This is a genomic window from Pseudarthrobacter sulfonivorans (assembly GCF_014712225.1).
Taxonomy (GTDB): Bacteria; Actinomycetota; Actinomycetes; order Actinomycetales; family Micrococcaceae; genus Arthrobacter; species Arthrobacter sulfonivorans.
Genome location: NZ_JACXBW010000016.1, coordinates 1 through 56,924 on the forward strand (window position 1 = coordinate 1; position 56,924 = coordinate 56,924).

The following is a 56,924-nucleotide window of genomic DNA, read 5'->3' on the forward strand; positions in this document are numbered from 1 at the left end:
TCACGGCGTGCCGCTGATCCCGGTCTACGTCTTCTACTCCATGTTCGGCTTCCAGCGCACGGGCGATGCCTTCTGGGCGGCCGGGGACCAGATGGCCCGCGGCTTCATCATTGGCGCCACCGCCGGACGGACCACCCTGACCGGCGAAGGACTCCAGCACGCTGACGGCCACTCGCCGCTGCTCGCGTCCACCAACCCGGCAGTGGTCACCTACGACCCCGCTTACGGGTACGAGATGGGCCACATCATGCGGGACGGCATCGAGCGCATGTACGGACCGGCCGCAAGCGGCGAAGGAACCGGAACTGCATCAGATCAGAATCTCATGTACTACCTCACCGTCTACAACGAGCCCATCACCCAGCCCAACGAACCCGAGAACCTCGACGTCAACGGTGTCCTGAAAGGCATTCACAGGGTGTCGGCGTCGGACGTCGAAGGCCCCAAGAGCCAGATCCTGGCGTCAGGTGTCTCCGTTCCCTGGGCCATCGAAGCCCAGCGGATCCTCGCCGAAGACTGGGGCGTCTCCGCCGACGTCTGGTCCGTCACCTCGTGGAACGAACTGCGCCGCGACGGCCTCGCCGCCGAGGAAGAGGCGTTCCTGAACCCCGGCGAACCGGCCCGGAGCCCCTTCGTGGCACAGCAGCTGGCCGATGCCCAAGGACCCATCGTTGCCGTTTCGGACTACATGAAGGCCGTCCCGGACCAGATCCGCCAGTTTGTGCCGAACGAGTTCGCCTCACTCGGCGCGGACGGCTTCGGCTTCTCCGACACCCGGGCAGCCGCCCGCCGCTTCTTCAAAAATGACACGCACTCGATCGTGGTGAAGACCCTGCAACTGCTCGCGGCGAGGGGCGAGGTCGAGGAGGGCGCGCCGTCGTACGCCATGGACCGCTACAAGCTCCTGGACGTGAACGCGGGGACCACGGGCGGGGCAGGCGGGGACGCCTGACACCGCATCAAGACGACGGTTGACGGCAGTGCTTCTCTACGACACTGCCGTCACCTGTCATGTGGCTGGATAGGCTGGGGCGATGGCTGACCAGTACGAACATCGGACGACGGCGGTGCTGCTCGCCGCCGGCGCCGGGTCCCGGCTGGGGCTCGGCCCCAAGGCCCTGCTGCGGTTCCGCGGCCGCACCCTCGTTGAAGTGCTCGCGGGCGTGCTGCTTGACGGCGGCTGCCGTGATGTCGTGGTTGTCCTTGGGGCAGACGCGGTGAGGGTGGCAGAGAACGCTGATCTGGCCGCATACACCGTCGTCCAGAACCCTGACTGGCAGACCGGGATGGGCGGCTCGTTCCGGTTGGGCATAGCGGCCGCGCCAGCAGGGGAACATGTGCTGATCGCCCTCGTGGACCAGCCGGGGCTCACCACAGAAATTGTCGCCAGGCTCCTGGCGCACCACCGGCCCGGCCGGGTGACCGCCGCGGCCTACCGCGGTGCGGACGGCGTCCTCCGGCGCGGCCATCCGCTGCTGCTGGACGCAACCCTGCGTGCCCAAGCGGCGGAGTCAGCAGCGGGCGACGCCGGTGCGCGGCTTTTCCTGCAGGAGCATCCGGACCTTGTCGATCTGGTGGACTGCGGCGACCAGTCCGGAGGAGGCGACGTGGACACGCCGGACCAGTTGGGGCTGCTCGAGTAAGGCTAGTGCTTCATTCCTGCTGAGAGCAGCTCCTCCAGTCCCCGCTTGAAACCGGACCGTCCGCCATGGGCGGGATGCCTGACCTTGGGCGCGTCCAGGCCGCTGCGGGCCAGGCTGAGGTGCGCCACGTTGCCCACGGCCACCACCGATTCAATCGGAAAAAGTTCAACCAGCAGCCGCCAAAAGGGAGTTCCGAGGCCTGCTTCGGCTGCCGTTGGTGTGCGGTTGGACAGTGGCTGCCTTGGTACATGGGTGTGCCACGGGCAGGCGCTCCACAGCAGGGGAAGAAACTCCAGTTCTGCCAGGACTTCCCACATGACTGTCGCCGTCGGCTCGGCCGCCACCCCGGCAGCCTCGGCTGGCAGCACGTAGCCCTTCCCCGGCCCGAACAGCCCAAAACTGTTGGCTGGCCCCTCGAACATGGTGCGGTTGGTGAAGGGAACGCCGGTGATCCGCATGCCCCTAAAGCCCGGGGCTTCACCCAGCAGCAGAACCTGCGGAGAACGGTCCAGCATTTCCTGGAGATAGGTCTCCAGGTTCCGCCGGCGGTGGGCATTGGCCTGGTCGGTGTGATCGAAGAAGTTGTTCAGCACGGGTCCTGACGGCACGGCCGAGAGCCGCTCCACGAAGGCGCTGATCGGAGACGCTGTCATTCGCCGTCCTTATTGAAAGCGCACGGGCAGAATCCCGGTGCCTACCAGCGCGGATGGATAGCGTCCCGGAAATAGTGGTCGTAGATCCAGCGGACACCGGCGTCGAACTCTTCAGTGATGCTGACCGAAGCCGCGGCAGCATTCGCCGTGGCTTGGTCCACGTTGCGTGCCCCGGGGATCACGGACGTGACGCCGTCCTGCGCGGCGATCCAGGCGATGGCCGCCTGGGCGGTGCTTGCACCGGATGGGACCAGTTGCTCGAACTCCGCCACGGCCTTCAGCCCTAGCTCGTAGTCCACACCCGAGAACGTCTCACCGACGTCGAACGATTCGCCGCTGCGGTTGTAGTTGCGGTGGTCGTTCGCCGCGAAGGACGTGTCCTTGGTGTACTTGCCTGTGAGCAGGCCGGAGGCGAGGGGAACGCGGGCGATGATGCCTACGCCCGCTGCCTTCGCCGCAGGCAGGACCTCGTCAAGCGGCTTCAGGCGGAAGGCGTTAAGAATGATCTGGACGGAGGCGGTGCCTTTATGCCGGATGGCTTCCAGTGCCTCATCGGTGCGTTCCACGCTGACGCCGTAGTTGCGGATGGCCCCTTCGGAAACGAGAGTGTCCAGCGCGTCATACATGGCGGAGTTGCTGTAAACGGCGGTGGGCGGGCAGTGCAGCTGGACCAGGTCCAGGGTGTCGGTGCCCAGGTTTCTGCGGGACCGGTCCACCCACTGGCGGAAGTTGGCCAGCGTGTAGTTTTCCGGTTTCTGGTCCACCCGGCGGCCCATTTTGGTGGCCACGGTGATGTCCAGCCCGGGATTGTCCGCAAGGAACGTGCCGATGGCCTGTTCGCTCTTACCGTCGCCGTATACGTCGGCTGTGTCGAAGAACGTCACGCCTGCCTCCACGGAGGCCGCCAGGATGGCCTGTGCCTGTGCCGGGTCCACATGCCCCCAGTCGGCCCCGAGCTGCCAGGTCCCCAGTCCGACGACGGAAACTTCCCGTCCGGTCCTGCCTAAGATGCGCTGTTCCATCCCACGACTATATGCAACGCGGGGTCAGATCCGGCCCATCTGGGACGCTTTATTGGGCCTAATCTGACCGCGCGTTGCCTTAGGATCCTGCTGCGTGTTCCAACGCGGGCGCGGCGGCTTCCTTGAGCCCTAGGTAGATCTTGTCCCGCGCGATGGGCAACGACGCGAACCGGACGCCGGTGGCATCCCGGATGGCGTTCGCCAGGGCAGGTGCCACGGGGTTGAAGGGGCTTTCGCTCATGGACTTGGCGCCGAGCGGGCCCAGTTTGTCGTTGGTGTCGGCGAAGTAGACCTCGCTCCGGGGCACGTCCGCGAAAGTGGGGATGTGGTACTGCCGGAGGATGTCGGTGGTGACCCGGCCGGCGTCGTCCACCACCACCTCCTCGTACAGCGCAGCACCCAGCGCCTGCGCGATCCCGCCCTCGATCTGGCCCCTGCACTGCCGCGGATTGACCACCACGCCGGCGTCGGCGGCCTGGACGCTCTGCAGGATCCGCAATTCCCCCGTGCCGCGGTTCACCGCCACCCGGAAGCCGTGCACGTTGAACGCGACGGACCGCGGCGTGCCGCCCCAGCGGCCTTCAGCGGCGAGTTCGACGCCGGCTTCCGCTGCCGCGTGCGCCAGTTCCGCCAGCGGCACGGGCGTTCCCTCGCAGACAACGGTGTCGCCGTCGAGGACGCAGCCGGAGGACTGGATCTGGCGGATCCCGGCGGCGAACGCCCGGATCCGGACGGCCAGTTCCTCCGCGGCGGCGAGCGTCGCCTTCCCGGCCACCACGGTGCCCGCCGATCCGAACGCGCCGGTGTCATGCTCGATCAGGTCCGTGTCCGACTGCCGGACGGCAACCCGCGAGGCTTCCGTGGACAGCGCGGTGGCGGCGAGCTGGGCGTGCACCGTGGTGGTGCCGTTGCCGAACTCGGCAGTGCCGACGTCGGCCTGGTATGTTCCGTCCGGCAGGAGCCGGAGCTTGGAATGGGCGAAGTGGCCACGCGGCGGCACCGTGTCGATCATGGACAGCGCGGTGCCTTCCCCGGTGGCCCAGTCCGGGCCGAGCTGGTCCAGCCCCGCCGCGCGGTAGCGTTCGGCACCCCGGTCCAGGGCGTCACGGACCAGGCGCGTGCACTGCTCCAGGCCGTAGCTGCCGTAGTGGACGTCCTCCTCAGGCTCGGAATGGGTGGACAACATATGGTCGCCTTCGCGCACCATGTTCCGGCGGCGGAATTCCAGCGGATCCATCCCGATGCCGATCGCAAGCTCGTCCATGGCCGATTCGATGGCAAAGATCATCTGGCTCAGCCCGTACCCGCGGAAGGCGCCGGAGGGAACGGTGTTGGTGTAGACCGCCTGGGCGTCCACCTTCTTGTTCCCGCACTTGTAGACAGCCAGGGACTCGCCGCAGCCATGGAACATCACGCCCGGGCCGTGGTTCCCGTAGGCACCCGTGTTGGTCAGGACATCAAGCTTCAGCGCCGTGAGCCTGCCGTCGGCGCTGGCGCCTGCCTTGAGCTTGATGGTGAACGGATGCCGGGTGGTGGTGGCGGTGAACTGCTCCGTCCGGGTCAGTTCGAGCTGGACGGGCCGCCCCAGCTTCAAGGCCGCGAGCGCCACGATGTCTTCTGTCAGCACTTCCTGCTTGCCGCCGAAACCGCCGCCCACCCGGCCCGCCACCACGTGGACCTGCTGCTCCGGCAGCCCGAAGACCCGGCACAGGGTGCGGCGGACCAGGAACGGGACCTGGCTGGAGGTGCGGACCTGCAGCCGGCCGTCGCCGTCCACTTCCGCGATGGCGGCGTGGGTTTCCAGGGCGACGTGCTGGACGCGCTGGGTCTGGTACGTCTGTTCGTGGATGAAGCTGGCGGCCGCGAAGCCGTCCTTCACGCTCCCCAGTTCGGAATGCAGTTCCGCCACCACGTTTTCCCCGGGCCGGGCAATCCGGGCCGTGGACGCGTCCTTCTCGCCGTGCAGCGTGGGGGCGCCGGGACGGATGGCGTCCTGCGGGCTGAATACGGCGTCGAGGAGTTCATACTCCACGGCGAGGGCCCGGATACCCGCTTCGGCGGCCTGAAGGGATTCGGCGACGACGGCGGCGACCCGCTGCCCGATGAACCTGACCACGTCATCCAGCACGCGGGTGTCGTCGGGGTCGTCCGTATAGAGCTCGTGCTGGGCGGTGGAGAACAGTTGCGCCGGGGCGTCCTGGTGCGTCAACACGGCCACCACGCCGGGCAGCTTCAGGGCGGCATCCGTGCTGATGCTGAGGATGCGGGCGTGGGCGTGCGGCGAGCGCAGGAGTTTCAGGTGCAGCAGCCCCGGCAACTGGTCCGCCGGGACATCGAGGGTGTAGCGGGCGGTGCCGGTAACCACGGCGCGGCTGGCGGGCGCCGGGACATCGTCACCCAGCTGTCCCGGCTGCGGGTCAGGCTGGCCCTCTCCCGCGATCCCGGAGCCCTGGCCGGCCGGATCGGGGTGCCCGGAGTGCCCGCAGACGGCGTCCGCGATGGCCCGGTAGCCCGTGCAGCGGCACAGGTTGCCCTTGAGGTTGCGGGGCAGGTTCTCCTTCTGATCGTCGGTGAAAGTTGCCGCAGTCATCAGCATGCCGGCGGTGCAAAAGCCACACTGGAAGCCCTGCCGCTCGAGGAACTGCTGCTGGACCGGGTGCAGTTCCCCGCCCGCGGTTTCTGCCGTTCCGGCCGCGCCCGACGTACCGGCCAGGCCCTCGATGGTGGTGACGGCATGGCCCTCGGCCCGGACCGCCGGGTAGATGCAGCTGTGCACCGGCGTTCCGTCCACGTGCACGGTGCAGGCACCGCAGTCGCCGCCGTCGCAGCCCTTTTTGACGCCCAGGTTGCCCTGCTCCCGCAGGAAGGTCCGCAGGCACTGCCCCGGACGCGGCCCGGCTTCTGCCGGAATGCCGTTGATCTCGATGGCCATGCTCAGGCCCCTTCCTGCTGGGGGCTGCGCCCTGACGTGTGCCGCGACGCGCGGGTCGAATTGCGGGCCTCTGGTGGCCAGAAGTCGCCGGACACGTTCACGTCCGGCGACCCTTCGGGGGCCGCGAGTTCGGCGCGGATCTCGTCGGCGAGGCGGTAGGTCATGTCCCGGCGCCACGCCGGCAGCCCGTGGATGTCGTTGTGGTAGAGGTCTTCCGGGATCGCGTCGCCCAGCGCGGCCGCGAGCTCCGCAGCCTCCGGCAGGTGCCCGAAGCGCAGCTGCACGGGCCGTTTGGTCGAGGCGGTGACGGTCAGGACCAGGGAGGTGCCGCCGTCAAGCCTTCCGATCAGCAGCACGCCGGAGCGTCCCAGGTTGCTCAGGGACAGGCGGCGGAACGCCACCCGTGAGGCAAGGGCCGACGCCGGGACGTGGATGCTGCGAAGCAGCTCGCCGCGTGCCAGGCCGTTTGTTCCGTCCCCCGTGACGAGGTCGGTCACCGGCACGGTGCGGCTGGCGCCGCCCGGCCCCAGGATGGTGGCCTCGGCGTCGAGCCCTGCGCAGAGGGAGGTCATGGGTCCGGCGGGGAGCGCCGTGCAGACGTTTCCGCCCACCGTGGACATGTTCCAGACCTTGAAGGAGGCCACAAACGAGTCGCAGCAGGGCCGAATCAGGTCGAGTCCGGGCCAGTCGCGGCGCGACAGGTCGGGTGATGCCGGGAGGGCATAAAGCTCCGCGACGGTGCAGGTTGAGGCCAGCTCGATGCCGGCGTCAGTGACGGTGATGGGCGTCCAGCCCGCCGAGCCGAGGTCCAGGAGGCGCTTGAGCGGTTCTGGCCCGAAGGCGTAGCTGCCGTAGGAAAACAGGACGGTGCCGCCGGCCAGCCAGGCGTCGCCGTCGCGCCATTCGGCCGGGTCCGTTGTAGGGACCACGGCCTCGATGGTGTTCATGTCCATGCGATCTCCTGCTGGCTGATGGCGGGCGCCGGCTGCGCTCCGGGTTGGTGGGCGCAGCGTCCGGCGGGCTGGTGGATGGGTCCGGAGGTGTCCCGCAGCGGTGTGCAGGATTGCTTCCGGCTGCGGGAAGCGATGAGTTCCGCGGTGACGGACACGGCAACCTCGGCCGGGGTCACGGCTCCGAGGTCCAGGCCGATCGGTGAATGCAGCTGCGCGATCCGTTCGGGCCGCACTCCGGCGTTCAGGAGGTCATCAACCCGCTGGAGGTGGCTGCGCCGCGATCCCATGGCACCGATATAGGCAAGGTCCAGGCCCAGCGCGGTTTCCAGCAGCGGGATGTCGAATTTGGGGTCGTGCGTGAGGACGCAGGCGACTGTGCGTTGGTCCAGCCGGCCTGCAGCCGCTTCAGCTGCGAGATACCGGTGAGGCCAGTCAGTGACCACCTCGTCGGCGCTCGCGAACCGGGCTTGGGTGGCGAACGCGGGACGGGCGTCCACCAGGGTGACGTGGTAGCCCAGCAGTTTGGCGGCGGGCAGCAGGGCCGCGCCGAAGTCATTGGCGCCGAACACCAGCATGCGCGGCGGGGCGAGCCGGGTCTCGACGAGGAGCGTGAGGGGTTCGCCGGCGCACGTGCCGGGCGCGGCCAGGTGCAGAACCCCCGTGGAGCCGCCGTGCAGGAAGGACTCGAGCTGCGCGGCCCGGGCGTGGTCCACGCCAGAGGTTGCCGCCACGCCCAGCAGCGCGCGGACTTCCGGGGACCCGGCCACGCTGAACGTGGCCGGGTCCGGAATCACGACGGCGCCGCTGCCGCCGGCGTCCAGCCGGCGAATCAATGCCACGGGCTCCCCCGGCCGGACGGAGACCAGCTGCCGAAGGGCTTCCCGCAACTGGGGGTTGCGGTCGGCGGGCTCGATGTGGATCTCCAGCTCACCGCCGCAGGTGAGTCCGGCGGCGAAAGCGTCGGCGGCACTGTAGCCGAAGGTCCCGTGGCGGGTGCCGCCGTCGTCCATTGACTCCAGGGCGAGCGCCACCACGGTTCCCTCCACACAACCGCCGGACAGGCTGCCCAGGACGGCACCGGACTCGGAGACCAGCATGGACGTGCCCACCGGGCGCGGCACCGAGCCGGTCGCCGCCACGACGGTGGCCGCGGCGTACCGCTGGCCGGCCAGGGCAGGCGGCCAGGCACTGAGCGAAGGTATCAGGTCCAGCATGGCGGCACTCCTTCATCCGGCGCGGCGGTGGTTTCCATATTGTCGTTCCTATCGGGGGCCGGACCAAGCACCGGTCCGGCGGTTGTGTTTCGGAAAGCGCTCGGGCAGGCCGGTGTCAGGCGCCCAGCAGCAGGTTGATCGGTCCGCGGGCGAAGTACACCAGGAATCCGACGCTGACCACCCACATCAGCGGATGGATCTTCTTCGCCTTCCCGGAGGCCGCGCCGATGATGGCCCAGGACACAAAGCCCACACCGATGCCGTTGGCGATGGAATAGCTCAGCGGCATGGTGACGATGGTGAGGAACGCCGGCAGGGCCACGGAGAACTTGCTGAACTTGATCTCGCGGATCTGCGCCATCATCATCGCGCCCACCACCACCAGCGCTGCGGCGGCAACTTCCAGCGGGACAACGCTGGTCAGTGGGGTCAGGAACATGGAGCCCAGGAAGAGCACGCCGGTGACCACCGAGGCGAGGCCGGTGCGGGCGCCTTCGCCGATCCCGGCCGCGGAGTCGATATATACGGTGTTGGAGGAGCCCGACGTCGCGCCGCCCGCCACGGCCCCGAAGCCTTCAACGATGAAGGCCGCCTTGAGCCGCGGGAACGTGCCGTCCTTGTGGGCCACGCCGGCGCTTTTCGCCAGGCCCGTCATGGTGCCCATCGCGTCAAAGAAGTTGGTGAAGACCAGGGTGAACACCAGCATGGTGGCGGCGAGCCCGCCGATCCTGCCGAAGGCGCCGAACATGTCGAACTGTCCCACGAGGCCCAGGTCCGGGGCGGAGACGAGCTGCCCGGAAAGGACCGGCGTGTTCAGGTGCCAGCCGCCGGGGTTGGTGGCGCTGGCGGGGCCGATCTTCAGGAAGGCTTCCACCAGGGCGGCCAGGAAGGTGGTGGCGACGATGCCGATCAGCAGGCCGCCCTGGACTTTTCGGGCCACGAGGATGCCCATGGCCAGCAGCCCCACCACAAACACCAGCGTGGGGATGGAGGTGATGGATCCGCCGTCGCCCAGCTGCACGGGCGGGCCGGCCACCGTGGCGCGGATGAAGCCCGAGTCCACAAAGCCGATGAAGGCGATGAACAGGCCGATCCCCACCGTGATGGCTGCTTTGAGTTCCTTGGGGACGGCGCGGAAAATGGCGGTGCGGGCGCCGGTGACACCAAAGAGGACGATCAGGATGCCGTTGATGACCACCAGTCCCATGGCCTCGGCCCAGGTGACTTCCTGGATGACCGAGACGGCGAGGAAGGAGTTGATGCCCAGACCGGCGGCCAGTCCAAACGGGAGGTTGGCCACGAGCCCGAACAGGATGGTCATGACCCCGGCTGTCAGCCCGGTGACTGCCCCCACCTGGGCTGCGGAGAGCCAGCCCCCTGCAACGTCTGTGGGCGCGTTGTCCGCCGTGAAACCGCCCAGGATCAGCGGGTTGAGGATGACGATGTAGGCCATGGTGAAGAACGTGACCAGGCCGCCGCGGAACTCGCGGGCGATGGTTGAGCCGCGTTTGGTGATCTGGAAGAAACGGTCCAGGGCGTTCGACGCCGGCGGCTTGGGTGTGCGTGCAGTGACGGGAGCCGGATGCTCCCCGTGGGATTGATCCAGGATGGTCATCTCTGCCACCGGGCCCTAGTAGTCGATCCTGGATTCGAGGGTGTTCCAGGTGTTGAACGGCTCCAGCGGCGTGGGTGCCTGCGGATCGTCCAGCCCGAGCTTGGCCACCGGCATCAGGGAGTCCCGGTCCTGGTTCTCGAAGTATTCGTAGAAGAGGGCGTCGTCGAAGCCGACGGAGGCTGCGTCGTGGCGGTCCGCGGCGAAGACGACCCGCTCCACGCGGGCCCAGAGTGCTGAGGCCAGGCACATGGGGCACGGTTCGCAGCTGGTGTAGAGGACGGCACCGGTGAGATCGAAGGTACCCAGTTCCCGGCAGGCGGCGCGGATCGCGGTGACCTCGGCGTGGGCGGTGGGATCGTTGTCCGCGGTGACCCGGTTGACGCCGTCGAACGTCCGGCCGTCCGCCGTGACGATCATGGCCCCGAACGGCCCCCCGCTGTTCAGGACGTTGGCCGTGGCCAACTGGATGGATCTGGCCAAATACTGTTCGGCCGTGACGGTTGTACTCATGATGCGACTCCCTTTGCTTGGAAGCCGGTATCCCGTTGCGGGACCAGTAGAACCAGGTGCGAACGGTTACCAGGCTTCAGCATGTGCTGTGAAGGTTAAGTTGCGCCTGGTAGATAGCTTTCCCGAAGTCCGGGGGCCCGCCTTTGGCAAGTTCGAGATTAGCACCGCAGTGTGTCCTGCGCCATAGTTTTCTGGAAATTTAATTTCGCAATGTGAAATCCGTGTTTCCGCACCATCACGCCCGGGGTCACATTCCGCGGCCATTGACGGACCGCCGGCGGGGCCCCTACGCTGATCCCCAGCCGCAGCTGTCCGCAGCCGCAGCCACCTGGATCAGCAGACAGGGCCGCACTGAGCTGGAACGTCAACCGTCACGCTCGGACAAAGGAATCCCATGACCGCTATCCCCACCACCAGCCCCGCAGCCCGCCTCTGGATCAGGAATCCGCGGGCCGCCTTCACCGCCAACTCGCTGGACGCTTCGGGCGGGCTCGTGATCAGCGGCGGCGTCATCGTCGAGGTATTGGCCGCCGGCCAGGTGCCCTCGGCACCGTGCCAGCAGACGTTCGACGCCGGCAACCACGTCCTGCTGCCGGGCCTGATCAACACGCACCACCACTTCTACCAGACCCTAACCCGCGCCTGGGGTCCGGTGGCGAACGCCCCGCTCTTCCCCTGGCTGCAGAACCTGTATCCCGTGTGGGCGCGGCTCACGCCGAAGGACCTCGAGCTGGCCGCCACCGTTGCGCTGGCCGAACTCCTGCTCTCCGGCTGCACCACCGCGGCGGACCACCACTACCTGTTCCCGCAAGGCCTGGAAAACGCCATCGACATTGAGGTGGATATGGTCCGCCGGCTGGGGATGCGCGCTACGCTGACCCGCGGTTCCATGACGCTGGGAACGGACGACGGCGGCCTGCCGCCGCAGTCAACAGTTCAGCTTCCGGAGGTGGTGCTGGCGGACAGCGAGCGGCTGGTTGGCCAGTACCACGAACGCGGTGACGACGCAGTGATCCAGATTGCCCTGGCCCCCTGCTCGCCATTCTCGGTCACCAAGGAAATCATGGCCGAAAGCGCCGCGATGGCGGAGCGGCTGGACGTCCGGCTGCACACCCATCTGGCCGAAACCCTGGATGAGGAGGACTTCTGCCGGCAGATGTTCGGGCTGCGCACCGTCGACTATCTAGACAGCGTGGGCTGGCTGACGGACCGCACCTGGCTGGGCCACGGCATCCACTTCAGCGACGCGGAGATCGCCCGGCTGGGAGCCGCGGGCACCGCCGTCGCGCATTGCCCGACCTCGAACATGCGGCTGGCATCCGGCACCGCGCGGGTCCTGGAACTGGAGGACGCGGGAGTCCCTGTCGGGCTGGGGGTGGACGGCTCGGCGTCGAACGATGCGTCCAACATGATCCTCGAGGCCCGGCAGGCACTGTATTTGCAGCGGCTCCGCTACGGGGCGGACGTCCCGGTGGAGCGGGCGCTCGGCTGGGCGACGCGCGGCTCGGCGGCCGTCCTGGGCCGCCCCGGACTGGGGCAGCTGGCCCCGGGGATGCAGGCGGACCTGGCCTTGTTCCGGCTGGACGACCTGCGCTTCTCCGGCAGTCACGACCCCATTGCAGCCCTCCTGCTGTGCGCGGCGGACCGGGCAGACCGGGTGATGGTAGGCGGCGAGTGGCGCGTGGTGGACGGGCAGATTCCGGGGCTGGATGTTGCCGGACTCATCGCGGAGCACTCCGCCGCGGCCCGCCGGCTGGTGAACGGCTAGAGCATTCTCGGGGCGCCGCCGCCATTACGGACTGGCCGGGGCGCCCGGGGGCCCGACCCTGGCGACGCGGAGATTCCTGCCGACGCCCTGATTCGCTGGCGACACACAAATTCCTTGGCGCACCCCGGATAAGGGTCGCGCCAAGGAATCTGCGTGTCGCTAGCGGAGATGCGCGTCCTCAACGTGCTCAGGAACGTTGGCCGCGGAAGCCGGGGAGCCCCTGGATCCAGCGTGAGAGGCGGCCCGGGACGTGCTCCCGGTCTGCCGGCAGATAAAAATCCGGATCCGTGCCGCCGCCGAGGGGGAGGTAGAACTCCTGGACTGCGGGTGCCGCCGTGTTCACCGGTGCAACCGGCGTGGTGTCCTGCTGGTACATCTGATCCTCCTTCGAAGGTGCTGGTTCAGTAGTGTTAGTTTGCTCAGTAGATTCCATAAAGTGGAAAATAACTTTTGCTATACGAAAAGCCTAGAGGTGGTTCCGAAGTACGTCAATGGGTCCGGTCCGCGGGTCCGGTCACAATCGGATTTTTGAGATTGTGATGTACACCACCGCATCGCTGCGCTACTCTGGAAGGCAACTCGTGGCGTACGTCACGTAACCTGGGAGCAGCAGGCAGGGTCGTAATGAGCTGGCATCTATCGATGTCGGCTCATTTTTTGTTGGGCCGACGGTACTAGAAACGCGCGGGAAACGCGCGCTTAATTTCTATGTGGAACGTTGGTCCCACATACCTGAAGTTGGGAATCAGACCATGAGCAGCAACATCATCCTCGGCCACAACCAGTACGGAAAGGCCGAAGTCCGGGTCGTCAAAATCACCCGCGACACGGACCGCCACGAGATTGAGGACCTGAACGTCACCTCGCAGCTGCGCGGTGACTTCGAGGCCGCCCACCTTGAGGGCGACAACGCCCACGTGGTGGCCACGGACACCCAGAAGAACACCATCTACGCCTTCGCCCGTGAAGGCGTCGGCTCCCCCGAAGCGTTCCTGCTGCGCCTTGGCGAGCACTTCACGTCCAGCTTCGACTGGGTCACCGGCGGCCGCTGGGAAGCCGAGTCCTACAGCTGGGACCGCATCCAGGCCCACGGCAGCGAACACGACCACTCGTTCGTGCGCAACGGCCAGGAAGTCCGGACCGCCGTCCTGGTCCGGGACGGGGCCGCCACCCACCTGATCTCCGGGCTCAAGGACCTCACTGTCCTGAAGTCCACCCAGTCAGGCTTTGAGGGCTATCCCCGGGACAAATACACCACCCTCCCGGAAACCACGGACCGCATCCTGGCCACCGATGTCTCCGCCCGCTGGCGCTTCAAGGCCGGAACGGATTTCAGCACCCTGGACTTCAACAAGAGCTACGAGGACATCAAGGGCCTCCTGCTCGAGGGGTTCACTGAGAAGTACTCCCACGCCCTGCAGCAGACCCTGTTCGACATGGGCACCAAGGTCCTGGAAGCCCACAGCGAGATCGACGAGATCAAGTTCTCCATGCCCAACAAGCACCACTTCCTGGTGGACCTTTCGCCGTTCGGCCTCGACAACCCCAACGAGGTCTTCTTCGCGGCCGACCGCCCCTACGGCCTGATCGAGGCCACCGTCCAGCGCGAGGACGCCACTCCGGCGGACATCGCCTGGTCAGGCATCGCCGGCTTCTGCTGAACTGCTCCTAAGTTTCGACGGGCTCGGCCACCGGGCAACCCGGTGATTGAGCCCGTCGAAACCCCACCGGCCGCCACTGAGCCCGCCCGGTTTCACCAGGACTCACCCGCCGAACAAGTTTTTAGCCAGACCACGTTAGCCAGACAAAGACGTCTGCCATGAACCAGAAAGTCTGCCGTGAACCTCAAGAAAAAATCCTCCAGCCAGGCCGCCAAGACCGGCCGCCAGCCTTCTGACCGCCCCGAAGACCAGCGCCTCTCCATTGGCAGCAGCTTCGCCTACGGCTTCCAGCACGTCCTCACCATGTATGGCGGCATCATCGCGCCGCCCCTGATCATCGGCGCCGCCGCGGGCATGAATTCCCAGGACATCGGCCTGCTCATCGCGGCCTGCCTTTTTGTAGGCGGCCTGGCCACCATCCTGCAGACCGTCGGCATCCCGTTCTTCGGCTCCAAACTGCCGCTTGTCCAGGGCGTCTCCTTTGCCGGCGTCTCCACCATGGTGGCCATCGTCCACGGCGGCGGGGGCATCCAGTCCGTCTTCGGCTCGGTCATCGTGGCCTCGCTGATCGGCCTGGCCATCACCCCGCTGTTCTCCAAGATCATCCGGTTCTTCCCGCCGGTGGTCACCGGCACGGTCATCACCACCATCGGCCTGACCCTGATGCCGGTGGCAGCAAACTGGGCCATGGGCGGGAACAGCAAGGCACCCAACTACGGCAGCGTGGCCAACATCGGCCTGGCCGCCGCCACCATGGGGATCGTGCTGCTGCTCAGCAAAGTGGGCAGCGCCACCATCTCCCGGCTGTCCATCCTGTTGGCCATGATCATCGGGACCGCCATTGCGTTCGTCACCGGTATGGCCGATTTCTCCAAGGTAGGCCAGGGCGAGATCGTCGCGTTCCCCACCCCGTTCGCCTTCGGTCCGCCAACCTTCCACATCGCAGCCATCATCTCCATGCTGATCGTCATCCTGGTGACCCTGACCGAGACCTCGGCGGACATCATCGCCGTCGGCGAGATCGTGGGCACCAAGGTTGGTTCCCGGCGCATCGGCGACGGCCTGCGTGCGGACATGCTCTCCAGCGCCATCTCGCCGCTTTTCGGCTCCTTTACGCAGAGCGCGTTCGCGCAAAACGTGGGCCTGGTGGCCATCACCGGGATCAAGAGCCGGTTCGTGGTGAGCGCAGGCGGCGTCATCCTGGTGATCCTCGGACTGCTGCCCGTGCTGGGCCGGGTAGTCGCAGCGGTGCCCACGCCCGTCCTGGGCGGCGCCGGCGTCGTACTCTTTGGCACGGTGGCTGCCAGCGGCATCCGCACACTGTCCAAGGTGGAATACCGGAACAACATGAACCTGATCATCGTGGCGGCGTCCATCGGCTTCGGCATGATCCCCATCGCCGCGCCGGCCTTCTACGACCAGTTCCCGTCCTGGTTCAGCACCATCTTCCACTCCGGCATCAGCTCGGCGGCCGTGATGGCCATTGTGCTGAACCTGCTTTTCAACCACCTCAAGGCCGGCAACTCGGAGAACCAGTCGGTGTTTGTGGCCGGCACCGGACGCGTTGTCCGCGAGGAGGACCTCAAGTGCCTGGCCGACGGCGACCGTTACGAAGGCGGGAAGCTGATCGACTGCGACGGCAAGGAAGTCCAGGTGGAGTCGTCGTCGAAAACCGACCACTAACCCGCGGAACAAAGCGAACCGGCAGCAACTGCTGCCGGTTCGCTTTGTTGGTGGTGCTGTAACGGACGGGTGTTTATGAAGGACGACGCCGGCGCGTGGCCGGCAGGGTCAGTTGCGGTTGAGCTCGTCCGAAATGATCTGGGCCGCCTTGCGCAGGATGGGCACCGCGCGGTCGCCGAAGGACAGGTCCACGCGGGACACCGGCCCGGAAACCGAAATGGCTGCGGGGGTTGGAGCATTGGGCACGGCCATGGCAAAGCAGCGCACACCGATCTCCTGCTCCTCCTCATCAATGGAATAGCCCCGTTCGCGGATGAGCTTAAGGTCAGCCAGGAGATCATCGACGTCACCGATGCTCTTGGCCGTTGGTGTCGGCATCCCGGCGCGGGCCACAATGCCACGGACCACCTCGTCATCAAGCTGGGCCAGGATGGCCTTTCCGACGCCGGTTGCATGGGTATGGGCACGGCGGCCCACCTCGGTGAACATGCGCATGGAGTGCAGGGACGGCACCTGGGCCACGTAGATGACCATGTCAGAATCGAGCACCGCCATGTTGGAGGTCTCCCCCAGCTGGTCCACGAGGGATTTGAGCTGCGGCCGGGCCACGGCGCCCAGCTGTTTGTTGGCACCCTCGCCGAGCCTGATCAGCCGCGGTCCCAAGGCGTAGCGACGGTTGGGCAGCTGGCGGATGTACCCCAGCGTGACCAAAGTGCGCAGCAGCCGGTGGATGGTGGGGAGCGGCAGGTCGGTAGAGGAGGAGAGCTCGCTGAGCGTCACGTCTCCGCCGGCGTCTGTGATGAGTTCCAGCAGTTCGAAGACGCGCTCGACCGACTGCACGCCTCCGGAGGCTTTTTCGGCCATTCCGTTGTCTCCTAGTGGCTCAGATTCTGACAACTCTTATCCGCATCGTGAAAAGAGTTGCTTTGAACTCTCAAGATACAGCACCCCGGAGCCGCGGGCGATGCCGCCAAACATGACCGGCCGAGGGTTGCTTTTCCACTTTGCAGACAATAATATCCATAATACGAAAACATTTGATTTGAAAGCGGCCCGTGTTCGGGCCTGAACGAGGAGGAAATTCAATGGCGAACCCGAGTCCCGGAAATTCGATCACCCTGCGCGTCGCCGCGCCGTCGAGCTTTACCGCCACCAGCGAACTGGCGGCCGCCGTCGCCGCGGCCGGTGCCGCCGTCACCGCCCTGGATGTGACCGAGTCCCACCACGACACCCTCGTTGTGGACGTCACGTGCAACACCACCGACGAGGCGCACGCGGACCGCATCAAGGAGGCGCTGAACGCCCTCGACGGCGTCACTGTCCAGCACGTCTCGGACCGCACCTTCCTGATGCACCTCGGCGGCAAGCTGGAGGTGGTCCCCAAAGTAGCCCTGCGCAACCGTGACGACCTCTCCCGCGCCTACACCCCCGGCGTCGCCCGCGTCTGCCTCGCCATCGCGGAGGACCCGTCGGCGGCCCGCAACCTGACCGTCAAGCGCAACACCATCGCCGTCCTCACCGACGGTTCGGCCGTCCTGGGTTTGGGCAACATCGGCCCGGCCGCTGCCCTGCCGGTGATGGAAGGCAAGGCCGCCCTGTTCAAGCAGTTCGCCAATGTCGACGCCTGGCCGGTCTGCCTGGACACCCAGGACACCGAGGAAATCATCATGATCGCCAAGGCCATGGCACCCGTCTACGGCGGCATCAACCTTGAGGACATCGCAGCCCCGCGCTGTTTCGAAATCGAGAAGCGCCTGCGCGACGAACTCGACATCCCCGTGTTCCACGATGACCAGCACGGCACCGCAATCGTCACCCTCGCAGCCCTGGTCAACGCCCTGCGCGTGGTGGACAAGAAACTCTCCGAGGTCCGCATTGTGGTGTCGGGCGTCGGCGCGGCCGGCTCGGCCATCATCCAGCTCCTCAAGGCCCAGGGCGCGCAGCACATCATCGCTGCCGGCCGTTCCGGTGCCATCCACTCGGGCGAGCAATACGACGACGAGCACCGCGCCTGGATTGCCGCGAACACCAACGAGGAAGGCTTCGCCGGGACCCTGCACGAGGCCATGACCGGCGCCGACGTGTTCATCGGCGTCAGCGCCCCGCACGTGATCGGTGAAGAGCAGGTGGCCGCGATGGCCGAGAACGCCATCGTCTTCGCCATGGCCAACCCGACGCCGGAGATCGACCCCATTGTTGCTTCCAGGCACGCAGCCGTGGTTGCCACGGGCCGCAGCGATTTCCCCAACCAGATCAACAACGTGCTGGCCTTCCCCGGCTTCTTCCGCGGGCTGCTCGACGCCGGAGCGAGCGACATTACGCCGGAGATGCTGGTGGCCGCCGCAGAGGCGATTGCCAACCGGGTAGCTGACGACGAGCTCAATGCCAGCTACATTGTCCCCAGTGTGTTCGACCCCCACGTTGCCGCCGACGTCGCAGCCGCCGTCTCTGCTGCCGCCCACGCAGCAACCGCTTCCGCCCACGCCTGATTCGCAGCCACCGAAAGGACCAGAAATGGCCATCACCGTTACAGACCCCCGGCCGATCGAGCGTGCGGAGGAGATCCTCACCCCCAAGGCCCTGGCGTTCGTGGAGGAGCTCCACAAGCGCTTCGCCGGCACCCGCAATGAGCTGCTCGCCGCCCGCGGCATCAAGCGCCAGCGCGTCGCCGAAACCGGCAAGCTGGATTTCCTGCCGGAGACCCAGGACGTGCGCGACGGCGACTGGAAGGTTGCCGAGGCACCGGAAGCGCTGCAGGACCGCCGGGTTGAAATGACCGGTCCCGCCAGCCCGGCCAAGATGGCCATCAATGCCCTGAACTCCGGCGCCAAGGTGTGGCTCGCGGACCTTGAGGACGCCAGCACCCCCACCTGGTCCAACGTCATCGACTCCATCCTGAACCTGCGCGACGCCGCCACCGGCAGCCTGAGCTACACCTCGCCCGACGGCAAGGAATACACGCTCCGCACCGACGCCCCGCTCGCCGTGGTGGTGGCCCGCCCGCGCGGCTGGCACCTGCCGGAAAAGCACCTGCTGATCGACGGCGAACCCGCCGTCGGTGCGCTGGTGGACTTCGGCCTGCACTTCTTCCACGTGGCCAAGCAGCTGGTGCTCAACGGCCAGGGCCCGTACTACTACCTGCCCAAGATGGAGAGCCACCTTGAGGCCCGCCTCTGGAACGAGGTGTTCGTCTATGCGCAGGACTTCCTGGGCCTTGGACAGGGCACCATCCGTGCCACCGTCCTGATCGAGACCATCCCGGCGGCTTTTGAAATGGACGAGATCCTCTACGAGCTGCGCGACCACGCATCCGGCCTGAACGCCGGCCGCTGGGACTACCTCTTCAGCATCATCAAGTACTTCCGTGATGCCGGCGAGGAATTCGTCCTGCCGGACCGCGCCTCCGTGGTGATGACAGCACCGTTCATGCGTGCCTACACGGAACTCCTGGTCAAGACCTGCCACCAGCGCGGCGCGTTCGCCATGGGCGGCATGGCCGCGGTCATCCCCAACCGCCGCCACCCCGAGGTCACCGAGGCCGCCTTCGCCAAGGTCCGCGCGGACAAAACCCGTGAAGCCAACGACGGGTTCGACGGCTCGTGGGTGGCCCACCCGGACCTGGTCCCCACGTGCCGCGAGGTGTTCGATGCCGTGCTCGGCGACCCGGAAAAGGGCGGCCGCCCCAACCAGCTTGATAAGCAGCGCCCCGAGGTGTCCGTCACGGCGGATCAGCTCCTGGACATCGCCTCGGCCGACGGCCAGGTCACCGAAGGCGGGCTGCGCCTGAACCTGTACGTCGCCGTCGCGTACACCGCGGTGTGGCTGTCCGGCAACGGCGCAGTGGCCATCCACAACCTGATGGAGGATGCCGCCACTGCTGAAATCTCCCGCTCGCAGGTGTGGCAGCAGATCCGCAACAAGTCGGTCCTTGCCGATACCGGCAACACCGTGACCCGTGAGCTGGTGGAGCGGATCCTGGGCGAGGAAACGGAACGGCTCCGCACGGAGTTCGGCGACGAAGCGTTCCGCCGCTACTACAAGCCGGCCAGCGACCTGATCGCGGATATCTGCCTGTCGGAGGACTACACGGACTTCCTCACCACCCCGGCCTACGAACTGGTGGACTGAGATGGCCGAATCCTCCTTCAGCAGCTCAGACCTCGCCAGGATCGAGGAACAGCTGGCCGCGACTGACCAGCTGCTGGAACGCAATTACCCGGGCGACGACGGCTCCCGCCAGCCCGTCCACACCGTCTACGTTCCGGCGGACCGGTTCACGCCGTCGTTCGCTGCCGACTGGGGCGCCCAGGCGCTCGCGGAGGCGGCGGCCCACGGCGGGCTCGAGAAGCTCGGTGCGCTGTTGGGCCAGGACGCCGAACTCGCCGGGGCGGTCGCGTCACGGGTCCGGGCCAAGCTCGAAAGCGAGCCGATCGAAGACCTGCGCCTCGACTTCGAAGATGGCTACGGTGACCGCGGCGACGAGGCAGAAGACGCCGACGCCGTTGCTGCCGCCCACACTGTGGCCGCAGCAGTCGCCACCGGCACGGCCCCGCCGTTCATCGGCATCCGCTTCAAGTGCTTCGAGGCACCTACCCGGACCCGCGGCCTGAAGACGCTGGACCTGTTCGTCTCCACGCTCGCTGCTGCCGGCGAGCTTCCCGCGGGGCTGGTCCTCACCCTGCCCAAGGTCACCACCGTGGCGCAGGTCCAGGCCATGGACTTCGCCGTGTCCCGGCTGGAGGAAGCCCACGGGCTTCCCGCCGGACGGCTCCGCTTCGAAGTCCAGGTGGAAACGCCGCAGCTGATCCTCGGGCCGGATGGCACCTCCCCCGTGGCACAGCTTCCGCACGTGGTTCCGGGACGCATCAGCGCCCTGCACTACGGCACCTACGACTACTCCGCCTCGCTGCAGATTTCGGCCGAATACCAGTCCATGGAGCACCCCGTGGCGGACTTCGCCAAGGAAGTGATGCAGCTGGCCGTCGCGGGCACGGGCATCCGGCTCTCCGACGGTTCCACCAACATCATCCCGGTGGGCGACGCCGTCGAGGATGCCTGGAAGCTGCACGGCCGGCTGGTCCGGCGTTCGCTGGAACGTGGCTACTACCAGGGCTGGGACCTGCACGCCGCGCAGCTGCCCAGCCGGTTCGCCGCCACGTATGCCTTCTACCGGGAGGGCCTCCCGGCCGCCGCCGCACGGCTGCGGAACTATGTGGAACACACCGAAGGCGGGGTTATGGACGAACCCGCCACAGCCCGGGCACTGGCGGCCTTCGTCCTGCGCGGCGTCCAGTGCGGCGCCGTGGGGACCGACGAGGTCCAGGCGCTTGCCGGCGTCGAGCTTTCCCAGCTGACCGCACTGGCGCACCCGCGGCTGGCACACTCCACTTCGAAGTAAGGATTCCAAGATGGGCAAGTACTACTACCCCCAGGGCGGCCTGCCGCCGCAGACCCACCTCACCACGGAGCGGGCCATCGTCACGGAGGCGTACACGGTCATCCCCAAGGGCGTTATGACCGACATCGTAACCAGCACCCTGCCGGGTTTCTCCAACACGCGCTCCTGGATCCTGGCCCGCCCGATTTCCGGGTTTGCCACCACGTTCTCGCAGCTGATCGTGGAGATCGGCCCCGGCGGCGGCGCTCCCAGGGCCGAGTTTGAGCCCGGCGTCGAAGGCGTCGTCTTCGTCACCAAGGGCAAGGTCAACCTGACCCTCGACGGCGAACTGCACCAGCTTGAGGAGGGCGGCTACGCCTACCTGGCCGCCGGCGCCACCTGGGGCCTGGAGAACGTCTCGGATGACATTGTCTCCTTCCAATGGATCCGTAAGGCCTACGAGCGGCTTGAGGGTTACGAGGCAAAGTCCTTCGTCACCAGTGATGCCGAGGTGGAACCCACCGCGATGCCGGATACCGACGGCGCCTGGAAGACCACCCGCTTCACGGATTCCAGCGACCTGGCGCACGACATGCAGGTGAACATTGTGACGTTCCAGCCGGGCGGGGTCATCCCGTTCCCGGAGACCCACGTTATGGAGCATGGCCTGTACGTCCTGGAGGGCAAAGCCATGTACCTGCTCAACAATGACTGGGTGGAGGTGGAGGCCGGCGACTTCATGTGGCTGCGCGCGTTCTGCCCGCAGGCTTGCTACGCCGGAGGTCCCGGCCAGTTCCGTTACCTGCTGTACAAGGACATGAACCGCCAGATTCGCCTCACCTGAATCGCGTTACGGATCCCGGCAGAGGCCGACGGCGGAACTCACGTTCCGCCGTCGGCCTCTGTTCGTGGGGGCTTGGCGCTAGCCCCGGCGACGAACTTTCATCCCTTGGCCGTTGCTGGAGTGACCAGATTTAATCCTGTTATGCGCGGGACGGCATACTGGCGGCCTCGTGAAAAAACCCGGCAAGACGGTGGCACTAGCCCTAGCGCCCGGCCAAGCGCAGGCGCACGATGGAGGTACCGGGTCTCAACTATCACAAGGAATCCGGGGTGAGCCCCCCGCTTAGCCGGGGCGTGCTGTTTGAAAATGGGACGGGCAGGCTGCTGCCGCCACACTGATCAAATGCGACGTACCCCGTCGCGCCTATGACGACGTGTTCAGTCGCGTCCGCTTTTGTGCTGTCCAAAAAATGGTGTTTCGCATCCTTAATAGGAGCAAAAATGTCTAGCAATCCAACAATGAAAACCCGTTCAATCAGGGCAAGGATCGCCTTGGTTCCGGCCCTCTCATTAAGTCTGCTCGGCGGTTCCGCGGCAATGGCTGCCCCGGCCCAGGCTGACAATGATCATGATTCAAAACATGGATGTACCGTCAAAGCCCTGAAGCCCTCGGACGAACGCGGCGTATGGGTGAACTTCAAGATCAGCGTGAACTGTAAAGATGGGAAGCGGACTGTCCACATCAAGCAGGTACGCTACGAAGCTGACCGCGGCCGCGATACCTTCCTGGGTGACGACTACATTAAGCGCGACGTGAAGGGCTACAAGGTAATAGACAGCCTTGACAAAGTCCGGTCGAACCTCGACCGCAACGGCAGCGAAGAGGTCTATCACGTGATCTGGTACGGGGTTGAGGACGACCACGGCAAGGTAACCAAGTGGTTCTACGACAAGAGCGACACCCTGAGGTACGTCAACGCGCATTATGACCGCTAGCAGGGGTCCAGTTCGTTCACAACGTCCAGTTGGTTCACCAAAAATCCACGCAGTCCTGAGCCAGGGGCCCACACCCCTGGCTCTTCGCTGCGCCCCGCAGGTCAGACCGTGGCGGGGTCCGTGTTGGCGCCGCAGAGAATCACGGCCACGCGTTCCCCGGCCGCCGGGACATAGGCGCCGGAGTGCAGGGCGGCGAAAGCCGCAGCCGCGCCGTGCTCCACGACGATCCGGTACTGCTCCCACAGCAGGGAGCGGGCGGCCACGATGTCCGCGTCGGAGACCAGCACAGCCCGCACGCCGGTACGGACGGCCACCTCGAAGCCGATCCGGCCGATCTGGCGTGCGCCCAGGGAATCGGCGGCGACCCCGGAGACGGCCACGTCCACGGGAGTCCCCGCCGCGAGCGCGGCATGCAGGGTGGGCGTGGTCTCGGACTCGACGCCCACCACCTTGGCATGGCCCTCGACGGCGGCCGCGACCCCCGCCATGAGCCCGCCGCCGCCCACGGCCACCACCACCGTGTCCACGTCGCCCAACTGTGCCAGCAGTTCGGTTCCGATCGTGCCCGCGCCGGCGGCGATCTCGGGCTGGTCGTAGGCATGGCAGTAGACGGCGCCCGTCTCGGCGGCGTACGCCATCGCGGCGTCGTAGGCCTCGGAATATTCGGCACCGTGCTGGACCACGTGGGCGCCGATGGCCACGAGCTTCCTGACCTTCACGGCGGGGGCGGTCTCGGGCACGAAGACGGTGGCAGGGACGCCGACTTCCGTGGCGGCGTAGGCGTTGGCGAGGCCGGCGTTGCCGCCGGAGGCCACCACGATGCCCACGTCGTCCTTCAGCTCGCCGCGTTCCCGGCAGGCCAGGACCCGGTTAAACGCGCCCCGGGCCTTGAAGGTGCCGGTGTGCTGCATGAACTCACACTTGAGCCACACCTCGCCGGGGAGCACGCCGGCATCGGCCTTCAGCACGGGCGTGACGCGGACCCTCCCGTCGATGCGGGCAGCGGCTTCGTCGACGTCGGCGCGTGTGATCACTCGGAAATCCTCGTTTCGGTGGGGCTGGATCGAACCTTCAGGCTATCGCCCGCCTGGACAGCCGCCGGGCAGCCAGCCATGGAACTCATGTCCGGGCATCCCCTCCTCCAGTAGGATGTCCCCCATGCCGATAGCTGCGCTGAAGGCCCCTGGAATCGGCGTTTCCCGTGCTGTGCTGGATACGGTCTGGGACCGTTTGTTTTTCCTGGTCGGCGGCGTCTCGGCCGCGTGGCTGTCCTACCTGCTTCTGCGGGTCAGCTTCGAGTGGGGCTGGGCGCAGATCTGGTTCGCCGTTGTCTTCTGGGCCCTTCTCGCATACCTGGTGCTGCCCCGGCTGCACAGCATCCTGACCCGCCTGTACGTCCCGGACTATTTCATCGGCCGGGCCCGGACCAGCGACGGGTTGCTCGGCGATCCCGTCAATGTTGCCCTGCGCGGCTCCGAAGCCCAGATCCACTCCGTCATGCACCGGGCGGGGTGGACCATCTCCGACGACGTGACGCTAGCCAGCAGTTGGCGGATCGTGACATCCACCATCCTGCGCCGCAGCTACGACGAGGCGCCGGTCAGCCCGCTCATGCTGTTCGGGCGCCAGCAGGACTTCGCCTACCAGCAGGAGGTGGACGGGAATCCGGGCAAGCGCCACCACGTCCGGTTCTGGCGCTGCTATCCCGGCTGGCTGCTTCCGGGCGGGCACGCGGTGGAGTGGCTGGCGGCCGGGACCTATGACCGCAGCGTCGGCTTCTCCCTCTTCACCCTGCAGATCACCCACAAGATCGACGAGAACACCGATACCGAACGCGACCACATCGTTTCAAGCATCGTCAAGACTGAGCCCCTGGCGAAGGTGGAGATGCTCCGTGACTTCTCCACCGGCTACCACACCCGCAACGGCGGAGGCGATACCATCACCACCGACGGCGACCTTCCCATCGTGGACCTGGGAGCGATCACCGTGCCGCCGCAGGTGGCCCAGCATCCGCCCAGCGACAGCCGGAACAAGCGGCCGGCGCCCACCATCGTCGGGGCACTTCTCGCCGGGGCGCGGGCCGTGGCGGCCATTGTCGCAGTGGTGTCCGGCTTCCTGTCCCCGGACGATCTGCTGCAGGGCCTCAGCATCCAGTCCGACGACGGATCAAACCTCACGGCGGTCCAATCCGAGGTTGTCCTCTACGCAGGATTGGGCTTCGTGAGTCTCGTTGCCCTGGGCGAACTCCTGCTGGCCTGGCTCGTCTTCCTGGGCAGCAACCGCGCCCGCGTCACCGCCATGGCCCTGAGCACGGCAGCCATCGCCACCCAGGCGATCGATGTCGTGAACGGCGGCTCGCTGGCAACACTGGAGGCAAACCTGCCGGGCCTCACCCTGGACATCCTGCTGATCCTCGCGCTCTCCAGCGAAAGGGCCCGTATTTATGCACGGCGGGACCGCAAGGAACCCAAACGGGATTCGACGCGTCCCGGCGGCCGCGCCCCATTCTGAACTGCGGAAGCTAAAGGCCCGCCAGTGATTTCGGCGACTGATGCCCGCTTGTCACTCAGGTATCCCTTTGTCGAACCAATCCGCCCTTGACTCCGACCCCTACCTTCCCTAGACTTTTCATAAAGCAGAATCTAAATTCCACCAAGCGGAAATGGTGAAGACGCCAAGAAGCACCGGGATTAGAACAAGCCCCTCCTCGGAAGGACCTACGATGACGTACACAGTGAACTGCTCCATCCTCCTTACGGAGCTTCCCCTGCTCGAGCGACCCGCAGCCGCGAAGGCTGCCGGTTTTGACGCCGTCGAGTTCTGGTGGCCTTTTGAAACTTCCGTCCCCACCGACGCCCAGGTCACCGGGTTCGAGAACGCCATCAAGGACGCCGGCGTCCAGCTCACCGGCCTGAACTTCAACGCCGGCAACATGCCAGGCGGTGACCGCGGCCTGGTTTCCTGGCCCGCACGCTCCACCGAATTCCGGGACAACATCGACGTCGTTGCCGGCATCGGCGAGCGGCTAGGCTGCAAAGCGTTCAACGCCCTCTACGGCAACCGGATCGAGGGCGAATCGGCCGAGAAGCAGGACGCTATCGGTGCAGAAAACCTCGCCGCGGCAGCTGCCGGCGTCGCCCGCATCGGCGGCACCGTCCTCCTGGAACCGGTCAGCGGCGCACCCAGGTACCCGCTCCTCACAGCTGAAGACGCACTCAAGGTCATCGCCCGCGTCAAGGCTGAATCCGGCGTCGACAACGTCAAGCTCCTCGCGGACTTCTACCACCTGGCAGTCAACGGGGACGACGTCGCCGCCGTCATCGAAAACCACGCCAAGGACTTCGGCCACATCCAGATTGCCGACAACCCCGGCCGCGGGGCTCCCGGAACCGGTGAGCTTCCCCTCGGCGAATGGATCGCCCGCAGCCGCGAACTCGGCTACGAGGGCTACATCGGCCTCGAATACAAGGAACCGCAGGAAACTGCCTTCGCCTGGGCCATCCGCCAGCGCGCTTCCCGCTAACCCCACCCACCCAACTAAGTAGCAGCAGATGTCGTTTTGAGCCCTCATAACGACACCTACTGCTACCTAGTTGGGTCCGGCTTCCTCGATCACCCCACAGACTTCAGAAAGCGAACCATCATGAGCAACGTTGCAGTCATCGGACTCGGAATCATGGGCCTGCCCATGGCCATCAACCTCGTCAAGGCCGGCCACACCGTCACCGGCTTCAACCGCAGCCAGGACAAGATCGACAAGCTCGTCTCCGAAGGCGGCAAGGGTGCCATGAGCATCGCCGACGCCGTTAAAGAGGCCGACGTCGTCATCACCATGGTGCCGGACTCCCCCGATGTCGAGGGTGTCGTCAGCGGCAAGGAGGGCGTCTTCGCCAACGCCAAGAAAGGCATCCTCTGGATCGACGCCTCCAGCATCCGCCCGGATGTCGCCAAGCGCCTCTCCGACGATGCCCGCGAAGCCGGGATCCGGCCACTGGACGCCCCGGTTTCCGGCGGTGAGCAGGGCGCCATCGACGCCGCCCTGTCCATCATGGTCGGCGGCGAAAAAGGCGACTTCGAGTCAGCACAGGATGTCCTGAACGCCGTCGGCAAGACCATCGTCCACGTCGGCCCGTCCGGCTCCGGCCAGACCGTCAAGGCAGCCAACCAGCTGATCGTGGCCGTCAACATCGAGGTCCTTGGCGAGGCCATCGCCTTCCTCGAGGCCTACGGCGTGGACACCGACGCCGCCCTCAAGGTCTTGGGCGGCGGCCTGGCCGGCTCCAAGGTCCTGGACCAGAAGGGCCAGAAGATGCTCGACCGCAACTTCGACCCCGGCTTCCGCCTGGCCCTCCACCACAAGGACCTCGGCATCGTCACTTCTGCAGCCCGCGAAGCCAACGTCGCCATCCCCCTCGGCGCCGTCGTCGCACAGCTCGTCGCCGCAACCGTCAACCAGGGGGACGGCGGCCTGGACCACTCAGGACTCTTCAAGCAGGTCCTGCAGCTCAGCGGCCGCGAGTAACCCAGCCGCCCACAGGGCACAAGCAAACAACGAACCAGGGCACCCGCCGTCGTACTTAAACGACGGCGGCTCCCCCGGTACACCCAAAAACACCCAAATTCTCGCCCCCAAGGGGCAAATTCAAGGAGCACACCATGAGCAAGATGCGCACCGTTGACGCTGCCGTTGCCATCCTGGAAAAGGAAGGCGCCATCGAGGCGTTCGGCCTGCCAGGCGCGGCAATCAACCCCTTCTATTCCGCCATGCGGGCCCACGGCGGAATCCGCCACACGCTGGCCCGCCACGTCGAAGGCGCCAGCCACATGGCTGACGGATACTCCCGCGCCAAGGACGGCAACATCGGCATCTGCATCGGCACGTCCGGCCCCGCCGGCACCGACATGATCACCGGCCTCTACGCGGCCTGGGCCGATTCCATCCCGATGCTCTGCATCACCGGCCAGGCCCCCGTGGCCAAGCTGCACAAGGAAGACTTCCAGGCCGTGGACATCGAGTCCATCGCCAAGCCCGTCACCAAGATGGCCATGACCGTCCGGGAACCCGGCCAGGTACCGGGCGCTTTCCAGAAGGCCTTCCAGCTGATGCGCTCCGGCCGGCCGGGCCCGGTGCTGCTGGACCTGCCCATCGATGTGCAGATGGCCGAGATCGAATTTGACATCGACACCTACGAGCCGCTGCCCGTCGAGAAGCCCAAGGCCAGCCGCAAGCAGCTGGAAAAGGCACTGGACATGCTGACCGCCGGCGAGCGCCCGCTGATCGTGGCCGGCGGCGGCATCATCAACGCCGGCGCCTCCGAGCAGCTGGTGGAGTTGGCCGAGATCCTGAACGTTCCCGTCATCCCCACGCTGATGGGCTGGGGCTCCATCGCCGATGACCACCGCCTGATGGCCGGCATGGTGGGCCTGCAGACCTCCCACAGGTATGGCAACGAGAACTACCTGCGCAGCGACTTTGTGATCGGCATCGGCAACCGCTGGGCCAACCGCCACACCGGCGGTCTGGACACCTACACGGCCGGCCGGAAGTTCGTGCACGTTGACATCGAGCCGACGCAGATCGGCCGCGTGTTCTCACCGGATTTGGGCATCGCGTCCGACGCCGGTGCGGCGCTGGCCGGGCTGATTGACCTCGCCCGTGATCGTAAAGCGGCAGGGTCCCTGCCGGACTACTCCGCCTGGGTGGCCGAATGCCAGGACCGCAAGGCCAGCCTGCACCGCAAGACACACTTCCAGAACATCCCCATCAAGCCGCAGCGTGTGTACGAGGAGATGAACAAGTCGTTCGGCAAGGACACCACGTACGTGTCCACCATCGGGCTCTCCCAGATTGCGGGCGCGCAGATGCTGCACGTCTTCGGCCCGCGCAAGTGGATCAACGCCGGCCAGGCCGGTCCCCTGGGCTGGACTGCCCCGGCGGCCCTCGGAGTGGTCCGCGGCAAGCCGGACGAGACCGTTGTTGCCCTGTCCGGCGACTACGATTTCCAGTTCATGATCGAGGAACTGGCCGTGGGCGCGCAGTTCAACCTGCCGTACATCCACGTGGTGGTGAACAACTCCTACCTGGGCCTGATCCGGCAGTCGCAGCGCGGCTTCAGCATGGAACAGAACGTGTCGCTGGCGTTCGAGAACATCAACAGCGCGGACCTGTCCGAGAACGCAAGGGGCTACGGCGTGGACCACCTCAAGGTGGCCGAGGGCCTGGGCTGCAAGGCCCTGCGCGTGGAGGACCCCAACGACCTCGCCGCAGCGTTCGGCAAGGCCAAGGCCCTGATGGGCGAATTCCAGGTGCCCGTGGTGGTGGAAGTGATCCTGGAAAAGATCACCAACATCTCCATGGGTGTGGAAATCAACGCCGTGAACGAGTTCGAGGAACTGGCCGAGACCGCCGCCGACGCGCCCACCGCCATCCTGGCAATGCAGGCCTGACATGCGGATCGTGATCGCGCCGGACAAGTTCAAGGGATCGCTGTCGGCACCGGACGTCTGCAGGCACCTGGAAAAGGGCCTGCAGACGGCCGCCGCCGAGGCAAGAATCAGCAATTTGGACATCCTCCGGATCCCCGTAGCCGACGGCGGCGAGGGCACCCTCGATGCCGCCGTCGGCTCCGGTTTCACCCGCCTAAGCGCCACGGTCAGCGGCCCCACCGGCCAACCGATCGAGGCGGACTTTGCCGTCCGGGGCCACGAGGCGGTCATCGAGATGGCGGCGGCCTCGGGCCTGGCCCTCCTCCCGCAGGTGCTCGGCGGCGGTCAGCCTGATTCCGCCAGTGCAACCACGGCCACGAGCCTGGGCACCGGCGAGCTGATCCGCGCTGCACTGGACGCCGGCTGCCGCCGGATCATCCTGGGCGTGGGCGGCAGCGCCAATACCGACGGCGGCGCCGGGCTCCTGCAGGGTCTTGGTGCCAGGTTCCTCGACGCCGGGAACAACGAACTGCCCGCCGGAGGAGCGGCACTGGCCAATCTCCACAGCATCGACTTCACCCACTTTGAACCACGCCTGGTGGACACACGCTTTGTGCTGGCGTCCGACGTCGACAATCCCCTGCTGGGCCCCGAGGGCGCCGCGGCGGTTTTCGGCCCGCAAAAGGGCGCCACACCACAGGACGTCGATACCCTCGACGCCGCCCTGGCCAGGTTTGTCGAAGTCCTGGCCAGGGAAATCGGATTCCGCGCACACCGTGCGGCAGAGGCTCCGGGAGCCGGGGCAGCCGGGGGCGTGGGCTACGCGGCCATCGCCGTGCTGGCCGCGACGCGGCGGCCGGGCATCGACGTCGTGCTTGAATTCACGGAACTGGTCCGCCGCCTGGCAGGTGCGGACCTGGTGATCACCGGCGAGGGCAGCCTGGACGAACAAAGCCTGCTCGGCAAGACACCCGTGGGCGTTGCCCGGGCGGCGGCCGCGGCCGGTGTTCCGGTGGTGGCTGTCTGCGGCCGCACTACACTGACCACGGAACAGCAGCAGGATTCCGGTTTCCGGCAGGTCTACCCGCTGACAGACCTTGAACCCCAGGTAGATATTTGTATAGCTCAAGCAGGGTCCCTGCTTGAAGAATTAGGAAAGAACATTTGCAAGGAACTGGCCAACCCGGTCCCGGCAGATGGCATCGGCACAAAGGAGCCCCTGAATGTCTGAAGAACGCTTTGACCTGGTGATCCGGGGCCAGCGTGTCCTCACCACGGCCGGCATCGCAGCCCGTGAAGTGGGCGTGCGCGGCGGCAGGATCGTGGCCATAGAACCCCTCGGCAACGGCCTTGCCGGCGCAGAACTGATCGAGCTGGCCGACGACGAGACCCTCCTCCCCGGCCTGGTGGACACCCATGTCCACGTCAACGAACCCGGCCGGACCGAGTGGGAGGGCTTCGCCTCCGCCACCCGGGCGGCCGCCGCCGGCGGTGTCACCACCATCATCGACATGCCGCTGAACTCCGTCCCTCCCACCACCACCGTGGAAGGCCTCAAGCTAAAGCGGGAGGTGGCGGAAGACCAGGCCTTCGTGGACGTCGGGTTCTGGGGCGGCGCCATCCCTGGCAACAAACAGGAACTCCGCGGCCTGCATGACGAAGGCGTCTTCGGCTTCAAGTGCTTCCTCCTGCACTCCGGGGTGGACGAGTTCCCCCACCTGGAAGCGGACGAGATGGAGGAGGACATGGCCGAGCTCAAGTCCTTCGATTCCCTCATGATCGTCCACGCCGAGGACTCCCACGCCATCGACCGAGCCCCGCACCCGGGCGGCGACCACTACGAAACGTTCCTGGCTTCCCGCCCGCGCGGAGCCGAGAACAAGGCCATCGCCGAGGTTATCGAGCGCGCCCGCTGGACCGGCGCGCGCGCCCACATCCTGCACCTCTCCTCCTCCGACGCGCTGCCCATGATCGCGAGTGCAAAGCGCGACGGCGTCCGCCTCACCGTGGAGACCTGCCCGCACTACCTCACGCTCACGGCCGAGGAGATTCCGGACGGCGCCACGGCTTACAAGTGCTGCCCGCCCATCCGCGAAGCCTCCAACCGTGAGCTGCTGTGGAAGGGCCTGCAGGACGGCACCATCGATTGCATCGTCTCGGACCACTCCCCCTCCACCCTGGACCTGAAGGACCTGGAAAACGGCGACTTCGCCGTGGCCTGGGGCGGCGTCTCCTCCCTGCAGTTGGGGCTCTCCGTGATCTGGACCGAAGCACGGCACCGCGGCATCACCCTGGAACAGGTGGTTTCCTGGATGGCTGAGAAGCCCGCCGCCCTGGCCCGCCTGCACAACAAGGGCCAGCTGGCGCTCGGCTACGACGCGGACTTCGCCATCTTCGCTCCGGATGAGGCGTTTGTGGTGGACGTTTCCAAGCTCAAGCACAAGAACCCCATCACGCCCTACGACGGCAAGGCACTCTCCGGCGTCGTCCGCAAAACCTACCTGCGCGGCAAAGAGATCGACGGCCGCACGCCCAGCGGCAAGCTGATCCGCCGCGGCGGCGTCTGAGGCATAGGGCGATGGCCGTCAACGTCCATGCTCCATACCTGCGGCCGCGCGCGGGCTCACGTCCGGGCGCGGGTCCAGGCCTTCAGCAAGGTTTACAACCAGGCCTTCAGCCGCGCGGCTTGGCGGTCTGGCTGCAGCCTTGTGACGGCCAGGACATCGACCCGGCGGTCTGGGCACAGGCTGCCCAGGCAGTCCTGGCACGCGCCCGCCAGCTTGCTCCCAAAGCCGAAGTCCGGGTGTGGCCCGACGCCGAAAACGGAACGTCCGGCGTCGAAAGTTCAAGCGCTGTCGAACGTTCAATCGCCGTCGAATTTTCAGACGCCGCAGAATCAGACGCCGGAGGTGCAGACGGGGGAGGTGCAGACGCCGCCGGCCTGCCAGTTTCCCTGGCCGGGCGGCGGAGCACCGTGGCGGTGGATCTGGCCCAGGACGCTGTACTGCTGGACGGTGTCCCGGTGAGCTTCACCGGCATGGAATACAGCCTCCTGCGGTACCTCGTGGAGAATCTGTCCCGCCCGATTCAGCGTGAAGAACTGCAGGGCTTTTTGGAGTCCCTGGACTGCCCCGGCGCGGCATTCCGCTCTATCGACGTCTACGTTGGCCGCATCCGGCGCAAGCTGGGCTCGGCCCGCCACGCCATCGCGACGGTGCGTGGGGGCGGGTACCAGTTCGTGCCCGGACCGGGCAGTACTGTCCGCGGGCCAGCCGAATACTGCATCTAGGCCCCCTTTCTTCATTGCCGGCAACGGCCGGTGTCCCCTCCCCCCAAGAAAAAAGTCAAGGATCGCTACATGACCCAGAAACTCCTCGCCGGAACCCAGGCCCCCGATTTCGCACTGCTGAACGCCGACGGCCACAAGGTCTCCCTATCCGATTACCGCGGACGCAACGTCGTTGTGTACTTCTACCCAAAAGCCGCCACCCCCGGCTGCACCACTGAGGCCTGCGACTTCCGCGACAACCTCGCCAGCCTCCAGTCCTCCGGCTACGAAGTCCTGGGCATCTCCCCCGACGCCCCCGAGAGGTTGGCCGCCTTTGCGGACGATTTCGCCCTGACGTTCCCGCTGCTCTCCGACGAGGACCACGCCGTGGCGCAGGCCTACGGCGCCTGGGGCGAAAAGATACTGAACGGCGAAGTGGTGGAAGGCCTGGTCCGTTCCACCGTGGTGCTCGACGCCGAAGGCAAGGTCACGCTCACCCAGTACCAGATCCAGGCCCAGGGCCACGTCGCAGCGCTCAAGGCGGAGCTGGGCGTTTGACGGCTGGGCACCTAGCGGTTGGGTGTCTATCAGCTGGGCACACGTAACCGCCGGGCGTCGTAGTTACGCAGCGAGCCGGCCGAGGCAGTAGTTTTTGGCGAAGTGCCGGACATGCCGTGGCAGCCGCGGATAGACCAGCGCGGACCAGCGGGTGGTGAGGTCGAAAAGGCGGCCGTGACACTCACTCCAGGGCAGCCCGTACCCGCACCGAAGATGATCGGGCAAGAGGCCAGCGGTGATGAACCGGATCAATGGCATGCTCAGCCGGAGCCAGAGCGGGCCGGTTGGCGGGTAGAGCAGATCGCGGCCTACGCGGACGGCGACGTCGTCCAGCTCAAGCGACTGCATCCGTGCGTACCAATACGTCCTGAAGGCTGCACGGTCGGCCGGCCACAGGTCCGCTGGCAACTGCAGGACGGTGCCCATCCTTGCATAGTCCTGGTACATGAGCTCGGCGTTCTCGTCATCCAGCGGGCCGTAGATTTTGTCGTAGATAGTCACCGCTGTGTCGTAGAGGGTGGCCACCACCCAGAGCTGTGACTCGGCGTCGAAAGCGCTGTAGCCGTGCGAGCCGGCGCCGGGCTTCCGGCGTACCGGGCCGTGCGCCTTGTTCACGCTGCGGCGCACGGCGGCGACCTGGGCATCGGTGCCGTACCTCACCGCGTAAACGTACGTGAGGGTGGCCCGGAACCGGTCAAACGGCCGGGCAACAAAATCGCTGTGCTCGGCCACACCGTGGCCCACCGCCGGATTCGCGATCTGCAGCAAAATGGCGCGGCCGGCCCCCGCGAGCAGAACGCCTTCCGCTCCGATGTCAGCCATGTTGCGCTCCATGCCCCACCATACCGAGAATCCCTGCGGCCGGTACAGAGACCGGCCCCCAACTCATCCATCGCTGAGCGCCCAACATCGGTGGTTGAGCTTGCACCCGCCCGGTGCTTGAGCGCGAAGATCGGTGGTTGAGCTTGCACCCGCCCGGTGGTTGAGCCTGTCGAAGCCGGGTTTCGACAGGCTCAACCACCGGGCCGACGTAATCCCGTCAGGCCTGCAGCGGTACCGACAACGTACCGAGCTCCGTCGAGTCCGGCGGGTTGGCCCCCGGCCGGGAGCAGGTGATGGCTGCGGCGCGGTTGGCGTAGGCGGCGAGCGACCGCAGATCATCTACCATCAGGGCATGCAGCCGTGGCCGGCCAGCAGCGCCAAGTGCTTTGAGTTGGTCCAGGCCGGCGATGAGCGCGGCCATGAAAGAGTCCCCGGCGCCTACGGTGTCTGCCACAGTAATGGCTTCGGCCGCCATCTCGACCCTGCCGTGGCGGGACAGGATGACCGGACCGGCGGCGCCGCGCGTCATGGCCACCACTGCCGGCCCGAGTTCCAGCCATGCTGAAAGTGACTGCTCCGGCGTCCGGTCCGGGTAGAGCCAGGCCAGGTCCTCATCGCTGGCTTTGACGATGTCGCTGGCGGCGACAAAGCGTTCCGCCTGCCCGCGTGCCGCAGCCACATCCGGGCTGATCCCGGGACGGCAATTCGGATCGTAGCTGATGCTCGCGTGCTCCCCCGCTGCTGCCAGGAGCGCAAGCGTGGCCTGGTCTCCGGGAGCAACCGCGGCCGCGATGGAGCCCGTGTGGACATGGCGGGAACGCTGCACGGCGTCAAGGGCGGGAAGGGCTGCCCCGTTGATGTCCCAGCTGATGTTGAACGCGTACGTGGCGGCGCCGTCGGGACTGAGCGTGGCTGTCGCCGTCGACGTCGGTGCGCTGCCACCCCTGATCGCCGCGACGCCATTGGCGTTGAGGTGGCCTTCGATCAAATCGCCGTAAGGGTCGTCGGCGTAGTGCGTCACGAGCGTGGTCGCCAGGCCCAGCCGGGCCGTCCCCACCGCCACGTTCAGGGGACTCCCGCCCGGGTGCGCCTGCGTGGAAGTCCCATGGGGAGGCGCCTCCCGGTGCGGGCCGCTGATGATGTCCACCAGCGATTCGCCGATAACGGTGATCATGGTCAACGGCCCGGGTACACAACGGCCTTGAGCTGGCCGGCCTGCTTGCCCGCTTTCAGGGCCTCCTCAGACTCGGCGAGCGCAAACCGGCCGGTCACCAGGATGTCGAGGTCCACCTTGCCGTCGGCGATCAGCTGGATGGCCAGCGGCCAGGTGTTGGTGTACCGGAAGACGCCGGACAGCCAGATCTCCCGGTTCTGGATGAACGACACGGGGAGTTCCACATCGTCCGCCCCGAGCCCCACCAGGATCACACGGCCCGCAGGCCCCACGGCTTTAATCCCGGAACGGACGGCCTGCGGGGCGCCGGACGCGTCGATGAACGCATCGACGTCGAGCCCTTCCACACTGTCCGTTTTCGCGTTCAGGGCGTGCGTTGCCCCGTGCTGGAGGGCGAAGTCCAGCCGGTCTTCGGCGATGTCCGTGATGTAGATTTCCGTGGCACCGAAGGCCCGGGCGGCCTGGGCCGCGATGATGCCGATGGGCCCGGCGCCGGCGATCAGGACCCGGCTGCCGGGCTTGATTTCGGCGCGCTCACAGGCCCAAAGACCCACGGAGAGCGGCTCGATGAGGGCGGCCGCCTCGTCGCTGACGCTGTCCGGGATGTCGTAGGCGAAGTCAGACTGGATGGTCACGTACTCGGCGAAGGCGCCGTCGATCGGCGGGGTGGCGTAGAACTCGATGTCCGGGCAGAGGTTGTAGCGCCCGGCTTTGCACTGCTTGCACTTGCGGCAGGGGCGCTGGGGTTCGACGGCGACCCGGTTGCCGATGCGGGCGGGGTCCACGGCGCTTCCGACGGCGGCGATCCGGCCGGAGAGTTCGTGGCCGAGGATCAGCGGGTGGTCCACCACGTAGGGGCCGATCCGGCCGTGCTCGTAGTAGTGCACGTCGCTGCCGCAGACGCCGACGGCCGCGACCTGCACCAGGACCTGGTCGGCGTCGAGCTGCGGGAGGGGCAGGGTTTCCATGGCCATGTCCCCCTGGCTCTTGAGGATGTTGGCGCGCATGGTGGCGGGGAGCTCGGGGCTGGCAGCGGGGGCATGGGTGGTCGAGGTGGTCATGGGAGTACTCCTTCTACGAATTCGAAAGTCGGGGTGCCAGCTATTTCACGGCGCCGAGGGAGAGACCCTGGACAAGCTTGTCCTGGGCGGCGAACCCGGCGAACAGCACCGGCAGGGAGATGACGACGGCGGCGGCGCAGACCTTCGCGAGGAAGAGGCCCTGGCCGGAGACGAAGCCGGTGAGGAAGACGGGTGCGGTTCCTGCCACCACCCCGGTGAGGACCCGGGCCAGGAGCAGTTCGTTCCAGCTGAAGATGAAGCAGATCAGGGCGGTTGCGGCGATTCCGGGCATGGCCACGGGGGCGATGATCTTGCGGAGCGTCAGCAGCAGGCCTGCGCCGTCAATCTGGGCGGCTTCGAGCATTTCCTCCGGCACTTCGGCGAGGAAGGACCGCATCATCCAGACGGCGATGGGCAGGTTCATGGACGTGTACATCAGGATCAGGAACCAGATGTTGTCCAGGGCGCCGACGGTCCTCGCGAAGAGGTAGAGCGGCAGGATCGCCGCCACCACCGGCATCATCTTGGTGGAGAGGAAGAAGAACATCACGTCCGTCCACTTCTTCACGGGCCGGATGGACAGCGCGTAGGCCGCCGGGATCGCGAGGACCAGGACAAGGACCGTGGACAGGATCGACGCGGTGGCGGAGTTGATCAGCGACGGCCAGGGGCTGACGCCGGACGTTTGCCCGAAGAACTCCCGGTACGCGTCAAGGGTGAGGTTCGCGGCGATGGACGGCGGGTTGGTGGCGGCGTCGGTTTCGGAGTGGAAGGACGTCAGGATCATCCACAGGACCGGCGCGACGAAAAGCAGTGCCAGTAGCCATGCTGCCAGGCCGGCGGCGGTGTTGTTGCGGGTGGGATCCATGCGGGACTTGCCGCGTTTGCGGGTGCCGGTGTTCAAGGCGGTGGGGCCAGCGGACGTATTGCGGGGTGCGGCCGGGGTGAGCGTGCTCATCGTGCTGCCTCTTTCTTGAAGAGCGAAAAGACGGTGCGGAGGGCGAAGGTGGCCACGATGATGGTGCCGATGACCACCACGACGCCGGCTGCGGAGGCCAGGCCGTATTCGTTGGCGAAGTAGAACGTCTGGTAAATGGCGTAGGGCAGGTTGGCTGTGCCCAGTCCGCCCGCAGTGAGGGTGAAGACGGCGTCGAAGTTCTGCACGATGTAGATCGCTCCGAGGAGGCCGCCGAGCTCCAGGTACTGGCGCAGGTGCGGCAGCGTGAGGTGCCGGAAGATGGCCCAGGGTGTGGCGCCGTCCATCTGCGCTGCTTCGACGGTGTCCATGGGACGTGACTGCAGGCCCGCGAGCAGGATGAGCATCATGAAGGGGGTCCACTGCCAGACCAAGGACACGATGACGGCCATCATCGGCGCCTGGGACAGCAGGTCCAGCTGGGGCGCCGTGGCGCTGCCGAAGAGTGACCACACCCAGGTCAGGATGCCGTTGATCAGCCCATAGGTGGGGTTGAGGAGGGCATGCTTCCAGATGAGGGCGGCAGCCACGGGCACCACCAGGAACGGTGCGATCAGCAGGGTCCGGGCCAGTCCGCGGCCGATGAACTTCTTGTCCAGCAGCAGGGCCAAACCCAGGCCGACGAGCAGGCTAATCAGGACCACGGAGACGGTGAGGAGGATGGTGGTGAAGATCGCCTGCCGCAGATCCGGGTCCGTGAGGACCGTTGCGTAGTTCTCGAGGCCGGCGAAGGCGGTCTTGTCAGGGCTCAGGCTGTTCCAGTTCAGGAACGAGATGATCAGTGTCACCACGAACGGAAGCTGGGTGACAACAATAAGGAAGATCAGGGCCGGAAGCAGCGGTGCGCGCCGGGCCCAGGCCAGGGCGCGTTCGCGCGACCGGGCGTTTCGTGTTGGTTTGGCTGCGTGGTGTCCCGGGCGGGAGATGCGCGCCGTTGCGGTAGTCATGATGTCCTCCTGCGGTTCGGTTGTTGCTACTTGTACTTATTGCCGATTTTTTGGGCGGCTTCCTGGCCCTTGGCCAGCGCATCCGCCACGGAGCCCTGGCCAGCGATGGCCGAGCTCACACCCTGGGAGACGTTGGTGCCCAGGGCCGCGAACTCGGGAATGCCGACAAACTGGATGCCGACGGCGGGACGTGGCTGCGCGCCGGGGTTTTTCGGGTCAGCGTTCTCAATGGCGAAGCGTTCGGCCTCGAAGAACGGCGCCGCCTTCTGGAATTCCGCATTCTCATAGGTGGAGATGCGCTTGCCGGAGGGGACCTTCGCCCAGCCGAGCTTTGAGGCCACGAGTGCCTCGTACTCCTTCGAGCTGGCCCAGGAGATGAATTTCCCGGCGGCATCCTGCTTCTTTGATGCCGCCTGCATCGCCCAGGACCAGGTCCACAGCCAGCCGGAGGACTTGGTTTCCTTGACCGGCGCCTGGGCGTAGCCGATCTTCCCCTTCACCGGTGACGAGTCAGCTTCCAGGGCGCCTGCGGCCGAGGTGGCGTCGTACCACATGGCCACTTTGCTCTGGCTCAGGTTGTTCAGGCACTCGGTGAAGCCTGCCTGCGCGGCGCCTGCTTCGCCGTGCTCGCGGACCAGCTTGGTGTAGAACTCCACAGCTGCGGTGAATTCGGGGCTGTTGACCTGTGCGTTCCAGTCCTTGTCGAACCAGGTGCCGCCGAAGGTGTTCACCACGGTAGTCAGCGGGGCGAAGACCTGGCCCCAGCCCGGCTGGCCGCGCAGGCAGATGCCCTTCATCCCCGGAGCCGCCCCGTCCACCTTGGCAGCGATGTCCGCGACCTCATCCCAGGTGGGCTTCGACGGCATGGTCAGGCCCTTCGAGTCCAGGATGTCTTTCCGGTACATGAGGAAGGACGATTCGCCGTAAAACGGTTCGCCGTACAGCTTGCCGTCCGCGCCGGTGAGGGAAGCGGTGTAGGCGGGCAGGATATCTTTTTGGTCAAACTTCGCGTCGCTGGCCACATTGTCCAGCGGTGCGAGCCAGCCGTTGGCGGAGTAGAACGGGATCTCGTAGTTGGACAGCGAGGCGACGTCGTACTGGCCGGCCTGGCTGGAGAACTCCTGGCTGATCTTCGCCCGGACGTCGTTCTCCGGAAGGATGGTGTAGTTGACCCGGATGCCGGTCTCCTTGGTGAAGTTATCAGCGGTGAGCCGCTGAAGGTCCTCCATCTGGGGGTTGTTCACCATCAGGACATTGATGCTTTTCGGGTCTCCGGCTGAATTACCGCCGCCGGCACCTGCACAGGCCGTGGCACTCAGTGCGACGCACAAAGCGCCGGCGGCGAGGGTTGCAGCACGCATTTTTGGGCGCATTAAGGACTCCTTTGTTCTAAGGGGGGTGCACAGCCTGCTCGCGTCGACTGCTTTATCGACGTACCGGGCTGCAGGGGCCGGTCATCGGGGTTTCGATGTGCCGGGCTGGTCTTCCTCAACTGTAGGTGTGTGGGGTAGGGCACAACTAGCGCCGTGCATGCTCATTTCTGATACAAATTTTCCCTACCGGACGGCGGGCGGCAGGCGCTACTGTGGGAAGGCGCCCCACGGTGCTGTCCATTTTTCATAACCGCGGATGCCTGGAGTACGAGCATGAGCACGGCAGTTCCCACCGACGGAGCAACAGCCAGGCTGGCCGAGAGGCTGCTGGGAATGCGCGCCAACAGGGAAGTCATCCCGCCCGACCCGGACCATTCGGTCCGGTGGCACGAGCATGACTACCCCACAGCGGCAGCCCGCTGGAACTACCACCCCGAGTACGAGATCCACCTGATCCGGAAGGGCACCGGCAAGTTCATCGTGGGAGACCACATCGGCACCTTCGAGGCCGGGCACGTGTCCCTGGTGGGATCAGGACTGCCCCACGACTGGGTCAGCGACCTGGAGCCCGGCGAGGTCATTGAGGGCAGGGATGCCCTGATCCAGTTCGATGGAAAGTGGGTGGAGCAGACCGCGGAACTTGTTCCGGAACTGGCCGAGGTCAAGCCCCTGCTGGAACAGTCCGCGCGCGGGATCGAGTTCCTGGGGCGTACGGCCGAGGCCGCGGCGGCGGCCATCGAAGCCATGGGGGTGTCCACCGGGCTGGCGCGGCTGCACCACCTCCTGGAACTGTTCGCGGTGCTTTCGCGTGCACCGCAGGAGGAGCGGCGCTACCTGGCGGAAGAATGGTTCAGGCCCCAGCTGGATGGCCAGGCCGCGGCCGTGGTGGATATCGTCCTTGAGTATGTCTTCAGCAACCATGCCGGCAGTGTGAAGATGTCCGAGGCGGCCGCCCTGGTGGGCATGCCCGAACCGACATTTTCGAAATACTTCAAACGTGCCACCGGGCAGAATTTCAGCGACCTGGTCCGCAAGCTTCGGCTCGCCCATGCCCGGCGCCTGCTGGAGCACAGCGACAAAGCCATCGCGGACATTTGCTATGAAGTCGGGTTCTCCAACTTGTCCAACTTCAACAGGCACTTTCTGAACGACGCCGGCGAAACGCCGCGGCAGTACCGGCAACGGACGCAGGACTGACCGGGGCCGCCGTCGGACCCCCGCGGGCAGTGCAGGTGAGGTCGACGACGGCGGGCCTCCCGCCGTCGTCCGTTGCAGCAGTTGCAGTTGCAGTTGCAGTTGCAGTTGCAGTTATACCGCTCCGGCGCCCAGCTCCCGATTGACGGCGGGCATGATTTCGGTGGCGAGCAGCTCGATGGAGCGGGCGGTTTCCGCGAACGGCAGGCCGCCGAGGCCGATCTGCGCCATGTAGCGGCTGTTGCCCAGGGTCTGGTGGATTTGGAGGAGTTTTTCGATGATTTGCTGCGGGCTTCCCACCAGCAGTCCGCCGCCCGGATCGCTCCAGTCTTCGAACGTGGAGCGAGGGAAATGGTCCACGTTGCGTGGCATGTTCTGCTCGAAGTATGCCCGGTAGTGGGGGTAGAAGGTGTCGCGCGCCTGCTGGGATGTGGCGGCAGCGTAGAAGTGGCCGCCCACCCCGACCGGCAGGGCTGCGGCGTCGTGGCCTGCTTCGTCGGCGCTCTGCCGGTACAGCTCGGCCAGGCGGCGGAAGCGCTCCGGGCCGGAGAGCAGGGCTATGGACAGCGGGAGTCCGAGCCTGCCGGCCCGGGCGAAGCTGGCCGGGGTACCGCCCACACCCACCCATACGGGCAGCTTTTCCTGCAGGGGCCGGGGCGCGATGTCCATGCCGGGAATGCTTTGGGTGAGGCTTCCCTTCCAGTTCAGGACGGCGTTGTCGCGGAGTTCGAGGAGCATGCGCAGCTTCTCGTCGAACAGTCCGTCGTAGTCGGCGGTGTCGTGGCCGAACAGCGGGTAGGACTCGATGAAGGCGCCGCGGCCGGCGATGATCTCGGCACGGCCGTCGGAGATGAGGTCCAGGGTGGCGAACTGTTCGAAGAGCCGCACGGGGTCCTGCGTGGACAGCACGGTCACCGCCGTGCTGAGCCGGAGATTGGTGGTTTCCCGGGCGATGGCCGCCAGCACAATTTCCGGAGCCGAGAGGGCGAAGTCGTGCCGGTGGTGCTCCCCCAGGCCGAGGAAGCCGAGGCCTGCCTGGTCCGCCAGCTTCGCAAGCTCAATCAGCTCCTTCAGCCGCTGATGCGGTGAGAGGGCGCTGCCGGTGTCGCTGCGGGTTAGTTCGCCGAAAGTAAAGATGCCAAAGTCCATAATTGCTTGAACATTCAAGTTCGGGGATTCATTCCCAGGGCAGGGGATTCATTCCCAAGGCAAGCGGACGACGGCGGGAGGCGTCGCCGTCGTCCGCTTCACCGCAGCGATTACCCGCTGAACGGGACCTTCTCCCAGGTCAGGACCTCGCCGTCCTTTGAGCTGTTCGGAGCGACACTGAACTTCACGTAGTTGGTGGCGTTCGCCGATCCGTCCACGGTGATGCGCTGCAACTGGTCCGCGGCGGCGTCCTGACCATAGACGGCCAACCAAGGTGAGCCGGCGGCGAGCGGCCGGTTTTCGGCGTAGACATGGCTGTCACCGTTGATGAGGTAGACCGGGCCGTCGAAGCGGTTGGTCTCGTCGATGACGGCCTGGACAATTTCGCGGAACCCGGAGACTGTTTCCGGGTTGGCCTGGGCGGCGTCGAGCAGCGTCGGATCGAACATGTCAGCTTGCGTCATCAGGACCACGGCACGGTCGTTGCGGCGGGCGGCGTCGCTGAAGGTGGCGCGGATCTGCTCCAGGTCGGCCGCCGTTCGGTGCCCCACCTCGGCCAACTGCCTTGGTGTGGCAGCCGTCTCGCCTAGGCCGGTCCACGGCTGCAGGGAGTTGTTGCTGCCCTGGACGTTCACCACGGAGAATGCCACGCGGTTCTGCGTGAAGCGGACGTTCTCGGGAAGGCCCAGGCGTTCCTGGCTCTTGACGGACATGGTCTCGCCGAGCGTCTTCCCTGGTTGGTTGAAGAAGACTTCGCGCAGCTTGTCAAGCCGCTCGAGCGGGTTGTACGCGCCGTTGTTGGTGCGGTGGCAGTCCACCCATTCGTTGTCGCCGGGGGTGAAGACCAGCGGGTGCTCGAAGCTATCGAACTCGGTGCGGACGTGCTGGAAGTATTCGTCGGAACAGACGGATGACCCGTTCTTGATGTCTCCAACGTGCGCGACGAACTTCAGGTCGGTGTCGGCGTTGATGTCCTGGATGCGTGCAGGGAACTTGGCGATTTCAGCGGCGCCGTACGGGATGTCACCGATGACCCCGAAGCTGAACGCCTTGCCATTCGAGGGGACACTGGCGGTAGAAGGAACAGCAGGCGCGGCGGCGAGTCCGGTCACGGAACTAAGTGCCACCAAGGCGGTGACGGCGCTTCTTACGAACACAGGGGTACTCCTCGGTCCAGTCAATGGCTGCTCAGGTGGCCGGGGAATCCCCTGGTGCTGCGCTGAGCGGGTGCGTTAAGAGACTTCATGATGACGACGAACGTCGCGGGCCCACACGGTGTCCGGGCCATGAACAGGAGCTGTCGTGGTGGCCTGCGCCCCGCGAAGCCAGGTGGAGCCGGGAACAAAGCGCATGGCCGACGCCGTTGGCATAGCTAACGGCGGGCCCGCATCGACCGGGCAGCACTTTACGGGGAGGAACCACATGGTCAAGGCTGTTTGGAACGGAAAAGTCGTTGCCGAGTCTGAAGAGACGGTGGTGGTGGAAGGCAACCACTATTTCCCGCGCGACGCCGTCAACGCCGGCTACCTCAGGGACAGCGAGCTGTATTCCGTCTGCCCGTGGAAGGGCCAGGCCAGCTACCACACCCTTGAAGTGGACGGGAAGCTGAACGTCGATGCCGCCTGGTACTACCCGCAGACCACAACGCAGGCGAAGCCAATCGAGGGCCGCATCGCCTTCTGGCGCGGCGTAACCATCGGAGGAATAGCGTCGCACAAAGCAAGCCGACGACGGCGGGAGGCGCCAGCGTCGTCCGCGTCGTCGGAGCACCCGGGAGCTTGCTGAGGGCGTCAGCGTCGGGCATTATGCTGATCTGACCATCAATGGAGATGGCTTGGCGGCACAAGGGGGAACTATTGGGATCGGATTCTGGCGACGACGGTCTCCCGAGGCTTAGGCGTTCGCCCAGCGGGCGCGTTCCGCAGTGGGCGATTGACGAGGCACTGGGCAAGTTGCAGGCTCCTGATCCCTGGCGGGGTCCCCCGGTTTCACAGATGTCAGCACGGAGGACAGCCAAGCGAAAGATCCGCGGGGGAAGGCGGAGAAAGCGGTCCGCCACGATTCTGGGCATCGCTTTGGTAGCGGGGCTCTACTTCACGCCGGCTCTCTTCGATCGGTACGTCCTGCCCGCAGCCATGCCGTACCTGCCGGGCGCCAAAGTACCGCCACCTGGTTTTGAGGCAGCGGCCGCTCCGCTCGGACTCCCGCCGGCGTCCAGCGGATCCACGGCTTACGTCCTGCAGCAGTCACCGGATCCCGGTCAGCGTTTTGTTGCCTACGACCCCTGCCGCCCCGTGCACTACGTGGTCCGCCCTGACAATGCGCCGCAGGGAACCGAGCGGCTTATCGAACAGGCGGTGTCCTTGGTCTCCGCCGCCTCCGGGCTGCAGTTTGTCTATGACGGGACCACTGCCGAAGCGCCGTCGAAAACGCGCGCAACATACCAGCCTGACCGCTACGGCAGGCAGTGGGCGCCGGTGCTCATTGCGTGGTCCACGCCGGAGGAATCGCCCGACCTGGCCGGGAAGGTTGCTGGAACCGGCGGGAGTGCCTATGCCCATATCCCGGGCGAACCGTACGTTTTTGTCGCCGGCCAGGTGACGCTTGACGCACCGGGGCTCGCGGAAATCCTCGCCCGTTCCGACGGCTCGCTACTGGTCCGTGCCATCATCATGCACGAGCTGGCGCATGTCCTGGGGCTGGATCACGTGGACGACCCTACGCAACTGATGCATGAAGAGAACAGCGGGCAGTTCGACTTTGGCGCCGGCGACCGGGCCGGGCTGGCCCTCCTGGGATCCGGGGCGTGCGTCCCGCGGCTGTGACCGTCAGGCGAGGGCGTGGAGGAACCGTTCCAGGCCGTCTTCGCCCAGGGATACCCCGGTGTGGACGAAGTCCGGGTGACTGACCCGGTGTCCGACCGGGTGACCGCGCGGTGATCCTTCCTTCGATTCTTCCTGTGGGTTGAGTTGGTGGGGCCAGTGGGGTGGTTCCCAGTCCTGGTGTTCGCTCTTGTACCGCCTTCCCGAGGGTGAGATCCAGCCGGGTGGTTCGTTTTTGGTGGCCGGGGTGGGGGTCCAGGGGCTGGCGTGTCTGAGCTTGTGGTGGGCCGGGCAGGCCTGGCCGAGGTTGCTGATGCCGGTGGTGCCGCCCTTGTGCCAGGCGAGGAGGTGGTCCGCTTCGTTGTCCAGTGAGTTGTTGGAACAGCCCGGGAAGGAACACTTGCCGTCCCGCAGCCGCAGCCACTGCCGCATCGCCTTGGTCAGCCGGTAACTGGTCCGGCCGATCTCCAGCGGCGCCCCGTCCCGCGGATCGACCAGGACGCGGTAGAACGAGTCGGCCCCGGTCGCCACGAGGTCCCGGGCCATCGACGCCGGGATCGGCCCGTAGCCATCCAACATCGCTGGCTCATCCGTGGCGCCGAGCAGCGAAAACACCGGGACCGTCACCAGGACCTGGGCCCGCGGCGGCGGGACCTGCCCCGGATGTTGTGCCGGGTTCATGTTGTCGCCGTCCTCGGCGCCAGGTCCGCTGGTCCCGCTTGTCCCGCCGGTTCCGCTGCTCAGGAGGGCGGCGGCGAGGACGTCGGCACGGAGCTGGGTGAGGGTCCGGGGCTCCTCGGGGCCCTGCAAACCCCGGGCGATCGCGGTGGTCCGGTTCCAGATCGCTACCGCCTCGTCCCCCGGGAGGTAAGCCGTGAGCCAGGCCATCCCGTCCCGGTCCGGCGCGTACTCCACCCGCCGGTCCAGGACACCCTTCGCGTGGCGATTCTCGATGCTCTCGGCGTGGTGGCGTTCGCGCCACGTCCTGGCCTTGTGCCGGAACCGGGAGGCCGGCATTTCCCCGGCAGGACAGCCCCGGGCCGCGTCCGGTGCGTCCTGGTCCAGGAAGTGGGCCTCCAGCGCGGCCGCCCCGGCCCGGTCCAGGGTGGCGGCTTCTTCCACCATGACCCGGGCGTGCTGCCACGAAATGGTGCCCGCCTGCAGCGCGGCCAAGGTCAGCGGCAAAGCAGTGGTCAGCACGTGAGACTGGTTCAGCAAAGCCCCCGCTGCGCGCGGCCCGATGGCCAGGACACACCCGACCTCGGCAGTCACCGCCATCTCCTGCGCCTGCACCGGCGCGTCCGGCGACGAGACAGCTTCGGCCGTTCTGGCGAACGTCACCGCGGCCCGGGCCTTCACGCCCGCGAAGCCGGCCTCCCCTCTCCGGACCCCGGCAAGGATATCCAGGCACCCATCACCCAGGCCGCCCAACGGATCAGCAACCGAGAACGGCTCAGAACCACACCCGTCCGCCTCGGCGTTGAGCACAGCAAGAGCGGCATCGATGTCCTCAAACGCCTTCGCCACCGCCGCTTTTCCCATACACCCATCATGGCAAGGGGGTCTGACAATCAAGCGAGAACGCAGCGGAAGCTGACGACAGCGGGACTTCCCGCCGTCGTCCATCTTTCGCACGTGCCGCGCGGCTGCCGCACAACTGCCGCACAGCTGCCGCCGTGGGGCTAGCGTGGAGGCATGACGGAAAGCTTTCGGTACGAGGTCGAGATCCTGCATCTGCTGGTGTCCCCCGCGCATGCCTACTTCGGCCGAGCACGCGAAGGGGCGGCGGATGTCCCCACCACGGATGCGGAAACTGTCGAACTGGTGGCGGGCAAGGGAATCGTCGGTGACCGGTTTTTCGGCAAGGCCGCGCACATGGATGCCGCCGTTACCCTGATTTCGATCGAGGCTCTCGAAGCGATGGCGGCGGAGCTGGGCACCCCACCGTTTGACCCGCTGCTGACCCGCCGCAACGTTGTCCTCCGGGGCGCTCAGCTAGCACCGCTGATTGGCGGGAACTTTGTGCTGGAATCGCGCGGACAGGAGGTGGGGCTTAAGGCCGGCCGGCCCGCGAACCCTTGCACGTGGATGGACCAGATGCTCGCACCCGGCGCCCACAAAGCGATGCGGGGACGCGGGGGCGTGCGCTGCCAGCCGCTCACGGACGGGTTCCTGCACCGCGGCCCGGCTGTACTGGTCAGCCCCGTCCCGCTGAATCCGGAACGCGCGGGCGAGGCCTCAATGTTACGGGCGTCAAGGCTGCCCTAGTACGGTTCGCGAGGCCGGTCAGACGTGCTGATCGACCAGTACCGGGTTCCCGTCCGGGTCCACCACGATGAAGCTTCCCGGCCCGGATGAGGTTTCATCGGCCTCGGACACGAACTCGGCGCCCTGGGACTTGAGTTCCCGCTGGATGCGGCGCACATCGGTAAAGGAGTCGACCGCTTCGGCGTTCTGGTTCCAGCCCGGGTTGAACGTGAGCATGTTCTTCTCAAACATGCCTTGGAAGAGGCCGATCACCGTCTCGCCGTTCTTCAAAATCAGCCAGTTTTGGGTGATGTCGCCACCGAAGCTGGTGAAGCCGAGTTTCTCGTAGAACGCTGCTGACGCTGCAATGTCCTTGACTGTGAGGCTGATTGAAAAGGCGCCGAGCTCCATGGGTCACTCCACTCTCAAAGGGGACGAATGCTCCGATGATACCTACATCAGCGCCACGGATCCCCGGCCGCCTTGGCGTACTGCTTCCAGGCGTATCCCCAGGGGATAACAGCGATGACGACAATGATGAAGGAGCAACTGAACAACACTGAATCTATTCCGGCGTTTGCAGTTCCGGAGGCCAGGTAGGGGACGGCAACAGCCGCCATCCAGATCAGTTTCCAAATCACCTCGAAAAGCAGGATCGGGAGCAGCTTCACGGGGTACCTGAGTCCGAGGAAAACCAAGAGCGACATCGCGGTCAGGATGCTGGTGACCACCCCGTCCATCACCGGGTGGGACCCGAGGTCCAGAAGAAGCGGCCACTTCACAATGGCGAGCCCCACTCCCATGAAGGCGTAACCGAACCGCATGACGTTCAGGCGGCGGATCGAAAGCCCCGAGTCGGCAGGGGCAGTCCGGACGGTGGAGCCGGCAATCTGGGCAGTGGTCACGTCGTTCTCCTCGATGTGGCGGTAATGTTCGGGCGCACTTCGAATCTAGGTCTGGCCGGACGAGAAAGGATCAGTGGAACCACGGATCCGGCACTTAAACCACTGAGGTTCAGTGACACTAACGAGTTTTCAGTAGCGCTAAGGAATGCCCGCCGAGACCCATGCGGCTATCTGTGCCCGCTTGCTGAACCCCAGCTTGTTGAGCGTGTTCCTGACGTGGCTCTCGACTGTCCGTTCGGAGAGGAAAAGCCGTGCGCCGATTTCTTTGTTGGTGCAACCCTCAGCCACCAATCGGGCCACTTCCAGCTCCCGCCGGCCCAACGGCGTAGGTGTCACGCCGGCGCCGGACGGGGCAACGGCGCCAACCGCGGCCGCCGGCTTCTTGTGGAGCGCCAACTGTACGGCAGCGCCCCGCCCGAGGGAACGGCCTGCAGCCGTCTCGGCGGCGAACCGCGCGGTTCCAAGCATCGCCGCTGCCGTCGCCTTGGCCGGCGTCAGCGCGCGCACGATCCCGGCATTCAACGTGGCTCCAGCCTCCTCCTGCAACGACTCTGCGGCCCCGAAGAGCTGGGCTGCGAGTCGCGGCTCCCGCGCCCGGGCGGCGCAGCAGCCGAGTCCGCCGAGGAGGTAGCACTGGGCCACACGGTCATCCAGTTCCCTGGCTAAAACCAGGGCTTCGCGGAAGTGCTGTTCGGCTTCGCCTGCCCTGCCGAGTTGAAGAGTGGCGAAGCCGTGGTTCAGCAGCATCATAACCAGGCTGTATTCGTCCCCGATCGACCGGCTGAGGGAGGCGCCCGGTGCTGCCGCGGCGAGAACCGCCGCCGGGTCGCCGTCGAGGAAGCCGTTCATGGCGACGGCCTGGTGGACCATCAGCGCAGCACCGACGTCGTCGATGCGGTCCACGATCCTCTGGGCCGCTTGGAGGTGGCGGCGTGCGGACACCGAGTCGGCGGACATGGTCGCGGCGATCGAGGCCATGGCCAGCAGTTGCGCCAGGAGTGGGCCGTCCGACCCGCGGGCAGCGTCGATCCCGCGTTCCAGCGCCCGGAGGGCCACGTCGGCGTCGTTCTGCAGGACGGCGAGGAAGCCTCTGACGAAGAGCGCCCACGGATGGGCGATGCCCTCATCGCGGGCGAGCAGGGCATCGAAGCGGCGCGCACCTTCGCTGGTGGCCCGCGTGATCCAGAAGTACACGAGGGAGACGGAAAGGTCGACGGCGGCCGGGTTGCCGGAGCGGACCAGCAGATCGAGGACCGCACGGATATTGTCAGCTTCGATCTCGGTCCACGCCAGCCAGCCGGCCAGCCGGTAGCGACCCTCGGCCGCGAACTGACCGCATTTCGCGGCATAATGCGCCGCCATCCGCGCGTACACCTGCTCTGTCTCCCCGGACTCCAGCAGGCGGAGGTGGGCGAACTCGCGCATGGATTCGTGCAGGCGGTAGCAGGGCGCCCCAGCCGTCCTGTCCCGGATCACCAAGGACTTGTCCACGAGCGAAAAGAGTACGTCGGCGGCGCCCGCCGGGCTGCCGGCACCGAGGCACACGGCCTCCACATCCTCCACCTGGAACCGGCCAACGAAGACACTCAGCTGCCGCAGCACGCGGCGCTCGTCGCCGTCGAGCAGTTCGTAGCTCCACGCGATGGCCGCCTCCAGCGTCTGGTGCCGCGGCAGCGCGGCGGGAGAGCCCTGCGTGAGGAGCGCGAACCGCTGGTCCAGCCGGCTGCGGATTTGTTCAAGCGACATGGCCCGGGTCTTCACGGCTGCCAGCTCGATGGCCAGCGGAATTCCGTCCAGCCGGCGGCAGAGCTCCACCACGGGGACCCGGCTATCCGGGGTGAGCCCAAAATGGCCCGACGCAGCCCCGGCACGTTCAACGAACAGCTGCACGGCCTCGTTGAGTCCCAGTCTCGCCAGGTCCGTCTCGTAGGGGTCCGGAAGCTCGAGGGGCGGCACGGGCACAACGTGTTCTTCGACGAGTCCCAGAGGCTCCCGGCTAGTGGCAAGGATGCGCAGATCGGGCCCGGCCTTGAGCAGTTCGCTGGTCAGCTGCGCCACGGGTCGCGTCAGGTGCTCGCAGTTGTCGAAGACCAGGAGCAGCTGCCTGCCCTTCACGTGCCGGGCCAGGGCCGCAGCGGGATCAACGGCCCCCTGCTCACGAAGGTCCAACGCCGTGAGCACCGCGCCGGCAAGAAGCGCCGGCTCGGGCACCTCGGCGAGCTCCACGAGCCAGACGCCGTCCGGGAAGTTCCGCCGCAGCTGGGTGCCGAGCCGAAGCGACAGCCGCGTCTTCCCCACGCCTCCCGGACCCACCAGGGAGACCAGCCGCGCGTTCAGAAATCTGTTCCTGGCCTCGCTGAGCTCCCGACGGCGGCCCACGAAGCTCGTCGTTTCGGCCGGCAGGTTCCCCGGAAGATCGCCATGGCTCCCCATGAAGACAAGGTACCGCGCTTCGGGCAGATTTCCCGGACGGAAGCGGACGACGGCGGGACCTCATCCGGAAGGCGCTAGCGCCTGTCCGGCAGGACGGGACCTTCCAGTGACGGATTGGAGCGGCGCGCCAAAGTGCGGTGGATTCCCGTATGGTCCAGGGCGCCGTCACCCTGGGCCACCATCTCGCCGAACAGTTCCGTCACGGTGCCGCTCAGCGGAAGATCCAGGCCGTCCGCAGCGGCCGCTTCCCTGATGAATCCGAGGTCTTTGAGCTGGTTTTTGGCACTGCCGCCGCCGGTGAAGTCGCCGCTTATCCAGCGGTTGCCTTTCTGCCGGAGGACTGCGGAATCAGCCAACCCGCCCTGCAACAGTTCAAGCATCACGGCGAGATCGAGACCTCCGCTGCGCGCCAAGAGCATCGCTTCGGAAACCGCGGTCACCGTGGCCGCGACAACAACCTGGTTGCAGGCCTTGGCCAGAGCCCCCGAGCCGCTCGGGCCCATGTACCGCACTGTGGTGCCCATGGCCTGGAAAACGGGCTCCACGGAGTGCGCCGCGTCCTTGTCCCCGCCCACCATGATGCTGAGCGTTCCCTCTTCCGCGCCGACGGTGCCGCCGCTGACCGGGGCATCCAGGACCGTAACCCCGTGCAGCCGGAGCAGCCGTTCGGCGAAGGCCGCGACGGCGATCGGGGACACCGTGCCGTGCACCACGAGGATGGGCCGGGTGATGTTTTTGGCCGTCCAGCCGGACAGCAGCCCGTTCTCACCCGGCAGCAACGACTCAACCTGATCAAGGTCGGGAAGGACAGTGAGTATGACGTCGGCTGCGGCGTCCGCCGGTGAGGTTGCGGCGCGCGCGCCGAGTGTAACCAGTGGTTCCGTTTTTGCGGACGTCCGGTTCCAGACGGTGAGGCCGCCGTCGAGCGCCAGAAGTTGGCGGGCCATAGGCCCACCCATGGGACCCAGTCCCAGCAGGGCAAGCGAGGCTGGCGTGGTTTCCGTCATGATCAGGTCCTTGAGTTGAGGCGAAGCCCCGCGCACCAGCCGCCAGCGAGCGGGCACGCGGCGCTGGGCGGGCGGGCAAGCGAGGTGGAAATCGAAGTGGAACCGTTTTACTTTTTGTACCATGCGAGGGCACTTGGTGTAAATCATGAGCTCCGGAGGCGCCGCGTGGCCACCGACGGCCCAAGCGGCGAGGCGGTGAACTACACCCGCAGCCTGGGCCGCGCCACACTGGACCGCTCGACAAGTTCAGCGTCGACCCGGACGACTGTCGGCTTTCCCGCGGCCTTCCCGTTTGGATGAGCAAGCGCCAGCCGCACGGAGTGCCTGGCCAGGAGGTCGATGGGCTGCCGGACAATCGTCAAAGGTGGAGTCATAAGTTCGGTCCACGGCGAGTCCTCGAAGACGATGACCGACAGTTCGTCCGGAATTGAAACCCCGGCATGCGACAGGCGCCGGAGCACGGCCGTCACCTGGGCGGTGTTGGCCACCACCAGGGCCGTGGGCGGATCCTCAAGATTGAGCAACGTAGTCATCGCATCGCCGCCGGCGGCACCCCTGAACGCTGCGGACCGGATGAGGAGATCGTCCTGATCCAATCCCGCCGCGTCCAGGGCTTCGCGGTAGCCGGCGATCCGGTCCCGGCCAGTCGTTGATGACGACGGGCCCGAGATGATCGCGATGCGGCGGTGCCCATGTGCGGCCAACAGGGCCGTGGCCGACCGCGCAGATTCGACGTTGTTGATGGTCACAACGTCCACCGCCGGCAGTGCAGGGATTGAGCGGTCAACGAAGACCACATCAGTACCCATGTCCTGGAGCTTTTTCCAGATTTCCAGGTTGTTCCCCGTGGGAGTGGCGATGATCCCGCTGACCCGGCGCTCAATGAGGGTGGAGAGCCGCTCGGACTCCAGCTGATCATCCTCCTGGGTGGTCATGAGCAGCACCTGGATTCCGCGCGAGTGCGCCTCCTGGACCACCTGGTCGGCCAGCCGGGCAAAGAAAGGGTTCGAGACATCGGCCAGGAGCAGCCCCAACGTGGTGGGCGGCCCGTGCTTCAGCTCGCGGGCGGCAGTGCGAGGGTGGTACCCAAGGGTTTCCATTACCTCGCTGACGCGGCTCCGGGTCGCAGCAGCCACAGGGCCGGATCCCGGATTGAGCACCCGGGATACAACGGCGACAGACACCCCCGCAGCCGCGGCAACATCGCGTATGGTCGGCTGCTTCTGCACGTGTACTCCTTGATCGGCTACTGCGGCTCTCCGGAACGTCCGGCAAGAACTTTTTCAGACTAGGGTATTGACCTCGTCGAGCAGGTGTGAAATAAAAGTGTAACCGGTTCCATTATGTTTACTTCGGAGCCGGTTGTCTACCGCAGCACCGCCAGGGACTGAGGCAGACACCCAGCCAGACACCTAAGCTTCCGCCGCAACGCTGCGGCCGGATCCTATGCTTTCCGCCGGCCATCCACACGGAGCCGCACCCATTGAAAGGTAGTTATGAACCTGCACAAACTTCTGACACAGCGCGAGGCCGAAGGCGCCCCGATCCGTGTGGGGCTGATCGGTGCCGGACGGTACGGCACCATGTACCTTGCGCAGGCCCGGAACATCCCCGGCATCCACGTTGTAGCCATCGCCGATATCAACGCGGAGCGCGCCAAGGGCGCACTCAAGCTGGTGGACTGGCCCGAGGAAGCCTTTGTCGAAGATATCGAGACCGCCCTCGCCACCAGGGCAACCACCGTGATCACCGATGCCTCCGCACTGTTCGACGCCGACTTGGACGTCATTGTTGAAGCCACCGGCAACCCGATCGTCGGCATCAACCACGCCCTCCGCGCCATCGAGACCGGCAAGCACATCATCATGGTCACGGTCGAGGCAGACGCCCTCGCGGGTCCGGCCCTCGCTAAGCGCGCCAAGGAAGCCGGCGTCGTCTACTCGTTGGCTTACGGCGATCAGCCCGCGCTGATCTGGGAACTCGTCGACTGGGCCCGGACATCCGGGTTTGACGTCGTCTGCGCCGGCAAGGGTGCCAAATACCTTGAGCACTATCACAAGATGAATCCGGACAATGTGTGGGAAAACTGGGAGTTCTCCAAAGAACTGACCGACTCCGGCCAGCTCAACCCGTACATGCACACCTCCTTCCGTGACGGAACCAAGGCCGCCATTGAGATGGCCGCCGTGGCCAACGCCGCGGGCCTGCGTCCGTCCGACGAAGGGCTGACCTTCACTCCCGGCAATGTGGAAGAGATCGCCACCATCTGCCGTCCCTCGGCTGACGGCGGCGTGCTCAGCAACGTCGGCAGCGTCGACGTGATGTCCAGCGTGACCCGCGACGGCGACTGGATCCCCCACAACACCCAGGAAGGCGTCTTTGTCGTGGTGAAGGCCACCAACAAGTACGTCTCCGGCTGCTTCCAGGAATACCCCTGGCACCCGGACCCCACCGGCCAGTACGCCGCCCTCTACCGTCCGTACCACTACGTCGGCCTGGAGCTGAACATCTCCATCGCCAACGCCGTACTGCGCGGTGTGGCCACCGGCGCGCCGGAAGGCTTCTATGCCGACGTCGTCGCCTGCGCCAAGAAGGAACTGCACGCCGGGGAAATCCTCGACGGCGAGGGCGGCTTCACGGTCTGGGGCAAACTGATCTCCGCCGAGAAGTCGGTCCGGGACCGCGCCCTGCCGGTCGCCATGGCCCACCACGTCAAGCTCATCAACGACGTACCCGAGGGTGGCATCGTGGGCTGGGACGACGTCGAAATTGACACCTCCCTGGACGAAGCCCTGAAGCTGCGGCGCGAGACGGAGGCCCTCGCACTCGACGTGGTGCCCGCGACATGATCGACAGGCGCACCTTCCTGGGGGCCGCGGCAGCGAGCATGTTGCTTGCCGGCTGCGGCGCCAGCCCGGGACTCGACCCGAACCGTGCCGCTTCAGCCGGCGGCACGTTGAAGTTTGGCAGCTGGCAGTGGCTCGAGCCGGGCCGCGGCGAGGCCATGTGGCAGGCAATCCAGGCCTACAAGGAAGCCAACCCCTCCGCGAGCCTGGCCCAAAGCACCACACCCTTCCTTTCCTTCGCGGACAAGCTCAATACCGAGCTCGGCGGCAAGGGCGGACCCGACGTCTTCGTTGTTCAGGACGTCAACTTCTACCCGCTGGCCGACGCCGGCATCCTGGCCCCGCTTACCTCTGTCCTCTCCGGCCACAAGGGCACCCCGTTCAATCACACGAACAAGTCCGGGCTGGTCAACGGGGTGCAGTACGGGATCACGTGGGAGCGGCTGAACTGGAACTTCTTCTGGAACCGCGGTCTCCTGGAGAAGGCCAACGTGACCCCGCCCAGCAACGTCCCGGAACTGATTTCGGCCGCAGCCCAGATCCGTTCCGCCACGGGGCTGGACGGGTTCGGTGTCCGCCATCAGATGACGGAGTTCGATTCCTGGTTCATGGACTTCGATGTGTGGACCTACGGGCACGGTGGATCCTGGTCGGATGGCTCACGCCCCACCATCGACTCCGCCGAGAACATCGCCGGCGTCGAGGCGTTCGGGGAGATCTACCGCTCGGGTGCCATGCCAATCGGCGACGACGCATCAACCATGCGTACCAAGTTCCGCGAGGGCCGCCTGGGCATGATGATCGACGTCTCATCGACTGTCGCCGGCATCCTGCGTTCCTCCAAAGCGCTGACATCGGCGGACATCGGATTCGCCGAACGCATTCCGCTCCCGCAGCCGTCTGCGCACCAGGAGATTGTGCTGGCGGTCAACGGTTACGGCAAGAACAAGAACCTGGCAGTCGATTTCGTGGGCTGGGTGGGATCCGACGCCGGCCAGGCGGCACTGCGGAAAGCCATGGGCCCGTCAACCCTGGCCACCGACGTCCCGCTGGCGCCCGATTACGCCGCGGCGAACCCGTGGGCCAAGTCCTTCATTGACCTGGCAGCGGAATCGAGGAGCCCGCTCATCAAGGGCTACGAGGCCCAGACCAAGGCCATCATGCGCGAAGTCATGACGCAGGTGGAACGCTACCTCGTGGACGGTGGCGACGCCGCGGCGGCGCTCTCCACCGCACAGAAACAAGTAACTCAGCTGCTCGGCTGAGTGCCCCAAAGCAAAGGACCCGGGCAATGACGCTCCGAACTTCGATCTCCCCGCCCGCCGTGGCACCGACGCAGATCCAGGACGCTCCCTCCAGGCACCACATGTGGCAGAGGATCTCGCCGTACATCTACATCGGCCCGGCCGTCATCTACCTGATCATTTTTATGATCATCCCGGTAGTGCAGGGCATTCAGCTCAGTTTCACGAAGACCCCGTTGGTCAGGCCCGACGGCGGCACCGGCGTGGGACTCGACAATTACACGCGACTGCTCAGCACTCCGCAGTTCTACAACTCGCTCGGCGCCACCATCCTGTACACGGCTGCGACGGTCATCTTCGCGGTGGCCATAGGCGCCGGAGCAGCCTTGCTCCTGAACCAGGCGTTTAAGGGCCGCACCATTGTCCGGGCCATCATCACGCTACCCTGGGCCGTCCCCACGGTTGCCACCGCGCTGATCTTCAGCTGGATCTTCAACCGCTCCGACGGTGTGCTGAACGAAGTGGTCGGAGTGTTCGGCGTAGGCCAGCAGGGCTGGCTGGTTGATCCGAAGTACGGCATGGCTGCCGTTGTCCTGACCTCGGTCTGGAAGGTCATGCCCCTAGTCATGCTCGTGGTCCTGGCCTCACTCCAGTCCATCCCCAGCGAGCTCTACGAAGCCACCCGTATGGACGGCGCCGGCGCGCTGGAAACGTTCAAGGCCGTCACATGGCCCCACATTGCCCCCACCGTCAGGGTGGTCACGCTGCTCATGACCATCTGGTCCATCCGCCGTTTCGAGATCATCTACCTCCTGACCGGCGGCGGCCCCGTCGACAGCACCAACACCCTCGTGGTCAACGTCTACCGGCAGGCCTTCAGCAACCAGGAACTGGGCCGCGCGGCAGCAATCGGCGCCCTCGGCCTGGTCCTGTCCCTGGTGGTCACCGTTGTCTACTTCATGATGGAACGGCGCAACGCCGCCAAGGAGGCCTAGAACGATGGCTACACAAGAAGCACACCCAGTCACAGAGCATGCCCCGCACAAGCGGCGGCTGAAGGCACCCGGTAAGCGGAACTTCAGCAAGCCCGTCCGCGTCCTCATGCTGGCCGCCCTGGTTCTTTTCTCGGGCTTCCCGCTCTACTGGATGCTGAACACCGCACTCAGCCAGGACTCCGAGCTTTACGGCCAGGCCCAGGGCTGGTGGCCGCACTGGGAACGGCTGGCGGACCTCGGCGACGTCATCGGCACCGTCCCCATCTTCAAATGGCTCACCAACTCCATGGTCATCGCCGGCGGCACTACACTGCTGTCCCTGATCTTCGCGGTGCTGGCCGGCTACGCATTGTCGCGGTTCAAGTTCTACGGCAAGGGCGCCGCAGGGTTCCTGCTCTTCGCCACGCAGATGCTCCCCGAAGCGCTCCTGGTGGTTCCCATCTACGCCCTGTTCGCCTCGCTTGGCCTGCTCAACGGAATGGGCGGCCTGATTCTCGCGAACGTCGCCTTCACGATGCCGGTGAGCGTCTGGATCATCAAGGGGGCCATCGATGCGATTCCCTACGAGATCGAGGAGGCCGCCGCCGTCGACGGTTGCCCCCGCGTCACTATCCTGTCGTTGGTGCTCACGCCGCTGATCCTGCCCAGCATCGCCGCGGCCGCC

Annotated in this window: 50 protein-coding genes (1 of these 50 running past the window's edge); 26 read left to right on the top strand and 24 right to left on the bottom strand. The window is 66.2% G+C overall.

What is annotated here, in order from left to right:
- Both IAQ70_RS17920 and nboR read left to right on the top strand, forming a co-directional pair.
- A partial coding sequence (locus IAQ70_RS17920) for a transketolase-like TK C-terminal-containing protein (protein ID WP_407682603.1) occupies positions 1-952 on the top strand: 952 nt, incomplete at its 5' end.
- A gap of 82 nt (positions 953-1,034) precedes the next feature.
- Positions 1,035-1,643 (top strand): nicotine blue oxidoreductase, encoded by a 609-nt coding sequence (gene nboR, locus IAQ70_RS17925; protein ID WP_190990747.1) that lies wholly within the window; start codon positions 1,035-1,037, stop codon positions 1,641-1,643.
- A 2-nt stretch (positions 1,644-1,645) separates the two neighbouring features.
- On the opposite strand, the gene IAQ70_RS17930 is transcribed toward nboR, so the two are convergent.
- The 7 genes from IAQ70_RS17930 to IAQ70_RS17960 form a co-directional block, all read right to left on the bottom strand.
- Entirely contained in the window at positions 1,646-2,296 is a 651-nt protein-coding gene (locus IAQ70_RS17930; RefSeq protein ID WP_190990749.1) for a uracil-DNA glycosylase family protein, read from the bottom strand.
- 41 nt (positions 2,297-2,337) lie between these two features.
- Entirely contained in the window at positions 2,338-3,318 is a 981-nt protein-coding gene (locus IAQ70_RS17935) for an aldo/keto reductase (protein ID WP_190990751.1), read from the bottom strand.
- A gap of 79 nt (positions 3,319-3,397) precedes the next feature.
- Complete coding sequence (locus IAQ70_RS17940) at positions 3,398-6,250, bottom strand: molybdopterin-dependent oxidoreductase (RefSeq protein WP_190990753.1); 2,853 nt, start codon at positions 6,248-6,250, stop codon at positions 3,398-3,400.
- Between the two features lie 2 nt (positions 6,251-6,252).
- Positions 6,253-7,203: an FAD binding domain-containing protein gene (locus IAQ70_RS17945; protein ID WP_190990755.1), complete on the bottom strand. Its 951-nt coding sequence runs from the start codon at positions 7,201-7,203 to the stop codon at positions 6,253-6,255.
- The gene (locus IAQ70_RS17950; protein WP_190990757.1) at positions 7,194-8,417 is read right to left on the bottom strand and encodes an XdhC family protein; all 1,224 of its coding nucleotides are present in this window, start codon (positions 8,415-8,417) and stop codon (positions 7,194-7,196) included. The genes IAQ70_RS17945 and IAQ70_RS17950 overlap by 10 nt, the downstream gene beginning before the upstream one ends.
- Positions 8,418-8,532: 115 nt before the next feature.
- A complete protein-coding gene (locus IAQ70_RS17955) occupies positions 8,533-10,032 on the bottom strand; it encodes an NCS2 family permease (protein WP_190990759.1) in 1,500 nt (499 codons plus the stop codon).
- A gap of 15 nt (positions 10,033-10,047) precedes the next feature.
- Complete coding sequence (locus IAQ70_RS17960; protein WP_190990761.1) at positions 10,048-10,542, bottom strand: nucleoside deaminase; 495 nt, start codon at positions 10,540-10,542, stop codon at positions 10,048-10,050.
- A gap of 394 nt (positions 10,543-10,936) precedes the next feature.
- Between IAQ70_RS17960 and IAQ70_RS17965 the strand changes: the two genes are divergently transcribed.
- Positions 10,937-12,310: an 8-oxoguanine deaminase gene (locus tag IAQ70_RS17965; RefSeq protein ID WP_190990764.1), complete on the top strand. Its 1,374-nt coding sequence runs from the start codon at positions 10,937-10,939 to the stop codon at positions 12,308-12,310.
- Positions 12,311-12,497: 187 nt separating this feature from the next.
- Here IAQ70_RS17965 and IAQ70_RS17970 read toward each other — a convergent pair whose 3' ends face one another.
- The gene (locus IAQ70_RS17970) at positions 12,498-12,686 is read right to left on the bottom strand and encodes a hypothetical protein (RefSeq protein ID WP_190990767.1); all 189 of its coding nucleotides are present in this window, start codon (positions 12,684-12,686) and stop codon (positions 12,498-12,500) included.
- 376 nt (positions 12,687-13,062) lie between these two features.
- On the opposite strand from IAQ70_RS17970, the gene pucL reads away from it, so the two are divergent.
- Both pucL and IAQ70_RS17980 read left to right on the top strand, forming a co-directional pair.
- A complete protein-coding gene (gene pucL, locus IAQ70_RS17975; protein ID WP_190990769.1) occupies positions 13,063-13,971 on the top strand; it encodes a factor-independent urate hydroxylase in 909 nt (302 codons plus the stop codon).
- 177 nt (positions 13,972-14,148) lie between these two features.
- On the top strand, positions 14,149-15,654 hold the full coding sequence (locus IAQ70_RS17980; RefSeq protein WP_190990771.1) for a nucleobase:cation symporter-2 family protein: 1,506 nt from the start codon (positions 14,149-14,151) through the stop codon (positions 15,652-15,654).
- Positions 15,655-15,762: 108 nt separating this feature from the next.
- Here the strand turns inward: IAQ70_RS17980 and IAQ70_RS17985 are convergent, their stop codons facing one another.
- A complete protein-coding gene (locus IAQ70_RS17985; RefSeq protein ID WP_190990773.1) occupies positions 15,763-16,518 on the bottom strand; it encodes an IclR family transcriptional regulator in 756 nt (251 codons plus the stop codon).
- 221 nt (positions 16,519-16,739) lie between these two features.
- On the opposite strand from IAQ70_RS17985, the gene IAQ70_RS17990 reads away from it, so the two are divergent.
- The 5 genes from IAQ70_RS17990 to IAQ70_RS18010 all read left to right on the top strand — a co-directional run bounded on the left by IAQ70_RS17990 (position 16,740) and on the right by IAQ70_RS18010 (position 22,810).
- Positions 16,740-18,143: an NAD-dependent malic enzyme gene (locus IAQ70_RS17990; protein ID WP_190990775.1), complete on the top strand. Its 1,404-nt coding sequence runs from the start codon at positions 16,740-16,742 to the stop codon at positions 18,141-18,143.
- Positions 18,144-18,168: 25 nt separating this feature from the next.
- Positions 18,169-19,782: a malate synthase A gene (gene aceB / locus IAQ70_RS17995; protein WP_190990777.1), complete on the top strand. Its 1,614-nt coding sequence runs from the start codon at positions 18,169-18,171 to the stop codon at positions 19,780-19,782.
- Between the two features lies 1 nt (position 19,783).
- Positions 19,784-21,052: a DUF6986 family protein gene (locus IAQ70_RS18000; RefSeq protein WP_190990779.1), complete on the top strand. Its 1,269-nt coding sequence runs from the start codon at positions 19,784-19,786 to the stop codon at positions 21,050-21,052.
- 10 nt (positions 21,053-21,062) lie between these two features.
- The gene (locus IAQ70_RS18005) at positions 21,063-21,875 is read left to right on the top strand and encodes a bifunctional allantoicase/(S)-ureidoglycine aminohydrolase (protein WP_190990781.1); all 813 of its coding nucleotides are present in this window, start codon (positions 21,063-21,065) and stop codon (positions 21,873-21,875) included.
- 440 nt (positions 21,876-22,315) lie between these two features.
- A complete protein-coding gene (locus IAQ70_RS18010; protein ID WP_190990783.1) occupies positions 22,316-22,810 on the top strand; it encodes a hypothetical protein in 495 nt (164 codons plus the stop codon).
- Between the two features lie 101 nt (positions 22,811-22,911).
- Here the strand turns inward: IAQ70_RS18010 and IAQ70_RS18015 are convergent, their stop codons facing one another.
- Positions 22,912-23,844: a threonine/serine dehydratase gene (locus tag IAQ70_RS18015; protein WP_190990785.1), complete on the bottom strand. Its 933-nt coding sequence runs from the start codon at positions 23,842-23,844 to the stop codon at positions 22,912-22,914.
- Between the two features lie 124 nt (positions 23,845-23,968).
- On the opposite strand from IAQ70_RS18015, the gene IAQ70_RS18020 reads away from it, so the two are divergent.
- The 8 genes from IAQ70_RS18020 to bcp all read left to right on the top strand — a co-directional run bounded on the left by IAQ70_RS18020 (position 23,969) and on the right by bcp (position 33,065).
- Positions 23,969-25,324 carry an LssY C-terminal domain-containing protein gene (locus IAQ70_RS18020; RefSeq protein WP_190990787.1) on the top strand — a complete coding sequence of 452 codons (1,356 nt, stop codon included), beginning with the start codon at positions 23,969-23,971 and terminating at the stop codon, positions 25,322-25,324.
- 211 nt (positions 25,325-25,535) lie between these two features.
- Positions 25,536-26,336, top strand: a complete 801-nt coding sequence (locus IAQ70_RS18025; RefSeq protein WP_190990789.1) for a hydroxypyruvate isomerase family protein — start codon at positions 25,536-25,538, stop codon at positions 26,334-26,336.
- A 120-nt stretch (positions 26,337-26,456) separates the two neighbouring features.
- Positions 26,457-27,335, top strand: coding sequence for a 2-hydroxy-3-oxopropionate reductase (locus IAQ70_RS18030; RefSeq protein WP_190990791.1), 879 nt, complete (start codon positions 26,457-26,459; stop codon positions 27,333-27,335).
- Between the two features lie 134 nt (positions 27,336-27,469).
- Positions 27,470-29,260 carry a glyoxylate carboligase gene (gene gcl, locus IAQ70_RS18035; protein ID WP_190990793.1) on the top strand — a complete coding sequence of 597 codons (1,791 nt, stop codon included), beginning with the start codon at positions 27,470-27,472 and terminating at the stop codon, positions 29,258-29,260.
- 1 nt (position 29,261) lies between these two features.
- Positions 29,262-30,470, top strand: a complete 1,209-nt coding sequence (locus IAQ70_RS18040; RefSeq protein WP_190990795.1) for a glycerate kinase — start codon at positions 29,262-29,264, stop codon at positions 30,468-30,470.
- Complete coding sequence (gene allB / locus IAQ70_RS18045; protein ID WP_190990797.1) at positions 30,463-31,806, top strand: allantoinase AllB; 1,344 nt, start codon at positions 30,463-30,465, stop codon at positions 31,804-31,806. The genes IAQ70_RS18040 and allB overlap by 8 nt, the downstream gene beginning before the upstream one ends.
- 11 nt (positions 31,807-31,817) lie before the next feature.
- Entirely contained in the window at positions 31,818-32,528 is a 711-nt protein-coding gene (locus IAQ70_RS18050) for a winged helix-turn-helix domain-containing protein (RefSeq protein WP_190990799.1), read from the top strand.
- 69 nt (positions 32,529-32,597) lie between these two features.
- Positions 32,598-33,065, top strand: coding sequence for a thioredoxin-dependent thiol peroxidase (bcp, locus tag IAQ70_RS18055; protein WP_190990801.1), 468 nt, complete (start codon positions 32,598-32,600; stop codon positions 33,063-33,065).
- A gap of 63 nt (positions 33,066-33,128) precedes the next feature.
- Here bcp and IAQ70_RS18060 read toward each other — a convergent pair whose 3' ends face one another.
- The 6 genes from IAQ70_RS18060 to IAQ70_RS18085 form a co-directional block, all read right to left on the bottom strand.
- Positions 33,129-33,899, bottom strand: a complete 771-nt coding sequence (locus IAQ70_RS18060) for an oxygenase MpaB family protein (protein WP_190990803.1) — start codon at positions 33,897-33,899, stop codon at positions 33,129-33,131.
- A 205-nt stretch (positions 33,900-34,104) separates the two neighbouring features.
- Positions 34,105-35,061: a PfkB family carbohydrate kinase gene (locus tag IAQ70_RS18065; RefSeq protein WP_190990805.1), complete on the bottom strand. Its 957-nt coding sequence runs from the start codon at positions 35,059-35,061 to the stop codon at positions 34,105-34,107.
- A gap of 2 nt (positions 35,062-35,063) precedes the next feature.
- Complete coding sequence (locus IAQ70_RS18070; protein ID WP_190990807.1) at positions 35,064-36,122, bottom strand: NAD(P)-dependent alcohol dehydrogenase; 1,059 nt, start codon at positions 36,120-36,122, stop codon at positions 35,064-35,066.
- Between the two features lie 40 nt (positions 36,123-36,162).
- Positions 36,163-37,080 carry a carbohydrate ABC transporter permease gene (locus tag IAQ70_RS18075; RefSeq protein WP_190990809.1) on the bottom strand — a complete coding sequence of 306 codons (918 nt, stop codon included), beginning with the start codon at positions 37,078-37,080 and terminating at the stop codon, positions 36,163-36,165.
- Positions 37,077-38,045 carry a carbohydrate ABC transporter permease gene (locus IAQ70_RS18080; RefSeq protein ID WP_190990811.1) on the bottom strand — a complete coding sequence of 323 codons (969 nt, stop codon included), beginning with the start codon at positions 38,043-38,045 and terminating at the stop codon, positions 37,077-37,079. Before IAQ70_RS18080 ends, IAQ70_RS18075 begins: the two co-directional genes overlap by 4 nt.
- 26 nt (positions 38,046-38,071) lie before the next feature.
- Entirely contained in the window at positions 38,072-39,418 is a 1,347-nt protein-coding gene (locus tag IAQ70_RS18085; RefSeq protein ID WP_190990813.1) for an ABC transporter substrate-binding protein, read from the bottom strand.
- 273 nt (positions 39,419-39,691) lie between these two features.
- Between IAQ70_RS18085 and IAQ70_RS18090 the strand changes: the two genes are divergently transcribed.
- Entirely contained in the window at positions 39,692-40,615 is a 924-nt protein-coding gene (locus IAQ70_RS18090) for an AraC family transcriptional regulator (protein ID WP_190990815.1), read from the top strand.
- A gap of 111 nt (positions 40,616-40,726) precedes the next feature.
- Here IAQ70_RS18090 and IAQ70_RS18095 read toward each other — a convergent pair whose 3' ends face one another.
- Entirely contained in the window at positions 40,727-41,761 is a 1,035-nt protein-coding gene (locus IAQ70_RS18095) for an LLM class flavin-dependent oxidoreductase (protein ID WP_190990817.1), read from the bottom strand.
- A 110-nt stretch (positions 41,762-41,871) separates the two neighbouring features.
- A complete protein-coding gene (locus IAQ70_RS18100; RefSeq protein ID WP_190990819.1) occupies positions 41,872-42,918 on the bottom strand; it encodes a metallophosphoesterase in 1,047 nt (348 codons plus the stop codon).
- Positions 42,919-43,183: 265 nt separating this feature from the next.
- On the opposite strand from IAQ70_RS18100, the gene IAQ70_RS18105 reads away from it, so the two are divergent.
- Entirely contained in the window at positions 43,184-43,546 is a 363-nt protein-coding gene (locus IAQ70_RS18105; protein ID WP_190990821.1) for a DUF427 domain-containing protein, read from the top strand.
- A 209-nt stretch (positions 43,547-43,755) separates the two neighbouring features.
- A complete protein-coding gene (locus IAQ70_RS18110) occupies positions 43,756-44,586 on the top strand; it encodes a matrixin family metalloprotease (protein ID WP_223860302.1) in 831 nt (276 codons plus the stop codon).
- Between the two features lie 3 nt (positions 44,587-44,589).
- Here IAQ70_RS18110 and IAQ70_RS18115 read toward each other — a convergent pair whose 3' ends face one another.
- Positions 44,590-46,125, bottom strand: coding sequence for an HNH endonuclease signature motif containing protein (locus IAQ70_RS18115; RefSeq protein WP_190990825.1), 1,536 nt, complete (start codon positions 46,123-46,125; stop codon positions 44,590-44,592).
- A 153-nt stretch (positions 46,126-46,278) separates the two neighbouring features.
- Between IAQ70_RS18115 and IAQ70_RS18120 the strand changes: the two genes are divergently transcribed.
- Positions 46,279-46,851, top strand: coding sequence for an MOSC domain-containing protein (locus tag IAQ70_RS18120; RefSeq protein ID WP_190990827.1), 573 nt, complete (start codon positions 46,279-46,281; stop codon positions 46,849-46,851).
- An 18-nt stretch (positions 46,852-46,869) separates the two neighbouring features.
- Here IAQ70_RS18120 and IAQ70_RS18125 read toward each other — a convergent pair whose 3' ends face one another.
- The 5 genes from IAQ70_RS18125 to IAQ70_RS18145 all read right to left on the bottom strand — a co-directional run bounded on the left by IAQ70_RS18125 (position 46,870) and on the right by IAQ70_RS18145 (position 52,404).
- Complete coding sequence (locus tag IAQ70_RS18125) at positions 46,870-47,241, bottom strand: VOC family protein (RefSeq protein WP_190990829.1); 372 nt, start codon at positions 47,239-47,241, stop codon at positions 46,870-46,872.
- A gap of 47 nt (positions 47,242-47,288) precedes the next feature.
- Complete coding sequence (locus IAQ70_RS18130) at positions 47,289-47,735, bottom strand: hypothetical protein (RefSeq protein WP_190990830.1); 447 nt, start codon at positions 47,733-47,735, stop codon at positions 47,289-47,291.
- Positions 47,736-47,873: 138 nt separating this feature from the next.
- Positions 47,874-50,168: a LuxR C-terminal-related transcriptional regulator gene (locus IAQ70_RS23110; RefSeq protein ID WP_190990832.1), complete on the bottom strand. Its 2,295-nt coding sequence runs from the start codon at positions 50,166-50,168 to the stop codon at positions 47,874-47,876.
- A 74-nt stretch (positions 50,169-50,242) separates the two neighbouring features.
- On the bottom strand, positions 50,243-51,175 hold the full coding sequence (locus IAQ70_RS18140) for an NAD(P)-dependent oxidoreductase (RefSeq protein WP_190990834.1): 933 nt from the start codon (positions 51,173-51,175) through the stop codon (positions 50,243-50,245).
- Positions 51,176-51,375: 200 nt separating this feature from the next.
- Complete coding sequence (locus tag IAQ70_RS18145; protein WP_190990836.1) at positions 51,376-52,404, bottom strand: substrate-binding domain-containing protein; 1,029 nt, start codon at positions 52,402-52,404, stop codon at positions 51,376-51,378.
- A gap of 267 nt (positions 52,405-52,671) precedes the next feature.
- Here IAQ70_RS18145 and IAQ70_RS18150 point away from each other — a divergent pair, with 267 nt between their 5' ends.
- The 4 genes in view from IAQ70_RS18150 to IAQ70_RS18165 are tightly spaced (at most 26 nt apart) and all read left to right on the top strand, a layout consistent with a single transcriptional unit that may run on beyond the window.
- Positions 52,672-54,024, top strand: a complete 1,353-nt coding sequence (locus IAQ70_RS18150; RefSeq protein ID WP_190990838.1) for an NAD(P)H-dependent oxidoreductase — start codon at positions 52,672-52,674, stop codon at positions 54,022-54,024.
- Positions 54,021-55,286: an ABC transporter substrate-binding protein gene (locus IAQ70_RS18155; protein ID WP_190990840.1), complete on the top strand. Its 1,266-nt coding sequence runs from the start codon at positions 54,021-54,023 to the stop codon at positions 55,284-55,286. The genes IAQ70_RS18150 and IAQ70_RS18155 overlap by 4 nt, the downstream gene beginning before the upstream one ends.
- A 26-nt stretch (positions 55,287-55,312) precedes the next feature.
- The gene (locus tag IAQ70_RS18160; protein WP_190990842.1) at positions 55,313-56,260 is read left to right on the top strand and encodes a carbohydrate ABC transporter permease; all 948 of its coding nucleotides are present in this window, start codon (positions 55,313-55,315) and stop codon (positions 56,258-56,260) included.
- A 4-nt stretch (positions 56,261-56,264) separates the two neighbouring features.
- A protein-coding gene (locus tag IAQ70_RS18165) for a carbohydrate ABC transporter permease (protein WP_190990844.1) crosses the window boundary here: on the top strand, positions 56,265-56,924 show its 5' portion. 234 nt of this gene lie beyond the right edge of the window; 660 of the gene's 894 nt are visible here — the first part of the coding sequence; it begins with the start codon at positions 56,265-56,267; its stop codon lies beyond the right edge, outside the window.

Excerpts from the sequence above, each read along its gene's own strand:
- nboR (WP_190990747.1), top strand. The coding sequence starts at position 1,035 with ATGGCTGACCAGTACGAACATCGGACGACGGCGGTGCTGCTCGCCGCC.
- IAQ70_RS17930 (WP_190990749.1), bottom strand. The coding sequence starts at position 2,296 with ATGACAGCGTCTCCGATCAGCGCCTTCGTGGAGCGGCTCTCGGCCGTG.
- IAQ70_RS17935 (WP_190990751.1), bottom strand. The coding sequence starts at position 3,318 with ATGGAACAGCGCATCTTAGGCAGGACCGGACGGGAAGTTTCCGTCGTC.
- IAQ70_RS17940 (WP_190990753.1), bottom strand. The coding sequence starts at position 6,250 with ATGGCCATCGAGATCAACGGCATTCCGGCAGAAGCCGGGCCGCGTCCG.
- IAQ70_RS17945 (WP_190990755.1), bottom strand. The coding sequence starts at position 7,203 with ATGGACATGAACACCATCGAGGCCGTGGTCCCTACAACGGACCCGGCC.
- IAQ70_RS17950 (WP_190990757.1), bottom strand. The coding sequence starts at position 8,417 with ATGCTGGACCTGATACCTTCGCTCAGTGCCTGGCCGCCTGCCCTGGCC.
- IAQ70_RS17955 (WP_190990759.1), bottom strand. The coding sequence starts at position 10,032 with ATGACCATCCTGGATCAATCCCACGGGGAGCATCCGGCTCCCGTCACT.
- IAQ70_RS17960 (WP_190990761.1), bottom strand. The coding sequence starts at position 10,542 with ATGAGTACAACCGTCACGGCCGAACAGTATTTGGCCAGATCCATCCAG.
- IAQ70_RS17965 (WP_190990764.1), top strand. The coding sequence starts at position 10,937 with ATGACCGCTATCCCCACCACCAGCCCCGCAGCCCGCCTCTGGATCAGG.
- IAQ70_RS17970 (WP_190990767.1), bottom strand. The coding sequence starts at position 12,686 with ATGTACCAGCAGGACACCACGCCGGTTGCACCGGTGAACACGGCGGCA.
- pucL (WP_190990769.1), top strand. The coding sequence starts at position 13,063 with ATGAGCAGCAACATCATCCTCGGCCACAACCAGTACGGAAAGGCCGAA.
- IAQ70_RS17985 (WP_190990773.1), bottom strand. The coding sequence starts at position 16,518 with ATGGCCGAAAAAGCCTCCGGAGGCGTGCAGTCGGTCGAGCGCGTCTTC.
- IAQ70_RS17990 (WP_190990775.1), top strand. The coding sequence starts at position 16,740 with ATGGCGAACCCGAGTCCCGGAAATTCGATCACCCTGCGCGTCGCCGCG.
- aceB (WP_190990777.1), top strand. The coding sequence starts at position 18,169 with ATGGCCATCACCGTTACAGACCCCCGGCCGATCGAGCGTGCGGAGGAG.
- IAQ70_RS18000 (WP_190990779.1), top strand. The coding sequence starts at position 19,784 with ATGGCCGAATCCTCCTTCAGCAGCTCAGACCTCGCCAGGATCGAGGAA.
- IAQ70_RS18005 (WP_190990781.1), top strand. The coding sequence starts at position 21,063 with ATGGGCAAGTACTACTACCCCCAGGGCGGCCTGCCGCCGCAGACCCAC.
- IAQ70_RS18010 (WP_190990783.1), top strand. The coding sequence starts at position 22,316 with ATGTCTAGCAATCCAACAATGAAAACCCGTTCAATCAGGGCAAGGATC.
- IAQ70_RS18020 (WP_190990787.1), top strand. The coding sequence starts at position 23,969 with ATGCCGATAGCTGCGCTGAAGGCCCCTGGAATCGGCGTTTCCCGTGCT.
- IAQ70_RS18025 (WP_190990789.1), top strand. The coding sequence starts at position 25,536 with ATGACGTACACAGTGAACTGCTCCATCCTCCTTACGGAGCTTCCCCTG.
- IAQ70_RS18030 (WP_190990791.1), top strand. The coding sequence starts at position 26,457 with ATGAGCAACGTTGCAGTCATCGGACTCGGAATCATGGGCCTGCCCATG.
- gcl (WP_190990793.1), top strand. The coding sequence starts at position 27,470 with ATGAGCAAGATGCGCACCGTTGACGCTGCCGTTGCCATCCTGGAAAAG.
- IAQ70_RS18040 (WP_190990795.1), top strand. The coding sequence starts at position 29,262 with ATGCGGATCGTGATCGCGCCGGACAAGTTCAAGGGATCGCTGTCGGCA.
- allB (WP_190990797.1), top strand. The coding sequence starts at position 30,463 with ATGTCTGAAGAACGCTTTGACCTGGTGATCCGGGGCCAGCGTGTCCTC.
- IAQ70_RS18050 (WP_190990799.1), top strand. The coding sequence starts at position 31,818 with ATGGCCGTCAACGTCCATGCTCCATACCTGCGGCCGCGCGCGGGCTCA.
- bcp (WP_190990801.1), top strand. The coding sequence starts at position 32,598 with ATGACCCAGAAACTCCTCGCCGGAACCCAGGCCCCCGATTTCGCACTG.
- IAQ70_RS18060 (WP_190990803.1), bottom strand. The coding sequence starts at position 33,899 with ATGGAGCGCAACATGGCTGACATCGGAGCGGAAGGCGTTCTGCTCGCG.
- IAQ70_RS18065 (WP_190990805.1), bottom strand. The coding sequence starts at position 35,061 with ATGATCACCGTTATCGGCGAATCGCTGGTGGACATCATCAGCGGCCCG.
- IAQ70_RS18070 (WP_190990807.1), bottom strand. The coding sequence starts at position 36,122 with ATGACCACCTCGACCACCCATGCCCCCGCTGCCAGCCCCGAGCTCCCC.
- IAQ70_RS18075 (WP_190990809.1), bottom strand. The coding sequence starts at position 37,080 with ATGAGCACGCTCACCCCGGCCGCACCCCGCAATACGTCCGCTGGCCCC.
- IAQ70_RS18080 (WP_190990811.1), bottom strand. The coding sequence starts at position 38,045 with ATGACTACCGCAACGGCGCGCATCTCCCGCCCGGGACACCACGCAGCC.
- IAQ70_RS18085 (WP_190990813.1), bottom strand. The coding sequence starts at position 39,418 with ATGCGCCCAAAAATGCGTGCTGCAACCCTCGCCGCCGGCGCTTTGTGC.
- IAQ70_RS18090 (WP_190990815.1), top strand. The coding sequence starts at position 39,692 with ATGAGCACGGCAGTTCCCACCGACGGAGCAACAGCCAGGCTGGCCGAG.
- IAQ70_RS18095 (WP_190990817.1), bottom strand. The coding sequence starts at position 41,761 with ATGGACTTTGGCATCTTTACTTTCGGCGAACTAACCCGCAGCGACACC.
- IAQ70_RS18105 (WP_190990821.1), top strand. The coding sequence starts at position 43,184 with ATGGTCAAGGCTGTTTGGAACGGAAAAGTCGTTGCCGAGTCTGAAGAG.
- IAQ70_RS18110 (WP_223860302.1), top strand. The coding sequence starts at position 43,756 with ATGTCAGCACGGAGGACAGCCAAGCGAAAGATCCGCGGGGGAAGGCGG.
- IAQ70_RS18115 (WP_190990825.1), bottom strand. The coding sequence starts at position 46,125 with ATGGGAAAAGCGGCGGTGGCGAAGGCGTTTGAGGACATCGATGCCGCT.
- IAQ70_RS18120 (WP_190990827.1), top strand. The coding sequence starts at position 46,279 with ATGACGGAAAGCTTTCGGTACGAGGTCGAGATCCTGCATCTGCTGGTG.
- IAQ70_RS18125 (WP_190990829.1), bottom strand. The coding sequence starts at position 47,241 with ATGGAGCTCGGCGCCTTTTCAATCAGCCTCACAGTCAAGGACATTGCA.
- IAQ70_RS23110 (WP_190990832.1), bottom strand. The coding sequence starts at position 50,168 with ATGGGGAGCCATGGCGATCTTCCGGGGAACCTGCCGGCCGAAACGACG.
- IAQ70_RS18140 (WP_190990834.1), bottom strand. The coding sequence starts at position 51,175 with ATGACGGAAACCACGCCAGCCTCGCTTGCCCTGCTGGGACTGGGTCCC.
- IAQ70_RS18150 (WP_190990838.1), top strand. The coding sequence starts at position 52,672 with ATGAACCTGCACAAACTTCTGACACAGCGCGAGGCCGAAGGCGCCCCG.
- IAQ70_RS18155 (WP_190990840.1), top strand. The coding sequence starts at position 54,021 with ATGATCGACAGGCGCACCTTCCTGGGGGCCGCGGCAGCGAGCATGTTG.
- IAQ70_RS18160 (WP_190990842.1), top strand. The coding sequence starts at position 55,313 with ATGACGCTCCGAACTTCGATCTCCCCGCCCGCCGTGGCACCGACGCAG.